The 57,671-nt window shown below is 67.0% G+C and carries 51 protein-coding genes (1 of these 51 running past the window's edge); 20 read left to right on the top strand and 31 right to left on the bottom strand.

Going from position 1 to position 57,671, the window contains the following annotated elements; translation table 11 throughout:
- A protein-coding gene (locus IT361_06330) for an ABC-F family ATP-binding cassette domain-containing protein (protein MCC6317295.1) crosses the window boundary here: on the top strand, window positions 1-1,371 show its 3' portion. Its footprint begins 255 nt before the window's first position; only the last 1,371 of its 1,626 coding nucleotides appear in the window; its start codon lies beyond the left edge, outside the window; the stop codon is at window positions 1,369-1,371.
- Window positions 1,372-1,408: 37 nt separating this feature from the next.
- Window positions 1,409-1,831 carry a DUF1801 domain-containing protein gene (locus IT361_06325; protein ID MCC6317294.1) on the top strand — a complete coding sequence of 141 codons (423 nt, stop codon included), beginning with the start codon at window positions 1,409-1,411 and terminating at the stop codon, window positions 1,829-1,831.
- A gap of 46 nt (window positions 1,832-1,877) precedes the next feature.
- Here IT361_06325 and IT361_06320 read toward each other — a convergent pair whose 3' ends face one another.
- The 4 genes from IT361_06320 to IT361_06305 all read right to left on the bottom strand — a co-directional run bounded on the left by IT361_06320 (window position 1,878) and on the right by IT361_06305 (window position 7,257).
- Window positions 1,878-4,196: a hypothetical protein gene (locus IT361_06320; protein ID MCC6317293.1), complete on the bottom strand. Its 2,319-nt coding sequence runs from the start codon at window positions 4,194-4,196 to the stop codon at window positions 1,878-1,880.
- Window positions 4,197-4,350: 154 nt separating this feature from the next.
- Window positions 4,351-5,160 (bottom strand): dienelactone hydrolase family protein, encoded by an 810-nt coding sequence (locus tag IT361_06315; protein MCC6317292.1) that lies wholly within the window; start codon window positions 5,158-5,160, stop codon window positions 4,351-4,353.
- A gap of 39 nt (window positions 5,161-5,199) precedes the next feature.
- Window positions 5,200-6,570 (bottom strand): pyridoxal-phosphate dependent enzyme, encoded by a 1,371-nt coding sequence (locus tag IT361_06310; GenBank protein MCC6317291.1) that lies wholly within the window; start codon window positions 6,568-6,570, stop codon window positions 5,200-5,202.
- A 78-nt stretch (window positions 6,571-6,648) separates the two neighbouring features.
- A complete protein-coding gene (locus IT361_06305) occupies window positions 6,649-7,257 on the bottom strand; it encodes an MBL fold metallo-hydrolase (GenBank protein ID MCC6317290.1) in 609 nt (202 codons plus the stop codon).
- A 40-nt stretch (window positions 7,258-7,297) separates the two neighbouring features.
- On the opposite strand from IT361_06305, the gene IT361_06300 reads away from it, so the two are divergent.
- Window positions 7,298-7,873 (top strand): Uma2 family endonuclease, encoded by a 576-nt coding sequence (locus IT361_06300; protein ID MCC6317289.1) that lies wholly within the window; start codon window positions 7,298-7,300, stop codon window positions 7,871-7,873.
- 130 nt (window positions 7,874-8,003) lie between these two features.
- Here IT361_06300 and IT361_06295 read toward each other — a convergent pair whose 3' ends face one another.
- From IT361_06295 to IT361_06245, 11 genes are all read right to left on the bottom strand, one after another.
- Window positions 8,004-8,774 (bottom strand): DUF4397 domain-containing protein, encoded by a 771-nt coding sequence (locus IT361_06295; protein MCC6317288.1) that lies wholly within the window; start codon window positions 8,772-8,774, stop codon window positions 8,004-8,006.
- A gap of 17 nt (window positions 8,775-8,791) precedes the next feature.
- Window positions 8,792-10,153, bottom strand: a complete 1,362-nt coding sequence (locus tag IT361_06290; protein MCC6317287.1) for a RagB/SusD family nutrient uptake outer membrane protein — start codon at window positions 10,151-10,153, stop codon at window positions 8,792-8,794.
- Window positions 10,154-10,169: 16 nt separating this feature from the next.
- Window positions 10,170-13,205, bottom strand: coding sequence for a TonB-dependent receptor (locus IT361_06285; protein MCC6317286.1), 3,036 nt, complete (start codon window positions 13,203-13,205; stop codon window positions 10,170-10,172).
- A gap of 82 nt (window positions 13,206-13,287) precedes the next feature.
- Entirely contained in the window at window positions 13,288-13,962 is a 675-nt protein-coding gene (locus IT361_06280; protein MCC6317285.1) for a methyltransferase domain-containing protein, read from the bottom strand.
- A complete protein-coding gene (locus tag IT361_06275; GenBank protein MCC6317284.1) occupies window positions 13,962-15,464 on the bottom strand; it encodes a sulfatase in 1,503 nt (500 codons plus the stop codon). The genes IT361_06280 and IT361_06275 overlap by 1 nt, the downstream gene beginning before the upstream one ends.
- On the bottom strand, window positions 15,461-18,412 hold the full coding sequence (locus tag IT361_06270) for a PD40 domain-containing protein (protein ID MCC6317283.1): 2,952 nt from the start codon (window positions 18,410-18,412) through the stop codon (window positions 15,461-15,463). The genes IT361_06275 and IT361_06270 overlap by 4 nt, the downstream gene beginning before the upstream one ends.
- Window positions 18,413-18,423: 11 nt before the next feature.
- Window positions 18,424-20,058 carry a D-aminoacylase gene (locus tag IT361_06265; protein MCC6317282.1) on the bottom strand — a complete coding sequence of 545 codons (1,635 nt, stop codon included), beginning with the start codon at window positions 20,056-20,058 and terminating at the stop codon, window positions 18,424-18,426.
- Window positions 20,048-20,911, bottom strand: coding sequence for a serine/threonine-protein phosphatase (locus tag IT361_06260; GenBank protein MCC6317281.1), 864 nt, complete (start codon window positions 20,909-20,911; stop codon window positions 20,048-20,050). The genes IT361_06265 and IT361_06260 overlap by 11 nt, the downstream gene beginning before the upstream one ends.
- 51 nt (window positions 20,912-20,962) lie before the next feature.
- Entirely contained in the window at window positions 20,963-22,387 is a 1,425-nt protein-coding gene (locus IT361_06255; protein ID MCC6317280.1) for a sodium:solute symporter family protein, read from the bottom strand.
- Window positions 22,384-23,127: a hypothetical protein gene (locus IT361_06250; protein MCC6317279.1), complete on the bottom strand. Its 744-nt coding sequence runs from the start codon at window positions 23,125-23,127 to the stop codon at window positions 22,384-22,386. Before IT361_06250 ends, IT361_06255 begins: the two co-directional genes overlap by 4 nt.
- A complete protein-coding gene (locus tag IT361_06245; protein ID MCC6317278.1) occupies window positions 23,115-24,044 on the bottom strand; it encodes a succinylglutamate desuccinylase/aspartoacylase family protein in 930 nt (309 codons plus the stop codon). Before IT361_06245 ends, IT361_06250 begins: the two co-directional genes overlap by 13 nt.
- 328 nt (window positions 24,045-24,372) lie before the next feature.
- Between IT361_06245 and IT361_06240 the strand changes: the two genes are divergently transcribed.
- Window positions 24,373-24,819, top strand: a complete 447-nt coding sequence (locus IT361_06240) for an MmcQ/YjbR family DNA-binding protein (protein ID MCC6317277.1) — start codon at window positions 24,373-24,375, stop codon at window positions 24,817-24,819.
- On the top strand, window positions 24,816-25,607 hold the full coding sequence (locus tag IT361_06235; GenBank protein MCC6317276.1) for a DUF3108 domain-containing protein: 792 nt from the start codon (window positions 24,816-24,818) through the stop codon (window positions 25,605-25,607). Before IT361_06240 ends, IT361_06235 begins: the two co-directional genes overlap by 4 nt.
- A gap of 59 nt (window positions 25,608-25,666) precedes the next feature.
- Here the strand turns inward: IT361_06235 and IT361_06230 are convergent, their stop codons facing one another.
- Window positions 25,667-28,063, bottom strand: coding sequence for a fused MFS/spermidine synthase (locus tag IT361_06230; GenBank protein MCC6317275.1), 2,397 nt, complete (start codon window positions 28,061-28,063; stop codon window positions 25,667-25,669).
- 231 nt (window positions 28,064-28,294) lie between these two features.
- On the opposite strand from IT361_06230, the gene IT361_06225 reads away from it, so the two are divergent.
- Both IT361_06225 and IT361_06220 read left to right on the top strand, forming a co-directional pair.
- The gene (locus IT361_06225) at window positions 28,295-29,914 is read left to right on the top strand and encodes a TldD/PmbA family protein (GenBank protein ID MCC6317274.1); all 1,620 of its coding nucleotides are present in this window, start codon (window positions 28,295-28,297) and stop codon (window positions 29,912-29,914) included.
- 15 nt (window positions 29,915-29,929) lie between these two features.
- On the top strand, window positions 29,930-31,342 hold the full coding sequence (locus IT361_06220) for a TldD/PmbA family protein (GenBank protein MCC6317273.1): 1,413 nt from the start codon (window positions 29,930-29,932) through the stop codon (window positions 31,340-31,342).
- 255 nt (window positions 31,343-31,597) lie between these two features.
- Here the strand turns inward: IT361_06220 and IT361_06215 are convergent, their stop codons facing one another.
- Window positions 31,598-31,837: a hypothetical protein gene (locus IT361_06215; protein MCC6317272.1), complete on the bottom strand. Its 240-nt coding sequence runs from the start codon at window positions 31,835-31,837 to the stop codon at window positions 31,598-31,600.
- 366 nt (window positions 31,838-32,203) lie between these two features.
- Between IT361_06215 and IT361_06210 the strand changes: the two genes are divergently transcribed.
- The 3 genes from IT361_06210 (at window position 32,204) to IT361_06200 (ending at window position 34,005) form a co-directional block, all read left to right on the top strand.
- Window positions 32,204-32,608 (top strand): hypothetical protein, encoded by a 405-nt coding sequence (locus tag IT361_06210; protein MCC6317271.1) that lies wholly within the window; start codon window positions 32,204-32,206, stop codon window positions 32,606-32,608.
- A gap of 148 nt (window positions 32,609-32,756) precedes the next feature.
- Window positions 32,757-33,071, top strand: a complete 315-nt coding sequence (locus IT361_06205; protein MCC6317270.1) for a hypothetical protein — start codon at window positions 32,757-32,759, stop codon at window positions 33,069-33,071.
- Between the two features lies 1 nt (window position 33,072).
- Complete coding sequence (locus IT361_06200; GenBank protein MCC6317269.1) at window positions 33,073-34,005, top strand: hypothetical protein; 933 nt, start codon at window positions 33,073-33,075, stop codon at window positions 34,003-34,005.
- A 4-nt stretch (window positions 34,006-34,009) separates the two neighbouring features.
- On the opposite strand, the gene IT361_06195 is transcribed toward IT361_06200, so the two are convergent.
- The 3 genes from IT361_06195 to IT361_06185 are packed head-to-tail and all read right to left on the bottom strand — an operon-like array spanning window position 34,010 to window position 36,111.
- A complete protein-coding gene (locus IT361_06195) occupies window positions 34,010-34,801 on the bottom strand; it encodes a glutaminyl-peptide cyclotransferase (protein ID MCC6317268.1) in 792 nt (263 codons plus the stop codon).
- Window positions 34,802-34,833: 32 nt separating this feature from the next.
- Complete coding sequence (locus tag IT361_06190) at window positions 34,834-35,706, bottom strand: CopD family protein (protein ID MCC6317267.1); 873 nt, start codon at window positions 35,704-35,706, stop codon at window positions 34,834-34,836.
- Between the two features lie 3 nt (window positions 35,707-35,709).
- Window positions 35,710-36,111, bottom strand: coding sequence for a copper resistance protein CopC (locus tag IT361_06185; GenBank protein MCC6317266.1), 402 nt, complete (start codon window positions 36,109-36,111; stop codon window positions 35,710-35,712).
- A 260-nt stretch (window positions 36,112-36,371) separates the two neighbouring features.
- Here IT361_06185 and pal point away from each other — a divergent pair, with 260 nt between their 5' ends.
- Window positions 36,372-36,938: a peptidoglycan-associated lipoprotein Pal gene (gene pal, locus IT361_06180; protein ID MCC6317265.1), complete on the top strand. Its 567-nt coding sequence runs from the start codon at window positions 36,372-36,374 to the stop codon at window positions 36,936-36,938.
- Window positions 36,939-37,052: 114 nt separating this feature from the next.
- Here the strand turns inward: pal and IT361_06175 are convergent, their stop codons facing one another.
- Together IT361_06175 and IT361_06170 are read right to left on the bottom strand one after the other, a co-directional pair.
- Window positions 37,053-37,799 (bottom strand): ZIP family metal transporter, encoded by a 747-nt coding sequence (locus IT361_06175; GenBank protein MCC6317264.1) that lies wholly within the window; start codon window positions 37,797-37,799, stop codon window positions 37,053-37,055.
- A 7-nt stretch (window positions 37,800-37,806) separates the two neighbouring features.
- Window positions 37,807-38,181 (bottom strand): transcriptional repressor, encoded by a 375-nt coding sequence (locus IT361_06170; GenBank protein MCC6317263.1) that lies wholly within the window; start codon window positions 38,179-38,181, stop codon window positions 37,807-37,809.
- 156 nt (window positions 38,182-38,337) lie between these two features.
- On the opposite strand from IT361_06170, the gene IT361_06165 reads away from it, so the two are divergent.
- On the top strand, window positions 38,338-39,129 hold the full coding sequence (locus tag IT361_06165; GenBank protein MCC6317262.1) for a tetratricopeptide repeat protein: 792 nt from the start codon (window positions 38,338-38,340) through the stop codon (window positions 39,127-39,129).
- Window positions 39,130-39,202: 73 nt separating this feature from the next.
- Here IT361_06165 and IT361_06160 read toward each other — a convergent pair whose 3' ends face one another.
- From IT361_06160 to IT361_06145, 4 genes are all read right to left on the bottom strand, one after another.
- Window positions 39,203-39,814, bottom strand: a complete 612-nt coding sequence (locus IT361_06160; protein MCC6317261.1) for a class I SAM-dependent methyltransferase — start codon at window positions 39,812-39,814, stop codon at window positions 39,203-39,205.
- A 14-nt stretch (window positions 39,815-39,828) separates the two neighbouring features.
- The gene (locus IT361_06155; protein MCC6317260.1) at window positions 39,829-42,657 is read right to left on the bottom strand and encodes a PD40 domain-containing protein; all 2,829 of its coding nucleotides are present in this window, start codon (window positions 42,655-42,657) and stop codon (window positions 39,829-39,831) included.
- 67 nt (window positions 42,658-42,724) lie between these two features.
- Window positions 42,725-44,293, bottom strand: coding sequence for an amidohydrolase family protein (locus IT361_06150; protein MCC6317259.1), 1,569 nt, complete (start codon window positions 44,291-44,293; stop codon window positions 42,725-42,727).
- Between the two features lie 209 nt (window positions 44,294-44,502).
- Window positions 44,503-44,706: a dodecin domain-containing protein gene (locus IT361_06145; protein MCC6317258.1), complete on the bottom strand. Its 204-nt coding sequence runs from the start codon at window positions 44,704-44,706 to the stop codon at window positions 44,503-44,505.
- Between the two features lie 143 nt (window positions 44,707-44,849).
- Between IT361_06145 and IT361_06140 the strand changes: the two genes are divergently transcribed.
- Entirely contained in the window at window positions 44,850-45,419 is a 570-nt protein-coding gene (locus tag IT361_06140; GenBank protein ID MCC6317257.1) for a hypothetical protein, read from the top strand.
- A 3-nt stretch (window positions 45,420-45,422) separates the two neighbouring features.
- Here the strand turns inward: IT361_06140 and IT361_06135 are convergent, their stop codons facing one another.
- A complete protein-coding gene (locus IT361_06135; protein ID MCC6317256.1) occupies window positions 45,423-46,112 on the bottom strand; it encodes an SGNH/GDSL hydrolase family protein in 690 nt (229 codons plus the stop codon).
- A gap of 167 nt (window positions 46,113-46,279) precedes the next feature.
- Here IT361_06135 and IT361_06130 point away from each other — a divergent pair, with 167 nt between their 5' ends.
- Both IT361_06130 and IT361_06125 read left to right on the top strand, forming a co-directional pair.
- Window positions 46,280-46,753, top strand: a complete 474-nt coding sequence (locus tag IT361_06130) for a hypothetical protein (GenBank protein MCC6317255.1) — start codon at window positions 46,280-46,282, stop codon at window positions 46,751-46,753.
- The gene (locus tag IT361_06125; protein MCC6317254.1) at window positions 46,750-47,217 is read left to right on the top strand and encodes a PaaI family thioesterase; all 468 of its coding nucleotides are present in this window, start codon (window positions 46,750-46,752) and stop codon (window positions 47,215-47,217) included. Before IT361_06130 ends, IT361_06125 begins: the two co-directional genes overlap by 4 nt.
- 105 nt (window positions 47,218-47,322) lie before the next feature.
- Here the strand turns inward: IT361_06125 and IT361_06120 are convergent, their stop codons facing one another.
- Window positions 47,323-47,685: a hypothetical protein gene (locus IT361_06120; protein MCC6317253.1), complete on the bottom strand. Its 363-nt coding sequence runs from the start codon at window positions 47,683-47,685 to the stop codon at window positions 47,323-47,325.
- Window positions 47,686-47,922: 237 nt separating this feature from the next.
- Here IT361_06120 and IT361_06115 point away from each other — a divergent pair, with 237 nt between their 5' ends.
- Window positions 47,923-50,139, top strand: coding sequence for a S9 family peptidase (locus IT361_06115; protein MCC6317252.1), 2,217 nt, complete (start codon window positions 47,923-47,925; stop codon window positions 50,137-50,139).
- Between the two features lie 133 nt (window positions 50,140-50,272).
- Here the strand turns inward: IT361_06115 and IT361_06110 are convergent, their stop codons facing one another.
- From IT361_06110 to IT361_06100, 3 genes are all read right to left on the bottom strand, one after another.
- Window positions 50,273-50,863, bottom strand: coding sequence for a hypothetical protein (locus IT361_06110; protein MCC6317251.1), 591 nt, complete (start codon window positions 50,861-50,863; stop codon window positions 50,273-50,275).
- 234 nt (window positions 50,864-51,097) lie between these two features.
- Window positions 51,098-52,444, bottom strand: a complete 1,347-nt coding sequence (locus tag IT361_06105; GenBank protein MCC6317250.1) for an ABC transporter — start codon at window positions 52,442-52,444, stop codon at window positions 51,098-51,100.
- A gap of 383 nt (window positions 52,445-52,827) precedes the next feature.
- Window positions 52,828-53,337, bottom strand: coding sequence for a hypothetical protein (locus IT361_06100; GenBank protein ID MCC6317249.1), 510 nt, complete (start codon window positions 53,335-53,337; stop codon window positions 52,828-52,830).
- 719 nt (window positions 53,338-54,056) lie between these two features.
- On the opposite strand from IT361_06100, the gene IT361_06095 reads away from it, so the two are divergent.
- From IT361_06095 to IT361_06080, 4 genes are all read left to right on the top strand, one after another.
- Window positions 54,057-54,431, top strand: coding sequence for a hypothetical protein (locus tag IT361_06095; protein ID MCC6317248.1), 375 nt, complete (start codon window positions 54,057-54,059; stop codon window positions 54,429-54,431).
- A gap of 130 nt (window positions 54,432-54,561) precedes the next feature.
- The gene (locus tag IT361_06090) at window positions 54,562-55,146 is read left to right on the top strand and encodes a hypothetical protein (GenBank protein MCC6317247.1); all 585 of its coding nucleotides are present in this window, start codon (window positions 54,562-54,564) and stop codon (window positions 55,144-55,146) included.
- Between the two features lie 1,344 nt (window positions 55,147-56,490).
- Window positions 56,491-56,865, top strand: a complete 375-nt coding sequence (locus tag IT361_06085) for an HNH endonuclease (GenBank protein ID MCC6317246.1) — start codon at window positions 56,491-56,493, stop codon at window positions 56,863-56,865.
- A 162-nt stretch (window positions 56,866-57,027) separates the two neighbouring features.
- Entirely contained in the window at window positions 57,028-57,462 is a 435-nt protein-coding gene (locus tag IT361_06080; GenBank protein MCC6317245.1) for a hypothetical protein, read from the top strand.
- Window positions 57,463-57,671: the final 209 nt, after the last annotated feature.

Raw genomic sequence — 57,671 nt, 5'->3', positions numbered from 1 at the left:
GCTGGGGCGGCCGCGTGGCGGGAGGTGATTGCACTCGAGCAGCGCCTGGCGGAACAGGCCATCGAGATGGGCGAACTCGGAGATCGAGTCACCGAGGCGTTCCTCGAGCAGTTCGGGCACGATCAGGAGCGGTTCGCGGACCTTGGCGGCTACGTCTACCACGCGCGGGTCGACGCGGTGCTCCAGGGCCTGGGCTTTGACGCCGAGGAGTCGAAGGTGCGCTCGGTGGCCTCGCTCTCTGGCGGAGAGCGCGGGCGTGTCGGCCTCGCCGCACAGCTCATCGCACCGGCCGACCTGCTCCTGCTCGACGAGCCGACGAACCACCTCGATCTGGACACGACGACGTGGCTTCAGGAGTGGCTCCTCGAGGCGAACGAAACGGTCATCGTGGTCTCGCACGACCGTGCGTTCCTCGACGCGATTGCCACGCACATCGTGCATGTGGAAGGGCGGACGAGCGAGTGGTACAAGGGGAACTACTCCCAGTTTGTCCCGCAGCGCGCCGAACGGCGCCTGACGAGAGAACGGGAGCTGGAGCGGCAACGCGCCTACGTGAAGAAGGAGGAGGAGTACATCCGTCGCAACATTGCAGGGGTGAACTCGTTCCAGGCCAAGGGCAAGCGCAAGCGACTGGAGCGGCTGCCGCGGCTCGCGCCGCCGCCGGGAGATCCGGCGGCGATGTCGCTCCAGTTCGAGCCGGCCGAACGGGGTGGCGATCAGGTGATCGCGATCCGGGATCTGCGCGTGGAAGTGCCGGGCCGAGTGCTCGTGAAGGACTTCTCGGCGGTGCTGCGCCGGAACGATTTCGTGGCACTCGTCGGGCCGAACGGCGCCGGCAAGTCCTCGTTCATCTCGACCATCATTGGCGACCGCGCGCCGGCCGGCGGCGAAGCACGGATCGGCGGGTCGATCACGGCGGCGTGGTTCCGGCAGGATCTGGCCGACCTTCCGCTCGACAAGTCACTCTCAGACGCGATCCAGGACAAGCGGCCGCTCTGGAACCGGGGCCAGGTGCAGAACTGCCTGGGCGCCTTTGGATTCAGCGGCGAGGAGATCTTTCGCGAGATCCGGACGCTCTCCGGTGGCGAGCGCGCCCGGATGGCGCTCGCCCTCATGACGCTCTCGCACGCGAACCTGCTGATCCTCGATGAGCCCACCAACCATCTCGACGTCGAGAACATCGAGGTGCTCGAGGATGCGCTCGATGAGTACGAAGGGTCGGTGTTGCTGGTGAGTCACGATCGCGCCTTTCTTCGTGAGGTGGCGACGCGCGTCTGGGCATTCGACGGTGCGCACCTGACGGACTTCGATGGGCCGTTCATCGAATGGGAAGAGCACCGCGCGCGTCGAGCGGCTCCGGTGGGCGCGTAGCCGGGATGTACCGTCCACCGCCCAGAGGTCACGCATGATGAAGAAGTCAGCGCCGAGCCCGGATCAGCCCGCATCGGCGCACATCTCCAGACGCATCGCGGAGCTCGATGACTGGAGGGGAGAGACACTCGCTCGGGTGCGAGCGCTGATCAAGGCTGCCGATCCGGACGTCGTGGAGGAATGGAAGTGGGCCAACCCGGTCTGGTCACACGATGGCATCATCTGCACCGGCGAATCGTACAAGTCGACTGTGAAGCTGACCTTCCCCAAGGGTGCCTCGCTCCCCGACCCCCGGGGCCTCTTCAACGCGAGCCTGGAAGGCCGCGTTCGCCGAGCGATCGACATTCGCGAGGGCGCGGTGGTCGACGCAGCTGCGTTCAAGGCTCTGGTTCGCGCAGCGATCGTGGTCAACAGGCAGGGCAAGGCGCAGCCCGCCAGGAAGTCCACGATGCGGGCCTGACGGCCCCGTGAGCAGAGACGCCATCTGGGACGGGGCCGAATCGCTGCTACTGCGGAATTCCCACTGTCCCGGTCGCCTGCGCCGAGAGGTACGTGACGCCGGCGACGGGTTTCACGGGACAGTAGCCCTGGATCACGCAGAACGAATCGCTGAGTGCCTCGCCGGTGGACCCCTCACCACCGGTGACGGTCCATCGCACGGTGTTCCCGCGACGCGGGTACCAGAAGTTCATGAAGCCCGTCGTACCCGGCAGCTGCGGGACGCTCACGTCGTATTGCGTCGAGCCGCCAAGGAATCCGCGCGTGGCCACCACGATGAGGGTCCGCGGGTCCGCGGCCTGCTCGCGATAGTACATCGCCACACGTGACGCATACTCCGGCGCCAGGATGCCGGCGGCATTGATAGCACCAGGCGTGGTGAACACCGGTGAAACCGCTGGTTGGGCGAGCGGCGTACCAAAGGTGAGCGTGCGGTTGGCCACGCCCGTCGAGAAGTGGATGATCTGGCGGCGCGCCGTGGTGCTGGCGGTCGTCGCCGTGATCTGATGCAGGTCGCCCGCGATCTGCTGTGCCGCCGGCACGCCATACCACGTACGGGTGGCCGACGCGAACTGCCCGCTGGCGACGAACCAGGCGTTGAGCCCCGCCACGGTGCGGAAGGTCATGGCGTTGGTGAAGTTCTCGCCATTGAGGTTGGCGAACGTGAGCGTCGCGCTCGCCGGGGCAACGCCCTGCGTGGCAAAGTCGATCGGGGCGATCGGCACACCCGTCGCAGGATCGAGCCCGCGCCGCAGGACGAGCGAGCGGACGGCGAGGTCCTGAAGCAGGCCGACGGCGCTCGAACGGGTGAGCAGGAGGTCGAACGGTCCCGCGGGCTGGTTTTGCGCGGTGAACGTGGTGGAGAGCGGCCCCGTGCTGCCTACAAATGCGTTGCCGCGGCGGCTGGTGGAGGCGATGATCGCGTCGAACGACTGATACCCGGTCACGGTGCCGGTGATGGTGCGCGGTGATGTGTCGCGGTTGTCGACGCACTCGGCGGTCGCGGCGTCGATGACTTCCTGGCGCGAGAGGTAATACACCTCCCAGTGGTGGCCCTCGATGAGCGGAGACGCACTCGTCTTTTCGCCGAGCCTGACGAGTGCCACCGACGCCGTGCTGCTGCTGATGTCGAAGGAGAACCGCGTCGGATCGCTGGCGGTCGCGGCTGCCGGGCCTGCCGGCACGATGTGTTTCCACGCGCCATTGCCGTCACGCACGGCAAACCACTTGGGCACGCGATCGGCACGACAATACGTCCACGTGATACTGCCGGTCGAAGGCAACGACACGCGGAACCGGACCTGCGCGGTCTGGTCGGCAAAACCCGGAGCGGAGACGCGGACGGTGCCGGTGTAGAGGCCCGGTGTGGCCTGATCGACAGCGAGGGCCAGCGCATTGGTCGCGACCTGATTGGCAGCGATCTGCGCGGGCGTCACCGCCACCACGGCCGGAAAGCTGAGGCCCTGGATCGACACGGAAACCGGGCCGGCGAACCCATTGGCGCGCTGGATGGACACGATGCCGTTCGCACTCCACCCTCGGCCCGCCGGGAGTTCGAACTCGACGGGATCGATCGCGACACTGAAGCCCACCGGGCCCGAAGCGACCACGGTCAGCGTGAGCGTTGCGGTCACGTCCTGCACGCCGGTGGCCGACGCACGGATCGTGAGGGTCTGGTTACCTGCGGCGACCGACGAGGCGACGTTGAGACTGAGCGTCGAGGTGATCGCCGTGGTCGGCGACGGTGCAAACGCGCCAGTGACGCCGGTCGGCGGGTTGATCAACGCGAGCGTCACCGCACCGGTGAAGCCGGCCGATCGCACGATGTTCACCACCGTGGACCCAGCCTGGCCCGCGGTGATGGAGAGCGTGGCCGGAGTGAGCGAGATGGCGATCGTTGGCTGCGTGACCACCACCTGCACGGTCGTTGTGGACGACGTGACACCCGTCCCCGATGCGGTGATGGTGATGGTGGCCAGGCCCGGCGCCGCGTTGGCCGCTGCAGTGAGCGTCAGCGTGCTTGCACTGGTGCTGGCGTCGAGACTCGGAGGATTGAAGGCACCGGTGACGCCGGTTGGCAAGCCGCTCAGGGCGAGGGTGACGGTACCGGAGAATCCGCCGCCGCGTACGATCGACACCGCCGCGGTTGCCGAACCGCCCGTGCTCAGCTGGACCGCCGGGGTCCCGGCACTCAGAGTCAACGTGCCGGTGTTGCCTGGCGGCTGCGTGGGCCCGCCCTTGTCGCCACCGCCACCGCATGCGGCAACGATCGTGGCGAACAGGAGGAGCAGGACGGCACGAACGTGTCGGCAGCTGATGGACGGCATCTGGACCCTTGGCAGTGGTGGTTTCCTTCAGCATTGCGCAGCCGAGCGCGGGGAGCTGTCAGGCCCCTCCGATCGGCGCACGCGCACGGGAGTGAGCGCCGTGCGCGTGGTTCACCGATGATCCAGGACGTGTGCGGCCGAGGCCTGCCCGGGGTCAGCCCGGGAAGACTTCGCCGAGCATCTTGAGCAGGGCCGCCCATGACTGCTGGTCAGCGGCGCTGTCGTACCTCAAGCCCTGCATGCCGACGCTATCGGCGCGCGGGTTGGTAAAGCTGTGCATGACGCCCGGGTAGTTGACCAGCTCCACCGAGGCCCCGGCTTTGGTGAGCCGGTCGGCGAAGGCCTGCACCTGATCCAGCGGCACCATCGGGTCCGCGGCTCCATTCAGTATGAGAATGCGCGCCTTCACGGACCCGGAGTCGATGGGCGCGTCGGGCGGCAGCGCGCCATGAAACGAGGCAACGGCATCGAGATCCGCGCTGGAGCGCGCCATGCCAAGGACCACGGCGCCACCAAAGCAGTAGCCGATGGCCGCAATGCGCGTGGAGTCCACGCCGGGATTCGCCTTGAGCTGCGCGATCGCCGCCGCAAACCGGGCGGTGAGGGACTCGATATTCGACGCGGCGGCGGCCGCGAACGCCGCCGCCGAGTCCGGGTGCGTGGTGTTCTTGCCGTCGCCGTACATGTCGAGTGCAAATCCCACATAGCCCGCTTCGGCCAGCTTTCGCGCGGCGTTGCGTGCGTGTTCGTTGTGGCCCCACCACTCGTGCACGACGATGACGCCCGGTCGCGGCGTGGTGCGCGACGAGTCCCACGCCATATAGCCCTTGAGCGAGGTGGCGCCTTCCTGGTATGCCACCTCACGCGAGGCAACGCCCGGCGGCACGGCGGCCGTGGCGCTGTCGGCGCGCTCGGCGCCTGGCGCGCAGGCCGCGAGGGCGAGGAGAAGGAATGAACGGCGCATGTGGTTCGTGGTGAGAGGTGAGTGTCGATCGTGGACTGCCTAACGCATTGCCTGCAGGATGTCGTAGCCCGTGATCACCCAGGTCTTGTCGGCGGCGAAGTCGCGCACCAGGAGCGCAGGCGTTTCGGGCGTGATCATCGGGGCGAGCAGTTCGATCGGCGTTTCGATGTCCACGTATGGGAATGCCTTCTGCATGATGGTGGACACCGGCTGGTCGCGCACCGCGTGATCCGCGACGATGCTGGCGTAGGCATGCGTGTCGCGCAGCGAACCCACGATGCGGTGCTCCTTGGTGATCGGGATCTGCGAGAAGTCGTTCTCGCTCATGCGCGCCACGGCCTGGGCGACGGTGGCGGTTTGTTCGAGTCCCACGATGTCGGCCACGCGCTTGTTCTGCACCAGGCTCCGCGCGGTGGGGCCGGCAACGGTTTCGTAGCCCATGCGGCGCATCCAGTCGGGGTTGAAGATCTTGCCCAGATAGCGTGTGCCGTGGTCGTGGAAGATCACCACCACCACCTCGCCCGCCTTGAACCGATCCTTGAGCTGCAGCAGTCCGGCGACGGCCGAACCCGCGGAGTTGCCGACCCAGATGCCTTCCTGGCGCACGATCTCGCGGGTGAAGATGGCCGCGTCGCGGTCGGTGACCTTTTCGAAGTGATCGATGACGTCGAAGTCGACGTTCCGTGGCAGAAAGTCCTCGCCGATCCCTTCGGTTACATACGGATAGATCTCGTGCCGGTCGAGCACGCCCTGCTCCTTGTACTTCTTGAAGACCGATCCGTACGTGTCGATGCCCCAGACCCTGAGCTTTGGGTTGCGCTCCTTGAGGAACCGGCCGGTGCCGCAGATGGTGCCGCCGGTACCGACGCCCACCACGAGATGGTCGATGCGGCCATCGAGCTGGCCCCAGAGTTCGGGCCCGGTGGTCTCGTAGTGCGCCTGTGAGTTGCTCAGGTTGTCGTACTGGTTCGGCTTCCATGCGTTAGGCACCTCGCGTTCGAGCCGCGACGACACGGAGTAGTACGAACGCGGGTCCTCCGGCTCGACATCGGTCGGGCACACGATCACCTCCGCGCCAAACGCGCGCAGCGCGTCGACCTTTTCCTTCGATTGCTTGTCGGTGGTGGTGAAGATGCAGCGATAGCCCTTCACGATGGCCGCAATGGCGAGGCCCATGCCGGTGTTGCCGCTCGTGCCCTCGATGATCGTTCCCCCGGGCCTGAGCAGGCCGTTCCGCTCGGCGTCTTCCACCATGCGGACCGCCATGCGGTCCTTGATGCTGTGGCCAGGGTTGAAGGTTTCGACCTTGGCGTAGACCGTTGCCGGGATTTCGCGCGTGACCCGATTGAGCCGGACGAGCGGCGTGTGGCCGATGGTGCCGAGGATGCTGTCGTGGACGTTGGTCGCCATGCGTGCATGATTGGGATGGCAGGCGCTCGAGCCCGCGCCGTCGGGGAACGTTATCCCCTTGGGGCAAACGCGCCAACGTCAGCCGCGATCGAGCGGTGGCGGGATCGGATGAATCGGCCCGTGTCCGCCGTAGATCGTGGTGACACCGCGATCGCGCAATGCCTGCCAGCTGCGGGCGATGACGCTCGGGTCTTCGGCGCCCACCATGGCTTCCATGGTGAGGTCGCCGGTGAACGCGGCGCCGGTGTCGAGCACGAGCGTTACCGAATCGTCGGAGTGGCCGGGTGTGTGCACGATCTCGCCGTCGATACCGATGTCGCGCAGGAACGCGCGGCTCTGGTCGAGCGGCACCTGCGTGTTGTCGTGGGTGGTGATCTCGGTGTAGGGCTCACCCGGCTTGATCCACTGCCTCATGAGCGGAATGTGGGCCTGTTGTTCGGGCGTCACGATGAGCCGCATGCCGCGCTGCTTGAGATCCTGGGCCGCGCCGGCGTGGTCGATGTGGTAGTGCGTGGCGAGGCCGTAGCGAATCTCCCTGAGGGGAACGCCCATGCGGTCGAGGTTCGCCTGGAGCGACGTGAACATTCCCGGCCAGCCGAGGTCGACAAGAAGACGTGAGGTGCCAACGCTCACGACCCAGAAGTTGGTGGAGCGGAAACCGACGTTGACGATGGTGGGTGCGCTCATGCGTGACGGTGGCGTGACGCTGAACGCTAGCGTGCTGGCCATGGCCGAGACCATCCGGCATATTGACCGCATGACGGCTGCGGCGCTGATGACTGCCGAGGAGCTGCTGGCGCTCAACCTGCCGGACAAGCGCACGGAGCTGGTGCGCGGCCGGTTGATCGTGCGCGAGCCGGCGGGCTACCAGCACGGCGATGTGGCCATGCGTATCGGCGCAGCGCTCTTCGAACATTGCCGTGGGCGGCAGCTTGGGCGCGTGTTCGCCGCGGAGACGGGTTTTACGCTGTTCCGCAACCCCGACACCGTTCGCGCGCCGGATGCGGCATTCATTCGAACGGAGCGCCTGTTGGCACCGTCGACTCGTGGTTTTCCGGAGCTCGCGCCGGATCTCGCGGTTGAGGTGCTCTCGCCAGACGACCGGCCCGGCGAGGTGCTGGAGAAGGCGGCGGATTGGCTGAAAGCGGGATGTGCGATGGTCTGGGTGATCGATCCGATCCGGCAGCGTGCTCGCGTGTATCGGGCGGACGGCTCGCAGGCAGAACTCGCGCGCGACGAGGCGCTCGACGGCGAGGCGCTGCTGCCGGGGTTCACCTGTCGGCTCGATTCGCTCTTCGACTGAGCTCGCCACCGGTCGCGGCGCGCCGATCAGACTGGATCTTCGGCTCAGGCTCGCGGGAGCACCGGAGGAGCTACGAACGCAGCGAGGCCCGGGAGATCCCCGGGCCTCGCACGTTACGGTCCACTCCCGATCAGCGATCCGTCAACCCGAACAGACGGAGCGGCGCTCCGCCCGTGGTGTTCTCCGCCGCGACGAACGTGCGCGCCGCGAGCGCCGGATATGCCGCCGCGGCGAGCGTGATGTTGACCGCACCGTTCCGGGCCGCCGCCGCCGTACCGGTCGGCACCGTGCGAACCATGTACGTGCCAGCTGCTACGGACGCGTAGGTCGACGCGGCCCGGTTGGCCACCCCGGTAAACGCGGGCGTGGCTGCGGCGAGATCGGCCCCCGCCGCCGTGATGAACACATCCACCGCGCCAGCCGTTGGGCTCAGGTTCACGAACCGCACGCGCACCTGCCCGGCACCCGGGGTCTGGTTGTCATCCACGGTCTCCAGCGCGGTCACAGCCGATCCACCCACACCACCCACGGCGTAGATGGTCTTGTCCTGGTCCGCGTTCACGGTGAACGCGAGCGTACCCACCACCACGCTGGTGTCCGCCGTCCGCTTGAGCACGATGCTGCGCGCGCCAGCCAGCACGGCCGCGTACGGCGCGTTGTTGGGCGCGGCGAGCGTGAACGGTGTGGTCTGCGTGTACCCGAGGTTGACGCCAAACGGGACACGTTCGAGGATCGCGTTCACCGGCAGGCGAGCCGGGTCGTTGATCAGGTTCACCAGGCGCACGCGTCCCTGCGGTCCCGACGGGGCAAGCGGCGCGGCAGCGTCGGTCGTGCCGCATGCGGCGCCCGACAGTGTCACGGCGGCGGCAAGGGCGAGCAACCGCATTCGATGTTGCGTCATCATGAGGGAGGTCGGCATCAGAGGGCACACCCCGACGGGAAGGTCGACGGTTCGGTGGGGTCCGGAAAGGCGGCAAACGTGGCGTTGGGATTGGCGTTGCGATCACCCAGCGCGTACGGCAGCCAGCAGCGCTGTCCGTCGGACGGAACGCCGGGCGCCGCGGTCGGCCCGCGAATCGCGCTGCGGCGGCGCGCGTCCTCCCACCGCAGCCCGGTGCCCAGCAGCTCGTAGCGGCGCTGCACGTAGATCTCGGTCAGCAACTCGGCCTGCGTCAGGCTTCCCGCCAACGGCGTCAGGCAGGCCTTGGGATCATCGAGCCCGCGCCCACCGGTGCAGTCGGTACGCACCGAGTCGAGCGCGGCCTGCGCGGCAGCAAGCTGCGACTGATTCGCCAGGGCTTCGGCCTTGATCAACAGCGCTTCGTCGGGAAAGTAGACCGGCAGCGGCGCTTGCGCGTTTGCATAACGATTCCACGGATCGATGAGGGCGCCGACGCGACCGGTCGCCGTCGTGGAAGGAATTACGAAGTAGCCGAAGCGCTGATCCTGCGGCGACATCGACAGACGCCATTGCCGCCGTGGTGCGATGCCGTTGGTGCCGCCCGTGACGTTGGCGTAGGGATTGACCGCCGGCGCCGGGAACGCGAGCAGGGAGAACGCGGCCGGACCCGTCCGGGCGACCTGGTTGACCGCCGCCAGGGCCGTCGCATGGTCGTTCGCCATGCGCGCGTACCGTGCACGGAACAGGTTCAGTACGTTCGTCAGGTTCACGCCCGGTGTCAGAATGTTCGTGTTGAAGAAGCCACTGGGCGGCGTGGCGGTGATCTCCTGGGCCGCCGAGTCGAGCAGGGCGCGCACGTACGGCAGGGCCTCTGCCCGCGCGACGTAGGTCGGCGCCGTCACGCCAAACGTGCGGATCGGAATCTTCTGGTACGACTGCAGCGCTTCACCGAGGGCCTCGGCCTTGAGCGTGAACGCCAGCGCGCGCAGGCCGCTGCGCGTGCCTGGGTCGATCTGTGAAGCAAGCGCGACTGAGCCGGCCAGCAGATCGTCGGCCGTGCGCACGGTGCGATAGATCGAATTGAACACGTTCTCGGCAACGCCCGTGCCTGAGGGCACCGCGCCCTGTTCGGCGTCGCTGATGGAGATGAGCGACGCGCTCGTGGCCGCGAACTCGTCGGTCACGAGTCCCGCCATGTAGGCGTAGTTGAAATACGAGCTGGCAAAGCGCCCCTGCAGCCCGGTCGCGAGGGCGATCACGCCGTCCACGCTCGTGGTGACCTGTTCCTGCGTCGGAGAGTTGGGGTTCTGGAGGTCGAGGTTGCACCCGGTCGTGAGGGCAACCGTGAGCATCACGCCCGTGCGGCGGAGATTGGTCATCGTCGTCATCCGCCGGTCAGTAGGTGACGCGTGCGGAGATCGACCACACGCGAGGGATGGGATAGCCACCAAAGTCGAAGCCCCGGTCGGCTGCGGTCGTCTGCACCGAGCCGATGCCGCCGGCGTTGGTGCCGAAGAGGTTGAGTTCGGGATCGTAGCCGCTGTAGTCGGTCCACACCCACAGGTTGCGGCCCGACAGCGTGAACTCGACGCCGTCCCGGAACACGCGCTTCACCGACGGGAGGTCGAGCGTGTAGCTCGCCGACAGTTCGCGCAGCTTCACGAACGTGCCATCTTCGATCCAGTACTCGAAGATGCCCTGCGTGCGCGCATTGTAGCCCGGCGGCAGCTTGCGCGAATCGCCATAGGGCAGCAGCTCGCGCTCGAACTCCTTTGAGTTGGAGGCGATGCCGGCATTCTGCGCGCGCGTCGACAGGTTCATGATGTCGTTGCCGAACACGCCATCGAGGAGCATGCGCACCCGCAGCTTCCGCGCGATCGTGAACTCGTTGAGCAACGAACCCATCCAGGCAGGGTTGGGATCGCCGATGACGCGGTTCAGCGAATCGTTGCAGGTGCCACCCGAAATGGCCCGGCGTTGCGCAGGCGTTGCCCCCATGTCGACCGCCTGGTTGCTGCGCCGATACCGACCCAGGGAGTCGAGGAGCAGCGCGCCCGTGACGCAGTTGCGCGCCGCATACGACCCATAGAACACGCCAGCCGGCTCACCCGTGCGGATGCGGTTGGGGTAGCCGCCCGCCGACTGGAAGTCCTGGATCGCCAGGCGTTCGACGCGGTTGGTGTTCTTCGTGAACGTGAACGTCGAGTTCCACGAAAGGCGCGGCATGTCGACGTTGCTGGTGCGGAGCAGCAGCTCGAACCCCTTGTTCGACATCGAGCCGATAGGGAAGAACTGCCGCGAAAAGCCAGTGCTCGTGGGGAGCGGCCGGAAGAAGAGCAGATCGTCGACGAGGCGATCGTAGTACGTCGCTTCGGCGCCCACTCGTCCGCCAAGCACACCCACTTCGGCGCCAACCTCCCATTCCCGCGCGCGCTCGTTGCGCAGGCTCGGGTTGCCGAACGTGATGTCGTTGGCAAACCCGGGACGCCCGGCGAACGCGGCCGGTGCAAAGCTGATGAACTGCGAATAGGCGTTCACGATGCCGGGCTGGCTGCCCGCCCACCCCAGTGCTCCACGCACGCGCAGGTTGTTGAACATGCCGGGTCGCGCGTCCGTCACCACGTACGACGCCGAGAATTTCGGGAAGACCTGCCAGCGCTCGTCCGGGGCGAACGTGCTCGACGCATCGTAGCGCACCGCACCGTTGAGGAAGAGCCGATCACCGATGGACACTTCCTGCTGACCGTAGAAGCCCAGCGTGCGCAGCTGCACGTCGCTCTGCGCGGCGTTGAAGACCGATCCCGCGCTGATGAGCTCTCCCACCGGGCCGAGACCGTTGGCGATCGCATTCGTGGTCCGGATCTGCTGCGCGGTGTAGTTGAATCCGGCGGTGGTGCGGAGTTCGAGTCCGGCGAGCGTGGGCCACGTGTAGGTCCCCACGCCGTCCTGGTTGACCACGCGGTTGTTCTGGAAGATCGACTGCGACCGCCCGGTGGCGTCGGGAGCGGTGCCGAGTACGGCGCCGCGCGGGACGAACTGGCGCTGCTCGGCGCCGATGTTGTCGATGCCGATGGTGTAGTCGAACAGCAGACGCGTGGCCGGCGTCCACGTGAGCTTGGTGGACCCGATGAACCGCTCGATCACCTGCGGGTTGCGGATGCGATCGATGGCGAGCAGCGGATTGGTGCCGAGCGACGGCGGGAGCGGGTAGATGCCGTTGACAGGACGGAAGTCCACTTGCGTGGGGGCAAAGAAGAGCGAGCCCATGATGCCGTAGCTGTTGTTCTCGCCAAAGGCCTGCAGCTGGTTCTTTGTCGTGACGTAGTTCGCGGTCACGTTGCCGATGAGCCGCGACGAGAGCTGCTGCTGCAGGTTCACCCGCGCACCCGTCCGCTGCGAGGACGTCGACCGGAGGATGCCGTCCTCGTCGGACCGATTGCCGCTCACGAAGTAGCGAGTCTGATCGTTGCCACCCTCGACGGTCAGGTTCAGCTCGTGCTGCGCGGCGCGATGGAAGATGTCGTCCTGGTAGTTGAACCTCGCGATCGGGCGGCCGGCCTGGTCGAACGGGTACAGGTTGAAAGGCTGCTGCTCACGCAGCTCGGCCGACCCGTATCGCGACGTGAAGTTGAAGCGCGGACGTCCGATCGTGCCGCGCTTGGTGAAGATCTGCACCACCCCGTTGTTGGCGCGCGAACCGTAAAGCGCCGCGGCAGCCGCGCCACGGATCACTTCGATTCGCTCGATGTCGGTAGGGTTGAGGTCGGCCAGGCGGTTCTGCGGATTCGATCGACCGCCGAGATCCGCCATCTGCGCTGAGCCGTTGTCGATGATGATGCCGTCGACGATGTAGAGCGGATCGGAACCGGAAATGAACGAGTTCACGCCACGCAGGCGCACCGAAATGCCTCCGCCGCCCGGGCTGCCGGAATTCTGCGTGATCTGCGCACCGGGCAGTTTGCCCTGCAGTGCCTGGTCCACCGTTACCGCTTGCGCACGACCGATGATGGTGGAGTCGACCGCCGCCACGCTCGTCCCGAGCTTGCGCCGTTCGGTGGGCGTGCCGGACCCGGTGACGACGACCTCCGAGAGGTTGACCGCGCTCACGTGGAGCGCAAAGTCCGCTGTTGCGGTTCCGCCGGCCGCCAGCGTGATGTCGAGCGAAGCGGGACTGAAGCCGAGGCGTCGCGCCGAGATGCTGCGCGCGCCGACCGGAACCTGCGCGAGCGCATACTCGCCGTTGGCATTGGTCATCGCACCGACGCGTGTGCCGGCCACGGTGACTTGCGCGTCGGCAATCCCGCGACCGCTCGCGGCGTCGGTCACGCGTCCGCGTACCGACCCGGTGGCGCCCTGGGCAGCACCAAGTGTGGGAACGATTGCCGCGATGGCCAGCACCGCGGCACGCCATCGAACAGGCCTGAAGGTCATCCGAACGTCTCCGATGTGCGCCTCGGCGCAAGCCGCCGGCGCGGTGGAACAGCGTCGCAAATGTTATCGACCGCCGGTGGCCCTAGCCAGCCAGCGCCGTCAGGATGAGCGAAGCCGGCTTCGCCGTCGCGGGATGCAAAGGCTCGCGCAGGCGTACGAACGGAAGGCCGCATGCGTCGAGCAGCGCGAGCCAGCTCCCGATCGTCCGGAAGTACCACGGCGCCGGATCGGTGAACACGCTGGAGAATCCCGCCCACGATCCGTCGCGCCAGCCGTCCGCATAGGGCAGGTCGCCGCACGCGACCATGGGATGCAGGGTCTGGATGACGAGCGCGCCGCCCGAATGGAGCAGCGCGGGTACGCGATGCAGGAGTCGCGTCACCGCCTCGTGCCCGATCAGTGAGAAGTTGGCGACGACCACGTCAGCTGTCGTCGACCACCGTCCGGAGGCGATCGCCTCATACGTGACGACTTCAAAGATGCCACCACCGGCCTGACGCGCCTGTTCGACGAGAGCGGGGACGGCGTCGACGCCCGTGCCCGCGACGCCGCGCGCACGGAGTGCACGCACCAACCAACCCTCGCCACATCCGAGGTCGAGCACGGTGGCTGGACGGAGCGCCAGCACCGCGTCGACGATCGCGGCATCGGTCACGAGTCGCCGGCTCTCGATCTGCTCCTCGCGAACGGCCTGCGTCCATGCGTCGGCGTTCACGTGCCACGAGTCGATGACTTTGGCGTCGCTGCGCGGGTCGATCACCGGCGCGCCTCGGGGTACGGCACGTGGTCCACGGCCGGCACGCGATACTCCGAGCGCAACTGACCAAGCTTACGCTTCAACGCGTAGATCGTGTGCCGGTACTCGGGCACCGCGTAGACGTTCTTCATCTCGAACGGATCGCGCTCGAGGTCGAACAGTTCCCATTCGTCGATCTCGTAGTAGTGAATGAGCTTGAAGCGATTGGTGCGCACCCCATAGTGGCGCCGCACCATGTGCTCGGCGGGATACTCGTAGTACTGGTAGTACAGCGCGTCACGCCAGTTGACGGGACGGCGTCCCCGGAGCAGAGGCACCAGGCTTCTCCCCTGCATCGCCTTTGGCACGCGCACCCCGGCGACTTCGAGCAGCGTTTCCGCGTAGTCGAGGTTCTGCACGAGATCCGCGTTCACGGAACCCGGACGCACGACACCGGGCCACCGGATCATGAGCGGCGTGCGCATCGACTCCTCGTACATGAAGCGCTTGTCGAACCATCCGTGCTCGCCAAGAAAGAACCCCTGGTCGGAGGAGTACACGACGATGGTGTTGTTCGCGAGCCCGCTCTCATCGAGCCAGGCGAGCACGCGGCCCACGTTGTCGTCGACGGACTGCACGGTGCGGAGGTAGTCGCCGAGGTAGCGCTGGAACTTCCAGCGCACGAGGGCGGAATCGGTGAGGGCCGAGTCGCGGAAGACCTGGTTGAGCGGCAGGTAGGTGCGATTCCAGCGATCGAGCTGCGATGACGTGAGTTCCGCGGGCGGCGTGAACTTGAGGTCGCGATCCGTGAGGTGGCGCGCGATGGTCATCTCCTGTTCGCGCGCGGGTCGGGCGCGTGTGGCGTAGTCGTCGAAGAGTGAATACGCCTCGGGGAAATAGCGATCGCGTTCCTGGTCGAGATGCGCCGGGCCGGGATCCCACGGCCGGTGCGGCGCCTTGTGCTGCAGCATGAGGAGAAACGGCTTGCGCTGATCGCGCTGCGCGAGCCAGGCCAGGGCGCGGTCGGTGATGACGTCGGTCGTATAGCCCTCGAACCGGGTCGTGTCCCTGGACCGGAAGAACACCGGGTTGTAGTAGGTGCCCTGGCCGCGAAGGATCTCGTAGTGATCGAACCCTTCGGGCCGTGTCGTGAGGTGCCACTTGCCGACGAGGGCCGTCTGGTACCCACTCGCCCGCAGGAGTCGCGGGAACGTGAGCGTGGTGGGATGCAGCGAGTCGTTGTTGGTCGGCACGCCGTTCAGATGTCCGAACTGTCCGGTGAGCACCGTCGCACGACTGGGGCCGCAGATGGCGTTGGTGACGAACGCACTCTTGAAGAGCATGCCCTCGCGCGCGATGCGGTCGAGGTTGGGCGTTTGGTTCCACCGTGACCCGTAGGCGCCGATCGATGCGGTGGCGTGGTCGTCGCTGAAGATGAACACGATGTTTGGCCGCGTCCGGGGCTGAGCGCCCACGCTGGTGGCGAACAGCACTGCGGCGAGCAGGGACGGTACAGTCTTCATGGCTTCACGAGATCATCGACGGAAAACACGCGACCGTTGGCGATGGTATACCGCACGCGCGTCGTCGCCGAGATGTCCTCTAATGGGTTGCCGTTCACGATGGCGAGGTCGGCGAGTCTACCTGCTTCGATGGTTCCTGCGTCCAGCCCGAGCAGCGCGGCGCCGTTGACCGTCGCGGTCTTCAGCGCCTCGAACGGCGTCATGCCGGCCAGGACGTACGTGAACAGCTCGCCGTGCAGCGTCGCCGCGTTCGGTGTGTCGGTGCCGGCCACGATGCGCGTTCCGGCCCGCATGAGCCCCATCACCATGCGCCCGCCGGCGTTGGCGTCCACGGCGCCCGGTGGCGCCCCGCCTGCCCCGCCGGCCGCGAGCTGCGCCTGCAGCCACTCCGGGTACAGGCGAAAGCGCGAGTCGTGCCGCAGCGTGGTGTCGCGTTCCAGGAGGCGTCGCAGACCGCCGCCGCTGAGGGCGAGCGTCGGCGTGAGTGGCACTCCCGATGCGGCGAAGAGCTGAGCCACGTCGGCGTACGAACGTTGCAGCGTCGCGGCCTTGGGTGAGTACCCGCGACGACTCGTGCCGGTCGTGTGCTCGGTCGCGTCGATGCCGGACAGGGTCGAGGGGAATACCTCGTGTGACGAGACGGGCACGCCCATCCGGTGCGCAAACTCGATGATGCGCTTCTGCTGCAGGTCGGGCATCCGGACGTAGCTCTTGAGCATGTCGAATTCGAGCACCTTCGCACGCGCAAGCTCCAGATCGAGGTGCGCATGGCTCGACACGGCCACCGCCATCTTGTAGTAGACGCGGTTCCATTCCATGAGGTAGCCGGTCACAAAGAGCCGAGGACCAGGCCGCACACCGGCATCCACGGCTTCGCGGTCTTCCACGGCTTCATAGGGCGTGCTCCCGGGGCTTCGCACCGTGGTGACGCCAAAGGCGAGGTAAGCCCGGTACGACGCTTCGCCGAGGTCCTTCTGCAGATGCGTGTGGTACTCGATGAGTCCCGGCATGACCGTGAGCCCGGAGGCATCGACGACGCGCACACCGGCCGGATGCGTTGCATGCGGCACCACGCGCTCGATCCGGTTGCCGCGGATCAGCACGTCGACGTCGGTGCGTACGCGGTCGCTGCGGCCATCGATCAGCCGGCCCGCATGCACCAGGACCTGGCCGGTCGGGATCGACGGCGCATAGCTCAACGCGACGGGCACGTCCCGCACCGCGCCGGTCTCCACGTCGAGCAGGCGCAGGCGCTCGTTGGACTGATACAGGATCGATCGCGAATCACCGGTCCATGATGGCGCGTGCGCAATCTCGTTGGTCAGGCGACGCGGCGGTCCCACGGGACGACCGCTGGCGTCCACCGGGACCACGGCGAGCACCCCTTCATAGATGAGTGCGACGCGGCGCCCATCGGGCGACCACGCCGGTCCCGCACCCACACGCGAGTCGATGGAGAGGTGCTCCACCGGCGTGTACACGGTCGGTTGCCCACCATCGACCGGAATGGAGAGCAGCTGATTGGTGCCCTCGCGAAAGCGCGTCGAATACGCCACGAGTGCGGCGACCAGCACGCGACGGCCGTCCGGTGACCAGGTGGGCGCGCCGGGCCCGAAGAGCGAGGGGTGGATCTGCGTCACGGTGCCTGTCGCAACGTCCACCACGGACACGTTGGCCCGGCGCCAGATCCCGTCGACGTCGAGGAAGGCGATGCGCGTGCCGTCCGGCGACCACGCCGCACCCATCGCCGAGGTGCCCTCCCGGGTGAGCTGTCGCGACGTCCCGGTCTGCGTGTCGTACACCCACAGGTCGAGCAGCGTCCCACGGCCGCGATCGGACGACCAGGCGAGATACCGACCGTCGGGTGACCACGCGGGTTCGGTGTCCAGCCATGGGTCGTCGGTGAGTTTGCGCGGCGCGCCGCCCACGGGCATGAGGTACAGGTTGCCTAACGCGGCAAAGGCCACCTGGCGCCCGTCGGGCGAGACGACAGGAGCCACCACACCGAGCGCGCGGCGGGGCACCCGGGATTGCGTGTCCCGCCGGCGCGGCGTGAGCGCCGCCCTCCTGACCTGCAGCGTGGCCGAGAAGTCGATCGTCGCCGACACACCGCTGGCAATCGAGCGTCGCCGGATGTGGCCATCCGCGACGTACACGATCTCGCCGGGCGACAGCCAGCCCGCGCGGAACGCGAACACGTTTTCGTCCGCGGTGATCGGCTTGCCGTTGTGCTCGAATCGGCTCGCGCCCTGCGCGGTGTTGTGAACGACGATCTCGCCGCCGGGGCCCCACGACGGGGCGTCGTATCGCCCGCTCGTCGTCGTGAGCCTCCGCTCGGCGCCCGTCGACACCTGCACGGCATAGACCGCTGGCGCTCCTTGCCGCGTGCTCACGAACGCGATCTCGTCAGCCTCGGGCGAAAAGGTGGGCATGTAGTCCTCGCCGGGGTCACGCGTCACCTGACGCAGGGCGCCGGTGGCCACCGTGAGCAGCCAGATGTCGTAGGAACCGCCGCGGTCCGAGGCAAACGCGACGAAACGGCCGTCGGCGGACCAGGTGGGTTCACGATCGTCGAAGGGTCCCGACGTGAGCTGCCTGAGGTGCGTCCCGTCCGCGTCGACGGCCCAGATGTCATAGCCACCGTCGCGATATCCCTGAAAGGCGATCACGCGGCCATCCGGCGACCACGTGGGCTGCCTCGCATCGTTGTACTCGTCGGTGACGCGCTGCGCGCGCCCACCGCTGCTCGGCATGACCCAAATGCTCCCCTGCAGGTCGATGGCGAGCTGGCGCCCGTCGCGCGATGCGGCCACCGACATCGACGTGCCCTCCGTGACCGTGACATCGATGACCGCTGGCGCCTGCCCCGGCGCCGGCGCGGCAGGCGTGAGGGCGAGGGCGGCGAGGAGCGCGCCTGAGGCGGCGGGACGTGGAAGATGCAGGAGCATCTGGCTGGGAGTCAGGACGAAGCGGACAGTGGACGACCGGCGTGCGCACCGATGCGCTCACCATCTCGCAGGGCCACCTGGCCGTTCACGACGACGAGGGATATGCCCACCGGATACTGGAACGGCTGCTCATAGGTCGCCGTGTCGGCGACGCGACCCGGATCGAACACCACGAGGTCGGCTGCGTGTCCCACCGCCAGTCGACCGCGGTCGGAGAGCCGGACCCGCGACGCGGGAAACGCTGTCATCTTGTGGATCGCCTGCTCGAGCGTGAGCGCCTTGCGCTCGCGGACGTAGCGCCCAAGGACGCGGGGGAACGAACCACCACCGCGCGGATGCGGACTCCCGCGTCGTGTCGGCCCCTCGATCGCATACGCTCCACCGTCGCTGCACACCATGCCGGCCGGATGCGCGAGAATGCGATCGAGGTTCTCCTCGCTCATCGCAAAGCCCACCATGCCCACGCTCGCACGATTGCGCCTGAGCATCGCGACCGCGGTGGCATACGGATCGGCGCCAAGCGATGCGGCATACGCCCCCAGGCGCTTGCCCTCGGCCGCGCGATCCTCGACGGCGCGCGCCGAAGCGACCATCACATGATCCCAGCCACCGATGAGGTCGACCTTTGCGAGCGCCTCGGCGCGAATGCGATCGCGCACCGATGGATCGTCGAGGCGCGCGAGGAACGCGTTAGTTCCCCCGTCGCGACTCCAAACCGGGAAGATGTTCGTGAGGCCCGTCTGGTAGGCGATGTAGGGGTAACGATCGAACGCCACGTCGAGCCCGGTGGACCGCGCGCGTTCGATACGCGCAAACGCATCGCCGAGCCGCGACCAGTTCCGCGGCCCCTGCGTCTTGAGGTGCGACACCTGGAGCCCGCACCCCGCGCCCACCGCGACCGCGATCGACTCATCGATCGAGTCCAGCAGCTGATCGTCTTCGTTGCGCATGTGCGTCGCGTAGACCAGCCGCCGGGCCGCGAGCGGACGACAGAGCGCGATCAGTTCCTCGCGGCCCGCGAACGCGCCGGGCGTGTACTCGAGGCCCGACGACGCGCCGCACGCTCCCTGCTCCACGGCGCTAGTCACCATCCGCACCATGCGCTGCAGCTCGGTTGGTGAGGCCGGTCGATCGACGTCACCGACGACGGCGCCGCGCACCGATCCCAGCCCGATCATCGTGGCAACGTTCACCGCCACCCTGGAGCGTTCGAGCCGCTCGCGCCAGGGGCGCAGCTGGCCAGGATCCTCGCCACGCGACGACCCGTCCTGCCCCACGATGATCGTGGTGATGCCCTGTCGGATCACCGACTCCGCGCGCGGGTCGTCGTCGAGCGAGCCATCACCGTGGGAATGGATGTCGATGAAGCCCGGCGCGACCGCGCGACCCCGAGCATCGATCTCGTCGCGGCCGCGGCCGGGAAGGCCTGGGCCAATCGCGGCCATGCGACCGTCACGCGTCGCGACGTCGAGTTCGCGACCAGCGCTCGCGGTGCCGTCAAACACCGTCCCGCCGCGTACCACGAGGTCGTACGTGGGCGCCTGCACCGGCATGCGCCGGGCGATCGCCACGTTGGCGAGTGCCACCGTCCCTGCGGCGACGAACGACCGCCGCGTGGGGTCCGACACGTGGGGCTCACGCGCCATGCCGCAGCGTCCGACCCACGAGAATCGTGATGTTGTCCGTGCCGCCGGCGCCTAACGCCTCGGCGAGCAGCTGCTCGCACGCCTGGCGGGCCGACGTCATCGTCGAGAGCACCTCGGCAATGCGCTCGTCGCTCACGTGTTTCGTGAGCCCGTCGCTGCACAGCAGATGCACGCATCCCCAGGAGTTCTCCACGGCCGTCACTTCGGGCCGCGACGTCGGCCCGCCGATCGCGCTCGACAGCGTGTTCGCCAGTCGGCCGAGCCGGTCGCCGCGACGCAATACACCGGCATCGATCAGGTCCTGCGCGATCGTCTGATCCCGCGACACCTGGGTGAGCCGCCGGTCCCGCCACAGGTAGTAGCGACTGTCGCCCACCTGCAGCAGGTACAGGCGCGGCCACACGCCGAGCAGGAGGCTGAGCGTCGTCGCCCGCGTGCGCCCCTCGGACGCACGTTGCAACGCCTCGTGCACGCGCGTGGCCGCCTCCTCGAGCGTCTCCCGGAACGCCTCGTCGTCGGATGCATCGGCCGTGTAGTAGCAGTGCGCGCTCTGCGTGACGTACTCGGACACGGCGCGCAATGCGAAGCGACTCGCTTCCTCGCCGCCAACCCCACCACCCACGCCATCCGCCACCATCGCAATGAAGGCCAGTCGGTCCGTCTTCACGCCCGCCAGCTCATCGGCCGGCAGGCTCGTGCTGTGCACGTCGAGGTGCTTGCGCAGCGAGCAGATCAGGAAGTGATCCTGGTTGTCGTCGCGCACTTTGCCCACGTGGGTGAGCCCGTGGATATCGATCTCGTCGTCGCGCGGCTTGCGGGTTTCGGTGGGTGGCGCAGCAGGCGAGGTCTGCATCGGTACCTCCGGTGTGCGACCATCATGCCAGCCAGAGGCTACCGCCGCAACTCACCCCGACGGAAAGAAGACGCGGAGCCGGTCCGCGGCGACGGGACGGGTGAGGGCGCTGACCCCAATGAATGCGACCGCGCTCACCAACACGCCTGCCTCGGCCGGATCGAACCCGAAGAAGTACGGGCGACCCACGACGCTGGCCAGGAGACAGGTGCTCAGCCCACCGATCATGGATGCCAACGCGCCGGCCCGCGTCCCACCGCGCCAATGCAGGCCCAGCACCACCGGCACGAACAGGAACGACACCGTGAGTTTGGCCGCATAGATGACGATGAAGTTCACGAGGTCGAACGGTCGCCAGGCGAGCACGACTGGAATCGCGCTGAAGACCACCACCGCGAGCCGCCCCACGAATACCCGGGTCCTGTCGTCGGCATCTGGCCGCAGCAGCTTGCCGTAGAGGTCGTGGGACACCGCGGACGCCGCGGTCAGCAGAATCGCGCCCCCGGTTCGCGTCAGTGTCACGACCGCGGCGAGGAGAACCAACATGCCTATCCAGCCCGGAAGCAGCGACATCCCGAGGATGGGCGTGCCCAGGTCCGGGTTGGGTAGCTGGGGTACGGCGACGCGGGTCGCGAGGCCAAAGAGCAGGATGCCGACGCCGATGCACCCCTGAAACACGAACGACCATCCAATCGCCAGTCGCGCCGCTCGACGGCTCTGCATCGCGTAGATCGCGGAGATCTCATACGGAGCCGCGGCAATGCCGAGTCCGATGGCGAACGAGATCGCGAACAGTTGGCGCCAACCGAACCAGTTGCCGGTGAGTCGCGGATCGAGCGCGTGGAGCGCATTCCCGATGCTCTCGGCGCCGCCCACGTGCTGCCACAGGAACGGCACCGCGAGCGCGTACGCGCCGAGGAGCAGCGCCGCCTTGAGCAACCCGACGTGGGCGTTGCCGTACATGCCGCCCAGCACCGTATAGACGGTGGTGATTCCCGCCACGAGGAGGAGCGCCTGTCCATAGGGCAGCCCGCCCACGAGCTGAAAGAGCAGGCCGCCTGCCTGATACTGCGCAGACAGCATCACCGTGTAGGCGATGAGGATGAAGACGGCCGCGACGGCTCGGGCGGCCGGGCTGTCGTAGCGCGCGGCAAAGTAGTCAGGGAGCGTGAGGCCCTTGATGTTTCGGATCTTTGGGGCCACGAACACCGCTGCGACGAGCCAGCCCAGCCAGACGAGTGGCCACGTCCACGCGTAGCTGATGCCCGAGAAGTAGTGGAATCCCACCATGCCGATCGTGGCGCCCGCGCTCACCTGGTTCGCCATGAGCGTCGCACCTCCGAGGATCGGACCGAGGCTCCGGCCCGCGACAAGGAACCCCTCGGAGGAACTGGCGCGGCGAAAGCTCCAGAGCCCGATGCCGCACACGAGGACGATGTACGCCGTGACCGCGGCGAAGAACGTGGTGGCGCTCATGCGGTCTCCGGCTCGTTGTCGCCGCGTCGCTTGCGCGTGGCCCACCAGAAGTAGAGCGGTATCCAGAGCGCGAGCGTTCCGATGAACGCTGACAATCGCGTCACAAACCCGCCGTTGCTGCCCTCCATGCGGATGGCGTCGTCACAGGGCGTCTGGTCCTCGCGCAATGCGCCGCGCACGACGATGGTGGCCGGCACGGCGATCAGGGCCGCGGACCAACGGCCGTCCGGCTCTCGTACGAACCGCGGGAACTCGGGCGCATTGGACGGCTCGCCCTCGATGCGGACCGACAGCCGCACCTTGGGAGTGACCGGCGCGTTCCGTGCGTCGAGCGGCCGGTCAGGCAGGACCATCGGCAGCGCCAGACGCGCCGCGGGACCGTGGTCGACCCGATAGGTGAACGCATACGTCAACGACCCCTCGGCGTCGGCCACCTCGGACGTATCGTGCCACACGACCCAGGGACGCGTGGTGTCGCTCGTGAGTCCGGCAACGAGGCCGTTGCGCGTGGCTCGCAGGTCACGGATCGACGTGCAGGAGTTGGTGAGATGGACCAGGTCGAGGGCACGCACCGGCCGCGCGAACCAGTAGCGGGCGCTCACGAGGGACTGCGAAGGGCGCACGTCCACGTCGATGGCCACCGAGTCGGCCGGCAGTGACTCGCGTTGAGCTGGCAGTGTGCGTGGCGCGGTGAGAACCACCGCGACCCACAGGCAGATGCAGGCCTTCAGTCGAGCCACGTCGCCGAGTCGCCGTTGCCGATCATGAAGCCATAGTCACCGGGGTGGATGCGCGTCGCATAGTTGCGCGTGAGCACGACCACATTGCGCTGCCAGGGCGCGACCATCGTCTCCAGCACGTCGAACGTGTAGGGCGACACGATGTCGGCGAGCACGTGGCCCGCCTCCAGCCACTCGCCCGGCACGAGCCGCCCGCGCGGCACGCACACCCCGCCCTGCTGCGGTCGCATCACCTTCATCTCAGTGAGCAGCAGCTGGCGCGGGCGATGTTCCACGTCGCCGGCCATGACCCCGAGATGTCGCAGCATGTTGCGCAGGCCGCGCAATCCATTGGCGATGTGGCCGGCCTGATCGCGATAGCCACCGCCGATCTCGATCACCGTGGTGGGGATGCCGCGCGCGATGGCGTGCGAGGCGCTCGTGCCCGGATACCACGACGACGGTCGGTACAGCACGGCCGGAAGGAAGGCACGCGAGAGTTCGAGGTCGTTGCCGACGTAGCAGTAGTCGACCCACGGAAACGTGCCGCCGGCGTGGATGTCGATCAGCACGTCGATCGTGTCGAGGAAACCGGTGGTGATCACATGCGCGAGCTGCTCGGAGAGCCATCCGTCCGGAGCCCCGGGAAAGAGCCGGTTCATGTCCAGCGTGTCAGTCGGCGTGTTGCGCGCGATCGCCTCCATGCCGAGCGGGTTGGCGACCGGGAGCAGGCGGAGCGAGCCGCGCAGCAAACCTTCATCCATCGCGCGCAGGAACTCGCGGATGATGAGCCAGCCATCGAGTTCGTCGCCGTGGATCATCGCCGAGATCCCGACGCGCGGTCCGGGCCGGCCGCTGGTCACGTCATGGATCGTGAGACCAAGCTCGAAACCGCTGGCGAGCGTGGAGACGGGGAGGCGGGTGGTGGAATGGGCCACGAATTCCTGCAGGGACGGGGGGCGGGCCAAGCTGGCACCACGGACGGCGCGAGGCAATCGACGATCGTCGGTCCTCGTGCGGACGAGCGCGTGAACGGGCCTGCTCAGCGGCGTGACTCTGCTGCGGGTACTTTCTCCCGGAGGCTGCGGCCCGACCTGGCACATCGAGGATTCGCCGATGTCGATGCGCCGCCACTCGTCCCCGGAGCGCTGGGAGTCGGGATGCCGATTGCTTGAGTACTCCCCCGCGGGAAAGTCGAGTCACGCGCAGCGCGCGGTCAGCGGCGCTCGTGAGTTTCCCTGATGGACGACCGCAACCCCGCGGCCAATGCCCATTCCTCGACCGCTGGCGCGACTTCGCAAGCTGGCCCTCGCGCTCCCCGAAGCTCATGAGGTCGAAGCATGGGGCGAGCCGACGTTCCGCGTGCGCAACAAACTGTTTGCCATGTACGCGCATTCCGGCAATCACCACGGCGGCGGCCGGCATTCGGCATGGATCAAGTGCACGGCCACCAACCAGCAGTTGCTGATCGCGTCAGACGCGGCGCGGTTCTTTGTAGCACCCCATGTGGGGCCGTCGGGCTGGATCGGTGTCCATCTGGAGGAGTCCCCCGACTGGGACGTGGTCGCCGACCTGTTGCGTGACGGATACGCATCGATCGCTCCCGTCCGCCTCAGGGCGCAGTTGCGGGAACCGTGCCGGACCGCACCGGGTAGGGGACGGACGCCGGGCCAGCTCCGGTATATTCCTCGTCTTCACGACCTCCCTCTGTGACTCGTCTCCGTTCTTTCCTCGCGATCGCCGCGAGCGCGCTCGTCGTTGCGCCTGTGCTCGCCGCCCAAGGGACCCGTTACAGCGTGCCGTTTGGCGTCGGCGAGTCCATGAGCTACGACGTGAAGTTCGGTCCGCTGACGGTTGGGAGCGGCCGCATGTTCGTAGCGGGCATCGACACGATTCGTGGCACGCCAGCGTGGCACCTCCGACTCGAGCTCCGGGCCGGCATCCCGGGGTTTCGGGTGCAGAACACGCTCGAGAGCTGGGTCGACGTCGAGACGTTTCACGCCCTGCGCTATCGGTTGGAGACCCAACAGGGCGGCAAGGAAGAGCGCCGCGTTGCCGAGATTTTTCCCGATCGCAAGGTGTATCGCGAGACGGACTGGCGACCGTCGAAGAACGGGGGAGGGCTGCAGGAGATCGACCGCGGGGAACATCCATCGGTCGCCCAGCCACTCGACCAGGCGTCGTTTCTCTTCTTCGCCCGCACGGTGCCGCTCGAGCTGGGCAAGACATACGCATTCGACCGATACTACAAGCCGACGAGCAACCCCGTGACGCTCGCCGTGCTGCGCAAGGAGAAGGTGAGAGTGCCGGCCGGCGAGTTCCATTCCATCGTTGTACGCCCGACGTTCAAGTCGCTCGGGATCTTCGGGCAGAATGGTCGCGCCGAAGTATGGTTCACCGACGATGATCGCCACATGATGGTGCGCATGGAGACACATGTCGCCTTTGGCAGCATCACGCTGTTGCTGAAGGAGTTCCAGGGGTCGGGCGTCCCGGAGTAAAAGCGCCCGGCGAGCGACGCCTCGCAGGTGTCGTCGAGCGGCGCGCCCCACCTCGTGCGTTACTGGCCCTTGAGAACACTCACGATGTCGGAGTAGTCGTCGGTCCAGGGACGGAGCGTCGTGTCCGCCTGCAGGATGCGCCAACCGTGATCGGCGACGAGCGGGGCGAGGATCGCGGACTCGCGTGACAGCGCGATCCAGCGCGACGCATAGAACAGCCGCAGCTTTTCCTCGCTCGTGGGATCGTAGTCCCGTTCTGCGGCGGCGAGGCCCGCATCACGAGCCAGACGCGCGACCACCGGCTCGAGATCGAGGTACCGATTGCTGATGTGGAAGAGGATCGTGCCGTTCGGCTTGAGCTTCCTCAGGTAGAGCTGCAGCGCTTCCCGCGTCATCAGGTGTACGGGGATCGCGTCACTGCTGAATGCGTCGAGCGCGATGAGGTCGTACGAGGAGTCCGCGGCTTCCCTCAGGCGGAGCCGCGCGTCCCCCAGCCGGACGCGGTGCGTCGGTCCACAGAGGCTCATGTAGGTGAAGAGCCGCCCGCTGGTCGCCATCCGCGCAATGACGGGATCGATTTCGTAGTACGTCCACATCTCGAACGGCCGTGAGTAGCACGCCGTCGTTCCGGTCCCGAGACCGACCAGGGCGACGTTGCGCAGCGTCATGGTGTCGGTGAGGACCGAGAAGGCATCACCCAGGGGCCCGCGCCGCGCGTAGTAGGTCAGCGGCTCACGACGCGTGTCGGCACGCAGGCTCTGCGCGCCGTGCGTCGTCGTGCCGTGCTGCAGCACCAGCGCGTTGTCCCAGCGATGCACCCGATAGACGCCAAAGAAACTCCGCTCCTGGTACACGGCATCCTGGGTGCGGCCGCGCCCGTCAACGGCAACAAAGAGTGCGGCGGCACCGAGCGCGAGCCGGAGCGGTCGGCGGTGGAACGTCGCGAGGACGAGTGCGGCGATCGTGAACAGCGTCCACATGGCCACGGTCCCGGTACGGCCGGCTGGCACCTGGATCTGGAAGGACGCGAGCAGCGCGAGATAGAGGCCGACCGGCAGGGCCAGATCGAGCAGCATCGCGCGCAGCCCCGTATCCTGTCGCGTCGCCACGGGTCTGAGGCCGAGCGCGACGATGAGAGCAAACGGGTATTCCAGCACCCGATCGTACATGAGCGGCGCAAGGACGACGTTGAACACTCCACCCAACAACCCACCGACCGACATCCACAGGTAGAACTCGGTGAGGTGGTCGGCGCGCGGTCGCGAGTCGGCCAGCTCGCGATGACAGACCATCGCGGTGGCGAAGAATCCGATGAGGTGCAGCGCCAGGTGCGCGAGCCGGAGCCGCGTGGGTGTCATGCCGATGATCACCAGCAGCGCGAGCGCCACGAGCAGCTGAAACACCAGCATGAACCTGCGGCCGAGCAACGGGCGCTCGGCGAACACGAGCACGAAGGTGAGGAGGTAGAGCGCGAGCGGTACGACCCAGAGCAGCGGGACGGCGGCGACGTCGGTGCTGAGGAACGTGGTGACGCCGATCAGTAGCGACGATGGCGCGAAGGAAAGCAGCACCCAGCGCAGTCGCCACGCCTTGGTCGGGATGATCGATGGCGCGGTGGTGGGGACATCGAAGTCGTCACGATCGGGGAGCGCACTGACCGAGGCTGGTGCCTGTGGAGAAGTGGGGACGGCGCCTGGGGTCGGGGATTCCTGTGAGGCCATGGAGGCCATGGGGGGCCCCCCCGAGCTCAATCTTTCACCGCGTCCCGGGTTTCGCGGCACCATCACATCCCCGCTCGTGTCTTTTTCCCGCAGCGTCCGGAGCGTCAGCCAGAGCGTGAGCCCCACCAACGCCACGAGGCCGTAGTACCCGTATGCCCAATACATCCGCTGCTGTCCCAGCCGCAGCACCGGCTCGATCAGCGTCGGATACGCGATCAGCGCGGCAAAGCTCCCCAGGTTGCTCGCGACGTACAGCACATACGGATTGCCCGCCGCCGGATGTGACGTGGCCGCGAGCCATCGCTGGAACATCGGAGCGCCTGCCGAGAGCAGCACGAACGGAAGCCCGAGCGTGATCGTGAGGAGCACGAGCAGCCACACCACCGGCGCCGCCATCCCCGGCGGCGGCTCGATGCCTGACGGCACGCCGAGCGGGAGGAACACCAGCGCCAGCAGCATGAGGGCCAGGTGCAGCATGCCCTGCGCGCGCGGCGTCAGACGCTTGCTCGTGGCGTGTGCATACAGGTAGCCCACCAGCAACGCGGCCTGAAAGAACATGAGGCACGTGTTCCATACCGCCGGCGTGCCACCAAGCAGCGGCAGGACCAGCTTGGTGAACATCGGCTGCACGACGAACAGCAGCGTCGCGTTGCTGAAGATGAGGACGGCAAAGAGCCCGAGCACGAGATTGGCTCGGGCCGGCGTCCAGGCGCTTGGTGTGCTGGGGATGCGCATTGGCCGAGGGAATGTGTCGCCCTCACCTCGCCATCGGCAGACGTGGCCGTCGATCCGTCCATCGCTCCGCGCGCGCGCCACCTGTCGATCCGCCCATCCTCCATCCGTCCCCCTGATCTGTCACTCCGCGGCCCTTTCGAACGTACGCCCCCCAACGGATGCATCCACCCGAGGTCGACCCGCCAGATTCCGGGGCCGCTCCGGACGTCCACTCCACTACCAACGTGACCCATGTCATCTCGTCGCGACTTTCTGAAACAGGGAACCGCCGCCGCCGGCGCCGTGGCGATCGGGGGCGCACTCTCCCGGGCGCAGGCGGCCACGCCACTGGCGACCGCCCCGCCAGATGCCATGGACGCTTCGGTCAAGGAGCTGCTCCTCGAAGCACTCGGCGCCGCCACCTTGGCCGGTGCGTCGTTCGCTGACGCGCGCATCGGGCGCTACCAGCAGAACTTCGTGTTCACACGCGAAAAGCAGATCCTCAACGTCGTCGATACGGATTCGATCGGCGTTGGCGTGCGTGCCCTCGTCGACGGCACGTGGGGTTTTGCTGCCTCACGCGACCTGACCAAGGCTGGCGTTGCCGCCGCGGCCCGCGAAGCCGCGGCGATCGCCAGGGCCAACCGCGTGGCCCGTGACCGTTCCGTGGAGCTGGCTGCGGCACCGGCGCACCCCAACGCCACCTGGAAGAGTGCCTTTACCATCGATCCATTCACCATTCCGATCGAGGAAAAGGCCGACCTGCTGATTCGCGCGAACACCGAGGGCATGAAGGCGCCGAACGTGAAGTACGTGTTCAGCGGCCTCTTCTTTCGTCGGATGGAGCGCAATTACGCCAACACCGACGGCTCGGTGATTGCGCAGACCGTCGTGCAAAGCGCGCTGCAGCAGCAGTTCACGGCGGTTTCGTCGGACTTTACCGACTTCCAGAACCGCGGCAACACGCTGCCGCCCGTTGGGCGAGGGTATGAGTGGGTGCAGCAGGCAAATCTCGTCGAGAACTCGCGCAAGTGGGGCGAAGAGGCGAGCGAAAAGCTCAAGGCAAAGCCGGTGGACGTGGGCCGCTATGACCTCGTGCTGCATCCTTCGCACCTGTGGCTCACCATTCACGAGGCCATCGCACACCCCACGGAGCTCGATCGCGCGATGGGATACGAGGCCAACTACGCCGGCACGTCCTTCGTTGCGCCGCCCGAGAAACACCTTGGCACGTTCAGGTACGGCCCGGATTTCATGAACATCCAGGGCGATCGTTCGCAGCCCGGGGCGCTCTCCACCATCGGGTACGACGACGACGGCGTGCAGCCCGATGACTTCCTCATCATCAAGGGCGGAGTCGTCAACGACTACCAGACCACACGCGAGCAGGCGCCGTGGCTCAGGTGGTGGTACGACAAGAACGGCAGGCCCACCCGATCGCACGGCTGTTCATACGCCGACAACTGGTCGAGCGTGCAGTTCCAGCGCATGCCCAACGTGTCGCTGCTTCCCGGCGAGCGCGACCTGTCGTTCGAGGACCTTATCGCGCAGACCGATCGTGGCATCGCGATCGTCGGCGACGGCTCGTTTTCCATCGACCAGCAGCGCTACAACGCGCAGTTTGGCGGCCAGCTCTTCCACGAGATCCGCGGCGGCAAGATCGTCGGGATGCTCAAGGACGTGGCCTACCAGATCCGTACACCCGAGTTCTGGAACTCCATGGACATGATCGGCGGACGCAGGAGTTACGAGGTCTGGGGCTCGTTCTTCGACGGCAAGGGGCAGCCGGGTCAGGTCAACGCGGTGAGCCACGGCTCCGTGCCGGCGCGCTTCCGCCAGGTCAACGTCATCAACACGGGCCGCAAGGCGTAACGGAGCCATCATCCCATGCGACACGACATCATCGACGTCCTCTCCGGCCCCCGCCGTCTGCTCGAACGCGACGGGAGCTCGGCGCCGTCCGCGGCCATCCTCTCGCGCGATGAATGCGAGGCGCTCGTCGCGCAAGTGAAGGGAATGTCCAGGGCCGAAGCCTTCGACGTGCAGATGTTCGGAGGTTATGCGGCCAACGTCCGCTTTGCCGACAATCAGATGTCTACCGCGGGCGGCATTGGCGACATGACCCTGGGAATCCAGAGCCATTTCGGGCCCAAACACGCCGTGGTGACCACCAACGAGCTGACCGAGGCTTCGATCCGTGCCGCGGTCGAGAAGTCGGAAAAGCTCGCACGGCTCGCACCGGACGACCCGGAAGCCATGCCACAGCTCGGCCCGCAGAAGTTCCAGCCCGTCGAGGCGTACTTCGACTCCGTGGCGAACATGAGCGCCGAGGAACGGGCGAAGGTGGCGCTGACCGCGCTCGAGCCGGCACGCCGGGCCGGCGATCTCACCGCTGCCGGGTTCCTCATCACCAACGTGGGCTTCAACGCCTACGGCAACAGCGCGGGCAACTTTGCGTACCACCGCTCGACGAGCGCCAACTACACGGTCACCGTGCGCACGAAGGATGGCACCGGATCCGGCTGGGCGGGCGCCGAGCACAACGACGCCCAGCAGGTGGACTTTGCGGCCGTGAGCCAGCGCGCCATCGACAAGGCGCGGCTGTCACGCGGACCGGTGGCCATCGAGCCCGGGCGCTACACCGTGATCCTCGAGCCGCAGGCCGTGGGCGATCTGTGCCAGCTCATCGGGTTTTACGCCGACGCGCGCGCGACCGACGAAGGGCGATCGCCGTTCGTCAAACAGGGCGGCGGCACGAAGATCGGCGAGAAGATCGTGGATGAGCGCGTGAACATCTATGCGGATCCGTTCGACCCCATGGTGCGCGCGCAGCCATGGGATGGCGACGGGCTGCCGCTTGGCCGGCAGGAGTTCGTGAAGAACGGCAAGCTGGCGACGCTCTACTACTCGCGCTTCTGGGCCAGGCAGAAGGGCGTCGCACCGACTGGCGCGCCGACGTCGTTCTGCATGACGGGTGGTGACCAATCCGTCGAGCAGATGATCGCGGGCACACCACGCGGCGTGCTCGTGACGCGCCTGTGGTACCTGCGTGAGGTGGATCCGCGGACGATCCTCTACACCGGCCTCACGCGCGACGGCACCTTCCTGATCGAGAACGGCAGGATCACGAAGTCACTCAAGAACTTCCGCTTCAACGACTCGCCGCTCTTCATGCTCAACAACCTCGAGGCGATGGGTCGGCCGCAGCGCCTCGCCGGCACCGAGGCGGGGGGGGCGGTGATCGTGCCGCCCATCAAGGTGCGGGACTTCAACTTCACGAGCCTGTCGGACGCCGTTTGAGGCTGCCGGTGGCACGAATCAGGCCCGCCGGATTTGCGTCCGGCGGGCCTTGTCGTGCAAGGGACGATCGACGTCCATTCGCACCAGGCGTTGAATTGGGGCCGCTCGAATAGTCCGCGAATGCAGTCGCGGGGCGGCCAGCGCTGAACCTGCCCGAAAGGCGAACGGTCCTTCCTCGCCGTCAGACCCCTGAGGCCTTGACGACGTGAATCAAACCGCTGCGTGCAGCCGTCCGCGCCGTGCAGCTCGAGTGCGTCAACCAGCCAGAGCCAGCGAGTCGAGCCACCCCAGCAGCAGACGATCCACCTCCGCCTCGCTCTGGCCCGCGACCTGTTCCATGACCGCGAAGCGCTTGCCGGACTTCATGAAGTACCACGTCGGAGGCGTAGCGGGGAGCGACTTGCGGGGGTTGGCGGCCTGACCCTCGTACGAGACGAAGTGGCACTCGACCCCGCGGTGCACCAGGAAGCGTTGCTCGGTCTTGTAAGCAGCCAATCGAGGGCTCCTTCCGTTTGGGTGGGCCCGGAGCGCCGAGCACGATGACGGAACGCGCGAAATCTATGGAGTCTGGACGCCAACGGGAGTTAGGCCCGCTGCGGCGGCGGGGTCAGGCGGCCGGGCGCCGCACCCAGGGCTTCGTTGAGATGGCCCGGTGCAGCTCGGTTCGTCCCTGCCCACCGGGTACCGGCCTCAGGAGCGACAGCCCGTCATCGGTCAAGTGTTCCTGCGGGAGCCGCGTTGGGTCGTGGGGTCTCAACCGGACCCACGACCAGCGGCGCGACTGCGTGGCGCGGCGAGAGTCCCAACGGCACATTCGCTCGGTCGAGTTCCCGGCAGACCCACTCCCTCCCGAAAACAGCCGTGTTCGAGATGCTTCGTCGCCTGTTTGCGCGACGTGTTGAACCCGAGGATCCGTGGGCGGAGGAACGTGCCCGGTTCAAGGCGACCTTCCCCCAGGCCGTCGACCTGCCCGACCTCACCGATGAGCCCGCACCAGACCGCAGCAGCGACCCCGTCGGCTGGCTCCACTGGAACATTCACGCGGCTCGGCGCGCGCTCTCGGGGACCATGACCGGCGAAGCGAAACAGATCCTTTTTGACCTGAAGGCGTCCCTCGCCGAGCTTCCGCCCGAGATCCTGCGTTCGCTCCCGACCGACGTTGGCGCCAGGGTCGAGCAGGCCTGGTTGCTCATCTGGACGATCCGATATGACGAATCCATGGACGTTCTGGATCAGCTCGCGTACGACGCAGAGCACCTCCGGTAGGAGCGACGGCTACCGGAGCCAATCCGCGCATCGCTGTCGCAACTTTCCGATGGGCGAGGGGTGACATTTCCGCAGTTCGTGGCGCCATTGCCTGTTCGCCATGCTCCGTGCCTCTTTCCCTACCCAATCGCTTCCGATGTCTGCTCTGATGCCCCTCCTGCCTGCCCTTGTGCTGGCCACGACCACGACGCTCGCCGGCGAGATCTTCGGCGACGTCCGCATCGGCGAGAAGTACGTCGCCAAGGCGCCCATCCAGATGGCGTGCGGTGCGGACACCGTGCGCGCCGTGACCGATGACGCGGGATCCTTTCGCCTGGCCTCGAAGGGCAGCGGCAAGTGCGTCGTGACTCTGACCTACGAGGGCAAGGCGGCCTCCGTGGACGTCGTCGTGTTCGAGAAGCCGGCGCGCTACCGCCTGATCCTCGAACGCAAGGACGGCGGTTACGTCCTCAAGCGGGTCTGACGTGAGCGGCAACGGCGGAAAGGAGCCCGAGGTCGCGGTCCGCACGCGCGATCACAAGGACTTCTGGGACATTCTGCAGATCGTGCTCTCGCCGCTTGGTGGCCTTCTCACGGCCATCGCCGTCGCCAGCCTGGGCTACATGGGCTCGCGCACCATCGAGCGCCAGCAGTCCAACGAGGCCAAGCTGCGGCTCTATTCGGAGCTGATGACGCGGCGTGAAGAGTCGGAAGCCACGCTGCGCAAGGAGATGTTCCAGTCCATCATCGGTTCCTTCTTCGACGCGAAGTCGGCCACGCTGGAGACCAGGCTCCTCAAGATGGAGCTCCTCGCGCAGAACTTTCACGAAGCGCTGAACCTCGTGCCGCTGTTCGAGCACATCCAGCGCGAGATCGCCGGCTCCGGCCTGTCGCGCGACGTCCAGCGCGGATACGAAGAGCGCCTCAGCGAACTCGCCCGCGAAGTCACGCGCAAGCAGATGATCGTGCTCGAGGCAGGCGGCAAGCGCTTCGACTGGACGGTCGTGTTCAGCGACAGCCTCACGAGCGGCTCACGGACCGAACAGCTCGAGGACGTCGAACTCACACTCGACGGCATCCGCCGGCGCTTCCGTGTTTCGCTCACCGGTGCAGACCTGGAACGGCGCGAGCTCAAGGTTGGCCTCGAGATCGAGACCCCGACGCAGGGCGCGCTCGCGGCCTCCGCGGCGAGCCGCAACGTCGTCGAGTTCCCGCTCGGCTTCTTCAGCACGCCGATGATCGACAACACGCGACTCTCCAGCGACCAGCGCGTGGCCATCGTGCTCACCGACATGAACGACTTCGGTGCCTCGCTCAGCCTGGTCTACTTTCCGGGGTCGCGCGCTTCGCTGCGCGAGAAGCCGTACTATGAGGAAATTCTCCGCAAGCTCGCCGATACCAGCAACGTCGTGCCGTGAACCCCTACCTCTGCGCTGCGGGCTTGAGACGGATGTGCCAGAGCCACGGCCACATCTTTCCGGTCACCAGCAGCGTGCCGGGCTGCGGGCCGCGGGCAATGCCGTTCATCACGTCGTCTCCGGGCCGGCGCTGGTCCCGGGGGTAGAGGTCGGCCAGGTCGATCAGTGCGCGCACGACACCGGTCGCGGGATCGATCCGCGCCACCCAGTCGGATTCGTAGACGTTGGCGAGCACCTCACCATCCACGAACTCCAGCTCGTTGAGCTTTGACAGCGGCGACCCGTCGCGCGTGACGTGCACGACGCGCTCGACCTGCCTCGTCATCGGCGACAGGACGCGCAACGAATCCGACCCGTCGCTCATGATGAGCGACCGCCCGTCTGTCGTCAGGCCCCACCCCTCGCCCGCAACCGCAAACGAATCCACGACAGCCAACGTCGCAGCGTCGAGCACGTACCCCACGCGCGATTCCCACGTGAGGAGCCAGAGCCTGCCGTCGAGCAGCGCGAGACCTTCTCCAAAGCGATCGTCGCCGAGCCGAGCGGTACGGCGCGCCGAGCCCGTGCGCAGGTCCACCCGGCGAACCTGCGAGTATCCGTAGCGACCGGTGCTTTCGTAGAGCGCACCGTTCTCGAAGACGAGCCCCTGGGTGTAGGCCGCGGTGTCGTGCGGGTAGCGCGCGATGACCTCGAACGGCGGCGGGACCGTCTCGCCTCTCAACCGGTCGCAGGCGTGCGCGCCAAGCAGGGCAGCCAGAACCGGTGTCGTCCGCAGGAGCCCGGAGCGCAGGTGCATGGGCAGTAATCTGGCGCGACGGTTGGCGTTGGCTACTCGCCCGGCAGGGGCGTGGCGACCAGCACGGCCGTGGCGGCAAACACCGCGGCAGCGAGCGCCAGTTCCACGCGGGCCGATGCCGCGAGCCGTTGCACGCCGTCCGGTCGCAGGAGCCCGGGAGTGAGCCGCCGCCAGTTGATGGCTCCGACTACGGCCACCGCGGCGACGAGCGACAGCTTGAGCAGCACCATGCGGCCATAGCTCGATCCCCAGAGCGCCGGCAGCGTGCCCACGTGCAGCCATGAGGCAAAGACGCCGGTCGCGCCTAACGTGGCCGCGCTCGTCAGGGCCCAGGGCGAAAAGGCCCGGATCACCACTCCCGCCGACGCTGGCGTGCTGCCGGGCAGCCGGTCGACGACGATGACGAAGAGCGTACCGATCCAGAGCCCCGCAGCGACCAGGTGCACGACGTCGGCCGCCGTCGCGTACCCGCTCAGCCGCGGCGCCCCGAAGGCGTGTCCCTGAAAGGCCGGCGCCGCTACAACAACGCCGGTCACGAGCCACGCCACGAAGGCACGCGACGACGTGGCAATCAGCCCCGGACGAAGGGCGAGCGTGATCGCGCCAGCGGCCTGGCCGGCCCACGCCCATCCCCAGGGTGTTCCCAACAGGACGGGGACCATCGCCCATGCACCCGAAGGCTCCGCGGCAAAGGCCAGGGCCTGCTGCGCCATGCGACCAGCGAGCGTCGCGATGATCGCCAGCGCCGCGGTCCGAACCAGCGCTGCCACCCGCTGGGTGGGGTGGGGTCCCTCACGCGGCAGCAGGAAGCGGCTCGCGGTGACGCCGCAGACGATCGACGCCGCCACGAACGCGATCCAGCGCAGGACGGCGGCCACACTCGCCGCCGTAACTGCCTCGACCATCGCCTAACGAACGACGAAGGTGAACTCGCCGGTAACGGGATGCATATCCCCGGATGCGGTCTTGTAGGCGACCGTGTACCGGCCGGTGCTCACGGCGCCGGTCACGGCCACCTCCACGGGCTGCTTGACGTCGCCGGTAAAGGTGGGCTTGCCGAGGGCCACGTTCTTGCCATCGGGACCCGTCAGTCGCACCGTGGTCACCGCGATCGTCGCCGCCTCGGAGAACCAGAGCTTCACGGCCTTTGGTGTCGCTACCGTGTCGCCCTTGGATGGCTCCGACTTCACGAGGTACAGGTGAAGGCGAGCGGATGCGTAGGCCGGGGCCACGGCGGCGATGGCGCCGACGGAGGCAACGACCACGAGCGCGGCGGCCAGACGACGAAGTACGGAGCGGCGAGACGGCATGTGACGATGATGGGGGGTTGAGCGCAGCCAGGTGGGCGATCGCCTGACGGGCTTTCAAGCTACTACCCGGCGGCGCGGTCTGGTTACCGCGCTTCGCCCGATGTGTTCGGCCGGGGCGTGACGGAACATCGCGGAAATCCGTCCCCCAAACAGCGGCCGGCCTCGGCACCGTAGATGAAAGCCTGACCAGCACTTACGGGTTGTCGCGCATTGGTTTAGCCTTCGGCCGGGACGTCAACTTTCCTTTCACTGCCCTGGTCATGTCGACTTCGCGCCGCGTCCTCACTGTCGTCGTCGGTCTCGTCCTGCTCGCTAGCGCGTGCAAGAAGGCGAAACCCACCGCAGCGCCCACGCCCGCACCAACGCCCTCTCAGCCGGCCGCCACCGGCTCGACTTCTTCACCCGCGACGAGCGCCCCGGCTCCGACGGCCGACGCCAACGCCTCGGCGGTTGCCGCCGCGCTCGCCACGCTGACCGGCGTGATCTATTTCGAATACGATCAGGACGCCCTGAGCGTCGAGGCCCAGTCGCAGCTCGACGGCAAGCTCGGCGTACTCGTCGCCAACCCGGGCGTGAGCATTCGCCTCACCGGCCACGCTGACGAACGGGGCTCTGACGAGTACAACCTCGCACTCGGCCAGCGCCGCGCCGCTACCGTCAAGCGATACCTCACTGACCGCGGGATCTCGGACACACGCGTGTCGATCGTGTCCATGGGTGAGGAGCGCCCGGCCTGCACCGAGGCCGACGAGTCGTGCTGGCGCCGCAACCGCCGCGCCGAGGTCGAGGTGACGAGCGGCAGCGTCACCGCTCCGGCCCGTCGTTAGGCGACCTGGATCCACGAAGGCGCGGACCGCGTACCGAAAGCCTGATCCTCCGTTTCACCCCTTTTCGTCCGCAACCGGGAAGATCGCGGGTGGCGCGCCGCCCCGCCCACCCGCTCACCCCCGTAGCGTCACCGCGGTGACGACCAGTCCAATCAGCGCGAGCGCGAGCTTGCGCACGCCATCGGTGCGTGACGCCGTGGCCTGGTACTCCGCGCGCGCGATCGCGCCAGCCAGGTAGACGAACGTCCCGGCCGCAAACGGCACGAGTGCCGTGCCGATCGCGGCCACCCGCGTCCCGAGCGTGAGGGTGGCGAGCGCTCCCGCCACCGCGCCCGCCGCGGTGAGCGCATTGAACGCCAGCGCCCTGCGCACACTCATGCCACCCCGGACGAGGATCGCGAACGTTCCCAGCTCGCGGGGCAACTCGTGCAGGGCGATCGCCGCGGCCGTGAGGATGCCAAGCGATGCATCGCCGAGGTAGGCAGCGGCGATCAGCATGCCGTCGATCACGTTGTGAAGCGCATCGCCGGCCATGGCGAGCGGCAGGAGGCCCGAGGCTCCGAGCGCCGACGCCGAGCCGGTGGTCGCCTCGACGCTCGCGCGATGCACGAGTCGGTCGACCACGAGAAACACCGCAAAGCCCGTGAGACCGAGGAGCCACGTGCCGCGCCCGCCCTTGGCGGCCAACGACTCGGGGATGAGGTGAAAGAACGCTGCCCCCGCGAGCGCGCCCGCGGCGATGGGCACCAGGCGAGGGATCAGCCGTTCGAGGCGCGACGCGCGCCACGACGCCAGCATCATCGCGGCCATGGGGATGGCCGAGATGAGGGCGACGGCGGCGAGACTGCCGGACCAGGTCATGTCTGCCTCACGCCGCGCCGCATTGCGCGCACCGCCCGTAGAGCACGACGTCGTGCCCATCGAGTCGAAACCCGGGAGGCGCGTACCGGGCAAGGTTGCCTGGGCATCCCTCGACCTCGTACAACCGATGGCACTGACGACAATGGAAATGGTGGTGGTGCCCGAGGTGCGCGGTTTCGTAGCGCGGTGGCGTGCCGGGGATCTCCACGAGGTGAGCGGCCCCGTCCTGGATCAGCGCGCGCAGCGCGCGATACACGGTGGCGAGCCCCAGTTGCGGCACGTGGTGCCGGGCCGCGTCGAGGACCTCGACCGGCGTCAGGGGACGTTCCGCCGCTGCGAGCGCCGCTTCGATGGCCTGCCGTTGCCGGGTGCGTCGTTCCATGTGCTAATGATAGCGTATTCTCAATTGGGTGCCACTCGCGGCCCTTATTCCACTGGACGGATGGCACGAGACTACCCGACACCCCGGCGGCGCAACACGCGTAACCTGCTTCCATCGCCCTGTCTATTTTGGAGCCACCCTCATCCGGCACGCGCCATGACTGCCCTCGCTGCACGACACTGCTTCGTAAGCGCGCTGCTGGCCCTGGCCGTTGGCCCCGCTGCGGCGCTTGCGCAGGCGCCGAACAATCCGGCCTGGGTCGACTCGGTCGCCGGACTCATCGCCCGCGGCACGATGGCCATGGACATCCAGGCGTTCGATCAAGCCATTGGCATGGTCGATCGCGTCCTCGCCATCACGCCCTCGGGCGGAGTGATGTTGCACTACAAGGGCTACGCCCTCTACAGGAAGGCGAGCCTCATGCTGGCACGCCGGGCCAGGGGATCCGAGATCAAGCCCATGCTCGAGGAGGCGAACGATGTGCTCGAGCGGTCAGCGGCCGTGCTCGACTGGCCGGAGACGCGCGCGCTGCGCGCCGCCATTCTTGGTCAGCTCATCCGCACTGGTGGCATGCTGACGGTCATGCGACTTGGCCCTCGGGCAAACGACGAGTTCAAGGAGGCGATGCGTCTCGATCCGGCAAACCCGCGCGTGCTGATGCTCCGCGGGGTCTCCGCCATCTACAAGCCCAGGATGTTCGGCGGCGGTCGTGACAAGGCGGAACGCGACCTGCGCAAGGCACTCGAGTTGTTCGAAACGGACCACCCAGTGTCGCCCGCGCCGTCGTGGGGCCACGCCGAGGCGTTTGGGTGGCTGGGTCAGGTGCTGGCGCTGGACGGGAAGGTCGACGACGCCCGACAGGCCTACCAGCGGGCACTGGCACTCGAACCGCAGAACGGCTGGGTGCAGGACGCGCTGCTCCCCGCGCTCGACTCCCTGAAGCGTTAGGCGACGATACGCTCCTGATGATCGTCACTCGACCTGCGCCGCACGCACGAGGACCGATCGCGCGCCTGCACGCCTAACGCGCGCGCTCCAGCGCCGAGGCAATGCCGGCCATGTCGCTGCGCAGGTACAGGTGCATGCCGAGCGCTTCCCACCCGGTCCGTCGCAGCAGGCGGCGCCACGACGCCGGAGAGCGGGCCGCCGAGCGTGTAAAGTCGCCCGTGGCGTCATCGGCCGAGCTGAAGATTTCGAAGTACGCGGCCCCGACGCAGAGATACGTGAGCGCGTCGAGCCCGCGCGCCAGCTCGCGGGCGCTCACATAGTTCATCACGCCGCAGCAAAGAATCAGGTCGAAGTCGTCGGGCAGGCCCAGGGTGCCGACGTTGCCAAAGCCGCCCAGGCGGATGTTGCGGCGCTTTCCGTACCGCTCCACCGCGTAGGTCGAGGGATCCACACCGAAGTACTTCGCTCGGGGCCGCAGACGCCTGAGCGCGACGCTCCAGTTGCCTTCGCCCGCTCCAACGTCGAGCACCTTCGTCACCGGCCGCTCGAGCAGGTATTCGGTGGCGCTGATGACGAACGCGAGCTGGCGATCGATATCGAGCCGCGACTTCACGCGCGTGCGTGACTGACGATACCACTTGTCGAAGTAGGCTTTGTCGTAGTGACTCGCGGGGCGAACCGGCATGAGAGGTCGATTGGCTACTGCGGGAGGGTGAGGACGAACTCGGCGACCGCCTTCCGGTCCTGCGTGAGGCGCTGCATCAGGCGCACGCCGAGCCGCATGGTGGAGCGGGTGCCAAAGGGGGCAACGTCGGCCGTGACTTCGCCACCGACGGCGCGGTACTGCACCACGCGCGTGTTGGCACGATCGCTCGCACGAGCGGCGTCGCCGAGCACTGCACCCTGCACTCGGCGCACGTAGAGCAGCGGGCCGATTGCCAGATCGGGATACCACAGTGGCATGGCGTAGCTCACGCCGATGCGCGTCAGTCGATCGGCGTACCGACGCCCGAAACCGCGCGGAAACGGCACTTCGCTGGAGAACCGATAATTGGTCGGCCGCTGCTCTTCGTGGCCGGCCTCGAGGACGATGCCGTGGTTGGCAAAGACTCCCGGCACGATGGCCGTGGTGCGCAGCGCAGCGATGTGACTGTCGGTGTCGCTCGACTCTGGCGTGTGGCGATACACGCCGAAGGCGCTCACGCCGGTCTGGAACAGGTCCCGAAATGCCGCGGCACGCACGTGGCTCGCGGCCAGAACATACGACACCGGCATGAACGTGCCGTCGTTCTGGTCGAAGCGGAAACGCACGGGCTGGTTGGCAATGTCGGTGAGGCCGACCCCCACCGTGGCGACCAGCGACTGCCGGCGCTGCCCGTTGAGCCGTGTGAGCGGAAGCCTCGCCGCGAGATTCACGCTGCGCTCGTCCCAGCCAAACCGGCGCGCAGTGCCGGCGCTGTCCACAAACGACGACGTGCGAGAACCGAGTCTTGCACTGCCGTCGACGATCACGGGCCACCCGGCATAGCTCGCCCCGGTCTCCACCGCGAATGTGCGCTCGTTGGTGTTGAAGGTGACACCGAGGTTCATGCCGAAGGTGTTGAGGAGATTGCGCGATTCGATGGCGAGGCCCGTGTTGAGGTCGTCGCTCGTCGGCGCGATGGTTCGACTGTGAAAGTCGAACGCGCGCGACCAGCCCCTGAACGGGCGCACGGGGAATGTCTCGACCTCGATGGGGACGACCCTGACGAGGCGCGACTCCTGCGCGACCACCGAATCGGCAAAGAGCACCTCGTGCAGGGGCACGTCCGACGCGGGCTGAAAGCGCGAGCGATCGAGCGGGGCTTCGGCGATGTCGTATCCGCGTGGTCCGTAGTCCGAGAAGAGTAGGCGCCTGCCGTCGGCTGACGGCGCGGGCCAGCTGGCCCCGAACCTTCGCGAGGCCACACGCCACGTGGCACCGCCGAGCGAGTCCACCGCCCAGATGCCGTCGAGCCCGGAGCGCGGCGATCCGAAGACCACCAGATCCTGCACCGCCTGTGGTCGCGAAATGCCCCACGGGACGTAGTCGATCAGGGTGCGCTCCGCCCCGCCGTCGAGGGACACGCGGACGAGCGCATTGCCTCGCACCTCGTCGATGCGCACCACCAACAGGCCGCGCCCGTCGGACGTGAAGGTCGGCGTGACCAGCGTCGCGCGCTCGTCAGGCAGCCGCTGCATCACCGCGCCCGAAGCCGCGTCGAGGATCACGAGGCGCGAGCGACGTTCGGGCGTGAACTCGACGGCAACGATGCGCTGCCCGTCGGGGGAGAGCTGGGGGCCGTAGTACCGCGAGCGGTCGGTGAGGCGTGTGACCTTGCCCGTGGAAAGGTCGAGGCGCTTGAGCACGAGATAGCTGCGTTCGCCCCAGCGGGAATCGGCTTCGTATTCTGCCCACACCGCGCGATCACCTCGCACGTGAAACTGCAGGTCGCCAAAGAGGCCCGCGCGCTCCACCAGGACCTCGCGACGATCGCCGCGCAGCCGAACGATCTGCGATACGGTGTTGAGGTCGGAGTACGCGGCGATGACGCTGCCATCACCGGCGTATTGCGGCTGCGACCAGACGCGATAGTCGGGAGCGGCCGGCGATCTGATCTCGGCGGGCGTTTCGGCGATCGCGGCGCGCTGCTCGCGCCACATGGAATCGATCTCGGCGACAGCGGCGCGATGAACGGCCGGGATTGCACGTCCGGTCTCGCGTTTGAGCGCCATGCTGAGCGCCCACGGCGCCAGCGGATTGCGCGTGGCACGCCGGATGACGCGCCGCCACGCCGAGTCACCGTAGTGCCGACGGACCCAGCTCGTGATGACGTATCCCTGCTCATACCAATCGGGCAGCGCGGTGCGATACGTCCCCTGCCACGCCGGGTAGTACTCGTATGGCGCTCCCTCGGCGGTGAGCGCGCGCATGCGCGCCGTGAACGCGGGCTGCCGGCCACGTCCCATCGCCGAGAGCGCCGTTTCCATCCCAACCGCATCGCCCTCCCAGAACCACGCTGGGAAGTAGATGCTGCCCAGGGTCGAAAGCGTATTGTCACCGAACAATCGCGCGGCCAACCCAACCCAGCCGCTGCGCACCGCCTCCTGCTGGACCACGTGGCGGCCCTCGTGCCTGGCGAGGAGCGTGAACCACTCCATGGGCCCGAAGGCGTCCACGGTGGGATTGGGCGCGGTGTACCATTGGGAGCGCCGCGGCGACCAGGCGACGTAGGCGTTGGCAACCATCGACTGATTGGCGAGCACCACCGGGATGCGTGGCGGTGCAGCGCCGAGACTCGCCTGCAGCGATGGATAAGCCGCCTCGAGGAGCCTCGCCACACGCTGCGCCTCGGCGCCTAACGGGCGCGGATGGATGACCGTGAAGTGGGGCGCGTCGAGTCGGTCCCAGGACAACCCGGGCGGATGCTGCAGCGTGTTGAGGCGCGTCGTCAGCGGTACCTGCGCATGCAGACTCGCCGAGCCGGTCATGCCGAGCACCACCAGCATGGCGCACCGGATCCACGAGATGCGAGGGGCTGCACGAGGGACGGCAGCCCGCGACGACGCCACTGGGCTACTCCACACCGCGCCAGAGCCCGCGACCGGCCAGCACGGTGGTGAGCTTTCCACCATCCACGGCGGCTGCGCCGTTCACGAACACGTACGACATGCCTTCGGCCAGGAGAGTGGGCGATTCGTAGGTCGAGCGCTCGCGTACCCGGGTCGGGTCGAACACCAGGACGTCGGCGAACGCGCCCACGGTGAGGGTGCCGCGGTTGGCAATGCCGAACGCGCGCGCCACATCTGCGCTGCTCCGTCGCACGAACGTCTCGAGCGGGATCACGTGCTTGTCGAGCACGTACGTCCGAAGCTTGAGCGGATACGTGCCGTACTTGCGCGGGTGACCATCCGAACCGTCGCTGCCGGTCATCACGAAGTCCTCGCGCATGAAGTGCACGATGTCGTCCTCATGCATGTTGAACGACGCCACCGACGCGTCGCCGCCAAGGATGATGTCGAGCCCGGCGATCACGGGTTCCACGCCGCGTGCCGCGGCGATCTGCTCCAGCGTCTTGCCGGCAATGTCTCGGCGCGAGCTCTCGGTAATGAGCAGCGCGCCTGCGCCGTTGCGTCGCCGAAGGTTCTCGCGCATGTCGGAGAGCAGTCGCTCGCGAGTGGCCGGATCGGCCGCACGCTTGCGCAGGGAATCTCGCCCACCCGCCTCCGCCCAGCGCGGCAGGAGCGCCGCCCCCACGGCGGTCCCGCTGGCGGGGTATGGGTACTGATCTGCGGTCACGTCCTGGCCGGCGGCGCGCGCCGCCCGGATCATGGCGATGACCGAGTCACTCCGCCCCCACACGTCGACGCCAAGCGCCTTGATGTGGGCGATGTGCACGGGCATTCGCGCCTCGCGACCAACGCGGATGGCCTCGGCGACCGCGCCCACGAGCCCGATGGTGTACGAACTCTCGTCACGCAGGTGGGAATCGTATACGCCGCCACGGGACGCGGCCTCCCTGGCGACGGCGATCACCTCTTCGGTCGAGGCGTAGCTCTGCGGTGCGTAGTACAGGCCAGTGCTGAGGCCGAGCGCGCCTCCGTCCATCGCTCGCGCGACCATGCGTCGCATGGCGTCGAGCTGCGACGGCGATGCCGCGCTGCTACTCGCGCCGAGCACGCGACCGCGGAGTGTGCCGAAGCCGACAAAGAGTGCCGCATTGGTCCCGATGCTGTCGGCGCCATACCTGGCGAGCGCTGCGCCCACGTCCACCGGGCCACCACCGTCGTTTCCGGTCACGACCGTGGTGACGCCTTGCATCAGGTACGCCGCGTTGTGCCGGCGCGCGCGCTGCGGACTGGCGAGGTCGGCAGCGGTATGCGTGTGCGGGTCGATGAAGCCCGGAGTCACGACCAGGCCGGTCGCGTCGATCGTGCGCGCCGCCGACACGCCGGACACCCGTGCATCACCGAGAAACGTGATGCGGTTGCCCGTGATGCCGACGTCGGCGACGCGCGCAGCGGCCCCGGTGCCGTCGATCACGCGACCACCGCGGATCAACACATCCGTTCGCAACTGGGCCGTCGCACCGATCGGTACGACCACCAGTGCCCCGACCAGCAAACGCGAAACCAGGGACGGCATGTATCTCCCATGTCACCAGGTGAGCCGCCAAGGTATCGGCTCCCACGGCGGAGCGACACCCGGCGTGCGGCGGCCCCGCCGGATCGACGCTCGACGCCGGTGACGGTGGCGACACGGAGAGGATCCTCCGCCTCGCGATCCTGCAAGCCCGCTGGCACAGGCGCGCTGTGTCTGGTTTGGCGGCGCGCCGGGGGTGACGTTGCGAGCGATCAGTCAGTGAGCACGAAAGTGACCTTCATGTTGACTCGGTACGCGACGATCTTGCCGTTGCTGCACTCGACCTTCATGCTCGCGACCCACGCGCCCTCCACGTTGCGCAGCGTCTTGTGGGCGCGTTCGATGCCCTTGTGGATCGCATCGTCGAAGGACGTGGGCGACGACGAAATGATCTCGGTGACCTTGGCCACGGACATGTCTGGACTCCTGCGGAGGGTGAGTGCGCCGCCGCCCGTCGTGAGCGACCAGCTGCCAGCCTAGTATCTCGCCCGTCGTCGCCGCCCGCCACTCTCGCCGTCGTGGTGGACACCGGGCCGTTTCCACGAGCATTCTCCATCGCATGCTCGATGTCACCTACGAAGTGGCCCTCACGTCGCAGCTCCGTTCGCATGGCTTGGCTGGCGGGTGTGCCCTGGTGCGGATCACGGAAGACTGTGTCGACCTCACCGGGGCGGACGGCGGGAAGCTGAGCGTTCGCCTCGATGACATCATCCGTCTGCGCGTGGGCTACCTCGACGGTCGCTCCCGAAGCTACGAGAGCAGGCTCTGGCGCTGGGAGGATCCGAAGCCACTGCGCCTGGTGCCCCTCGTGGCAACGTGGCGAGAGTACGGAGTCGCCACGCGCGATCTGGCCGCACGTCTCGAGCAGCGCGGTCGGCGGCATTGTCTCGAACAAGGGTCGTCCAGAGCCGATGCGATCTTTGGTATCGTCGCCACCGGACTGATCGCCATCGCGTCCGTCGTGATCTCCCTGGTCGCTCTCGAGCAGGAACCCTGGTGGGGAAGGCTGCTCGTTCCCGTGTTTCCGGTTTGCCTCTTCGGGTTGCTGCTGTACATGGGTGTGCGGCGCTACTGGCCGCGCCCGATCAACTCGCTCGCCGAACTCGACGTGCAGCTCCCGCCCACGTAGCGATCATCGGGTCCCCAACAGCGCCTGGGCGATTCCTCGCTCGACGAGCGGTACCATCACGCGGTAGCCCGCTTCGGTGGGATGCACCCCATCGGCCGCGAGGCCCCGGGGAAGCCCGAGGCGCTCATCGGCCATCGCGGAGTGGTAGTCCACGTACGTCGCGCCTCGCCGGGCCGCGAGCGCGCGGATCATGGTGTTGAGGGCCACGATCTTTCCGGCCGGCTCGAGTCCGCGGCGCCACGGATAGTCAAAGACCGGCAACACGGAACACAGCACGACCCGTATTCCGTTCGCCTGCGCGATCTCCGTCATCGACGCAATGTTCTGTTCGATCATCGCCAGGGTGGCCGGGCCGGTATTGCCCGCGATGTCGTTCGTACCGGCGAGAATGACCACGACCCGCGGCGCAAGGGCAACGACGTCCTGCCGGAATCGCACGAGCATCTGCGGTGTGGTCTGCCCGCCGATTCCACGACCGATGTATGGCTTTCCGGGAAACATTGCCTCGAAGTATCCCGCCCAGCCCTCGGTGATCGAGTTCCCATAGAAGACGACGCGCGACTCGTCGGCGCGAGGGGCCGGCAGTGCGGCGTTCGCCTCACGATAGCGCTGCAGGTAGGCCCAGTCCGTGCGCAGCCGCTCGTCGGCGGACTGGGCGTCGAGTGGTGCGGTGACGAGGAACAGGCCGGCCATCGCCGAGAGCAGTTGAAGGCGAGTCATGAGGGCGAAAGGAGACTCACAATGGTGCGGCGACCTCCACCCATACCGCAACGCCCTCGTATGGTCTTGTACGCCAGGCGTGTGCACGCGCGATTGCTGCTATAGTTCGGCTCTCGCGCGCGCCAATGCCCAGTTCATCCGTGTCTCGCCTCGTCTCGATCGCAGCCCTTGCGTCGGTCGCCCTCGCCGGGTGCGCGCACCGCACCCGCTCGGGGGCTGCCGACATCCCGGGATTCATGCAAGGCACGTTCATTGACGACTACGACAATCGCTACACCATCTCGATGAGCGAGTGGCAGCAGCACCCCGCGTTGCGCTATCACGTCGTGCATGTCGAGGTCGGTGGCGCCTTTCTCATCGCGCGCAACGACGCGACCAACCGCACGGACCCGGGACGATGGACGCGCATTGACTGGGTGCAGCTCAACGCGTTGCCGCCATACGAGTGGGGATTCTGCTACAGCGCGTGGCAGGCACCCACCCGCGCCGTCGCGGAAACCGTGAGCGTGGCGCGGCCGGAGCAGCCGCGCACCGGCTGCAACGGTTATCCGTACACGCGCATGCGCCCCGCGCCCGGATCACCACCCGCATCCCCTCCGATCGACCGACGATGACCGCGATTCAGGATCTGTATCCCGACGATTTTGCGCACTGCCATGGGTGCGGCCGACTCAACACCCATGGGCTGCACCTCAGGAGCGAGTGGCAGGACGGTGAAGGCGTGGCGCGCTTCCAGCCAGCTCCGCACCACATCGCGCTCCCCGGTTTTGTCTACGGTGGACTGCTTGCCTGTCTGGCCGACTGCCACGCGATGGCGACCGCGGCGGCCGCCACGATGATTGCGGCGGGCGCCGTGCCGGGCCGCGACGAGACGCCGCGCTTCGTGACGGCATCACTCCATGTGGATTATCGGCGCCCTACGCCACTCGGCCCTGAACTCGTGTTGCGCTCGCGCGCCGTCGAAGTCAGCGAGCGCAAGGTCGTGGTGGAACTCGGCGTGTTCGCCGATGACGTCGAATGCGTCCATGCGCGCGTCGTCGCGGTACGCGCCCCATCCACGATGCGCCCGCGGCCCTGACACGCCGAAGAGCGACCGGTCGACGACGCACTCCTCGCGCGTGCATGAGGCGCGAGACGACCGGCGAAGTCGCCTCACGCCTTTACGCGGGTCCTTCGCCCAACATCAGAACGGCGGGATGAAGAGGTTGACCTTCGCCCCGACCTCGATCGGGATCTCGTCGCTCACCTGGTTGCTGCGCGTCCCGATCGGATGCACCGCAAAGCGCAGTGACGTGCCGTTGAAGGCCAGATCGCGGGGGATCGCCAGCGAACTGACCGTCATCCCGGTCACTGTGCCCAGTCGCTGCACGCGGAGACCGTTGACCGCGTAGATCACCGCGTCGTGGAAGCCGGAGTTCTGCACCTCGACGACCGTCCTGCCCTTCTTGAGCGTGGCGTCGTCCGTCGGATATCGATAGGCGACGGGCTTGCCCAGCCCCGTCGCGAGCGCCGCTCCCAGCGCGAAATGCATCATCATTGCCCGCATGGTTCCCTCCGTGAAAGTCGTGCCTTCATGCCTCTGTACACGGGAGACACGTGGGGTTCCTGGGTTCCACGGCCCGCCGGTTGTCCGGAGTTGGCCCTGCCGCCCGGGAGGCCGCCAGCGTGCGCGCCCACGGCACCGACGTCTCGTTGCCTTGACCCGGAGTGAACGCGGGCAAGAATTGATGCGTAGTGGTCATGCTGCCTTCGGACCATCGCCTTGCCCTACCTGGAGTCTCCCATGCGCCGTTCGACGTTCACCCTGTGTGCGCTCGCCCTTCCCGCCGCCCTCGCCGCCCAGGCGCCGCGGCCGATGACGTTCCTCGACCAGCAGCTCATGAAGCAGGCTGGCGCTCCGGCGCTGAGCCCGGACGGCTCACGCTTGCTGTACACGCTGTCCGTGCCGAACTGGAAGGAGGCGCGCCGCAACACCGACATCTACGTCGTGAGCACCACGGGTGGTTTGCCCACCACGCGTCAGCTCACGTTCACGAAGGACAAGAACGAGAACACGCCGCGCTGGACGCGCGATGGGAAGCTCTTTGTGTTTGCCTCCAATCGCGACGGCGCGACGACTCAGCTCTACGTGATGTCGCCGGACGGCGGCGAGGCGCAGAAGATCACCGACGCGAAGGACGGCGTCGGCAACTTCCAGTTCACGCGTGACGGCCAGCGGCTCATCTTCGCGGCCGGCAAGCCCGACGAGCAGCAACTCTGGTCCCTCCCGGCCGGCGCGCTCGCCGACGGCAAGGCCACTCAGCTCACGCGCCACGCGACGCCCATCGGCAACTGGCAGCTCTCGCACGACTCGCGTCGCGTCTATTTCGTGTCACCCGACTCGGTGGACAAGCTCAACAAGGAACGCCTCGAGAAGAAGTTTGACGTGCGCATCCGCAATCAGGACGTGCCGCTCAACCACTTGTGGATGGCCGATATCGCGTCGGGCCAGGAGAAGCGCCTCACGCAGAGCAGCGACTTCTCTGTCGAGGGCATGACGTTTTCAGATGACGGAAAGTGGGCCGGGATCCGCGCCCTGCCCAACGATCGCTACGCGCGCACCGTCACCGAAGCGAACAACACGGGCGACCTCTACCTGCTCAACATCGAGTCGGGCAACCTGGAGCGGCTGACCAACAACAAGGAGATCACCGAGAGCAACCTGTCCTTCGCGCCCGATGGGCGCACCATCGCCTTCTCGGCATCGGACGACTTCGTGTACTTCAAGGCGAACAAGGTCTACACCCGCGCCATCGACGCGGTGAACGGCCAGTGGACCAAGCTCGGCGGCGGCTACGACGGTGACGTGACGATTGGCTGGTGGAGCCCGGACGCGAAGACCGTCTACTTCGGAGACGGGGTCCGCGCCACCAACCAGCTGATGCAGCTCGATATCGCCGGCAACGCGGTGAAGGCCGTGACTGACGTCAAGGCCGCGCTCAATGCGACCCTCGATCAGGAGAGCGGCAAGATCCTCATCACCTACGCCGACCCGAAGACGCCGCCCGTGCACTTCGTGGTCGACAAGGTTGGCGACGTGGCGACGCGATCCGCGTGGCGGCAGGTGACCAACGCCAACCCGCAGGTCGCGAACTTCCAGCTCGGCGATGAGGAGGAGATCTGCTGGGCCTCGGTCGACAAGAAGCAGACCTGCGGCATCCTCGTGAAGCCTGTTGGCTACGAGGCCGGCAAGCGGTATCCGCTCATCGTCGCGATCCATGGCGGCCCGCAGTCGGCCGATGTGTTGAGCTTCAACGGTGGCTACGGCGCCCAGGCATACGCCGGCGATGGCTACATGGTGCTCAAGCCCAACTACCGGGGTTCGACCAACTACGGCGAGGCCCACAAGTGGGGCATCGTGAACGACTACTTCAAGAAGGGCTACGAAGACATCATGACGGGCGTGGACCACCTGATCGCCCAGGGACTGGTCGACTCCAGCAAGATGGGCGTGCTCGGCTGGTCGGCCGGTGGCCACTGGACCAACTGGATCATCACCCACAACACGCGCTTCAAGGCCGCTTCGTCAGGCGCGGGCACCGTGAACTGGATCTCGATGTACGCGCAGTCGGACATGCAGTACGTGCGCATGCACTACCTCGGCAACAAACTCCCGTACGGAGACTTCGAGCCGTACTGGAAGCAGTCGCCGATCCGCTACATCTCGGCAGCGAAGACCCCGACGATGATCCACGTCGTCGATGGGGATCCGCGCGTGCCGCGACCGCAGAGCGAAGAGCTGCACATGGCGCTCAAGAAGCTCGGTGTGCCGACTGAACTGTTCGTGTACCCCGGCCAGTCTCACGGCATTCCGGACGCGCGCAATCAGCTGCTCAAGTCCGTGGCCGAGAAGGCGTGGATGGACCACTACATCCTCGGGAAGGGCGGCTTCAAGTGGCAGGATGTGCTCAAGACGCTCGAGGAAGGCGCCGAGCAGCGGACCGCGACCACCAGCCCATAGCGACCGCGTCGCTGGAGGTCACCGGACTGCCAGGGCACGGCAAGGGGGAGGGCTCACGCGAGCCCTCCCCCTCTTGCTGCGTGCACGCACGCAGGCGGACCAACGGCCTTCCGAGTGCCCGCTCGCCGCTCCGCTACCGATGCCAGAGTTTGAAGCGATAGGGCATGAGGGGGTGCGCGGCGCCGATCATGATCTGCGCGCGCGCGTCGTCGTAGAGCGGCACCCCGACCTGAACGAACGGCGCGATGCCGTGGACGGGCAGTCGCAGCGCCAGCACGGACTCGATCCACGCATTCGCTCGATCGGAGCTCCCGAAGGCGCCACTCACCATGCCGGCGCCCACGGAGAAGTGCACGAGCTTCTCCTGCCTCGTCGGAACGACCTGCAGCACGGTGGTGAACTGCGGACTCCCACCGATCCTGGGAACGAAGATCGCGTTGGCGGCGAGTTGCACGTGCTGCGTCCCGAGGCCCGCCTGGGCGCGGACGTTCACAAAGCCGGTCTGCAGCTTGGGTGTACCGTCCTTCTCCGGCAGCAGGAAAAGGCCGCCGTTCAGGTCGATGTGCGGAGCACCGATGGTCCACCCGCGGGTGTCGCCGACGCGAAACGCGGCCTGCGAGGCGTGGGCATCGTAGGGCATGGACATGGAGCCCGTGGCCTGTGCGGCGCCAGGCGCCGGCATGGCGAGAATGGCGAGAGCAATGATGGTCGTACGATTCGTCACAGCGATCGACCTCCGAGGTGATGTGGCGTGCGAGACCAGTACGCCGCAGGTCGCGCCCCGGATTGTTGAAGCTGGACGGTATCGACGACAATGTTTCTGAGCGTCAGAGACCGACGGGCGTTAGGCGTTGGGGTTCCCTTCCCTCCTTCCGCAAGTGCCTGCAGACGATGGGGGGCGAACGCCGTGGCGCCCGCCCCCCATTTCCTCCCTCAGTGTTGCCCGCTCGGGTGGCCGCTACCGGCCACTGCCCGACTTCTTGAGATCCTGGAACGAGGCTGCGTAGCTCAGCCGGTTCGCGCGTACCCGACTGGTGGAGATCGGGGTTACGTCGACCGTCGCGACGGCCGACAGCACCATCGTGTTGGACAGGTCGAAGTACAGCGGGAAGTCGCTCGGCCCCGGCAGGAGCACCGACGAGCAGGCCATCGTCAGATCGGTGAGCCCGGTGGTGATCTGGTGCGGACGCAGGGACGACGCGGGCAACGTGTTGTAGCCGCAGTTCACGGCCCCGCCGGTGTTGGTCATGACGGCGCCCATGTCCAGCAGCAGCTGGTTCTCCAGGTCGATGCCGGCCTGCGGGTAGTAGCCAAGCCATTCACCGATGAACACCACGCGCCCGCCTTCGTCGGCGAACTGCTTGAGCGCGTTCACTTCGTCGACGGTGAAGGCCTCGAGGGGCGTCCACAGCCAGAGTGACTTCCAGTTGGCTCCCTGACTGGCGATGAGGTCGTCCAGCGTTCCCGATGACGAGGTGATGTCCACCATGCTGAAGCCCTGTCCGGTGATCGCAGCGCGGGCGGAGGCCATGTTGGTGTTGTTGCACTCGTCGTTGCCGGCCGGGCTGCAGACCGAGTTCCGGCCGCGGTCCCACGCGACCTCGGTAGCCGAGTTGCGCGGACCGGCCGTGGTGAAGTTCGCGAGGTTCTGCACGAGCTTCACGTTGTTCGCGTTCACCATGGCGTTGCCATCGAACACGTTAATGTCGTTGAACACCACGATGTCCTTGCCTGGCGGCGGCGGAGGCGGCGAGCCGCAGCGCTGCACGGGGTGGACGAAGTACTCGTGCCTGGCCGGCGGGTTGATCTGCGTGCCATCGCCGTACACCACGCCCGTCGCCGGGCCACGCTTCGCGATGCCGATCGCCGCGATGACCAGGTCGGTGCCCGGCGTACCACCCACGGCGCTGAGTGGGATCACGTACTCGTACGTGCTGACGTTCGGATTGTGGAAGGCCTGGTAGGGAAACACCCCCAACCGTGGCGTGCCGTTCGGCAGCAACGGAATGCTCGACGCCGAGCCGCCGGCCCACACGAACGACTCCTTCAGCCGCCACTCGCTCACGAGCGTCGCGGTGAAGATCACGTGCAGATCGTTGGCGTCGTTCCACGCCTCCACCGTGCCAACGGATTGTCCGTTGGATGCCAGCTCCAGGTTCACCGTCGTGGTGACCCCACACGCCGCCGCGCTCCCCACATCGAATGCCGGGCGCGTCGCGACCGGCCCTCCCGGCGTCAGCGGGCTGTCGCTGCATGCCGTCACCACCGCCAACAGCGCGGCGGACACTACCCTTGCGCGTACCATAGGGACTCCTCCTTGAGGTGTCACACTGCCACCGGAAGGGTCCGCGGTACGGTGCCGTGCATCGGGGGCGGGCGACCGGCCAGGGACACGACGCGCGTGCCTCTAACCATCTGCTGCCGGACTGCCCCCGACCATCGTCCTGCCCCGTCGCATGTGGCGAGCGTGTGCTGCGGGCGCTGGCAGGTACAAAGTCCGGGCCAGACTCGGCCGTTCTGGCCGTACGGGCCCAGGGAGCAGTCGAGTTGCTTGACCTGAGAGTGTTTGCAACCCCGGACATACGGGCCACCTGGGATCCGCGCCGAGCGTGGTGCGTGCGTGGTGCGCCGTTCCCGGCAGTCTCCTCGCCGACGCCGTGGTCGCGCCGTCAGCTCGATGCCGGCGGGCTACCGGCAGCGCGCGGCTGCCACCACCTCGAACGCGAGTGTATTGGCGCGATTGAATCGGAGGATCCGCTGCACCATCTCTGGCGGATTCAGCGCGAGCGCGCGCGCGTACCGCTGCACCGTTGCGGTTTCCGCCTCCAGGGCCACCTCGCACGCACCCTCGAGCGAGGCATAGATCTCGATGCCTTGAACGGCGCCCGTGGGGCGGCTCGGTGGGAAGGCCGGGTAGGACCGATAGATCTGCAGCAGGCTCGCCGCGCGGCTCTCCTGTACCGGTTCCATCTCTCGGAAGGGCGACACCGTGCCGAAACGCTGCATCACCTGTTGGTACCGCGCGCCGGCCCTCCACTCATCGGTGAGCAGTGAGTCCAGCACCGCAGCCACGGCCGGAGCCAGCGGCTCCACTGGCGTGAACCCGTCTCCATCGGCGCAGGCTGCCGTCATCAGGAGGAGGGCGCCAAAGATTGCCGCGTGGCGCGAGCGGTACTGGCTGTGGCGGCGTGTCATCATGACCGCAAGGACAAGCGAGTCGCGTGCCAGCACGTGTGGGCCATGACACGCACGCCGCGTGATGATTGCTGTCGCCGACGTGATGCGGTCGAAGCGATGTGCGCGCCCGCCGGACATTTTGCCCGGGGAGCGGCATTCCTTGCCGGGCGTTCGGACGGCCGCGATCGCTCGTGGCTGCACGGCGTAGGTAGTGCGGATGGGCCGTCGTCGCGGGACCGGTCGCGAGCGGCTGATCGTGAGGGCGCAGCGGCTCCCGGTTTGAGCCATGGCTGTGCCATCTATGGCAACGTGGCAGTTCGGGCAGCGCGTGCTGGGTAGCGCGTGGCGCCAGCGCGTTCCGCTCAGTGCGTGCGACACCGCTGATTGCCTACAGTGCAGGCGTATCTGCCGTGGATTGGTCGCGTGGCCAGATATCACGACATGGCGGGACGTGAGCCGGAGCGGGTGGTGTCGTGGTGTACGAGACGGCGAAGGTGCTGCAGGTGTGTGGTTTCCCTCCCTGCGGTGGACCCGTTCCTGGATTCAATCGGGTGCTGGGGCACGCGTTTTCGGGAGATTCCGGGGCGTTGCAAACGCGCGGGCTTTGCAGGCTAACGGCGGGGGGCTTCTGGCACGTGCCGTTGCGGGTTTGCAGGCTGGGCGGTAGGCTCGAAGCAGCCGAAAAAGTAGTTATGCGGCCGGGCGCGAAGGCACGTACCCTAGAATGAGGCAGCGCTGCCGTGCGAAAGCAGTACTACTTTTGGGCTTCCATCCGCGGCCTCTTGGCCTGGGACGTCGACCGCTTGATCGAGCTTTCGCGCCACCTGCCGCGGAAGCAGATCCCGCTGACAGAGATTCGAGAACTTGCCGAATCTTGGTCCGGCGACAATGAGCGGCAAAGCTGGCAGGCGATGATCGGGCACATGAGGCTGATCGAACAGGCAGATCTATCGTACCCGATAATCCTGTCATCGCGAGGTGCTGTCATGGACGGAATGCACCGGGTAGCCAAGGCCGTACTACAGGGTAGGCAGGGAATCGAAGCAGTGCAGTTCGATCAAGATCCGGAGCCGGACCACGTTGGCCGCGGACCCGATGAGCTTCCATACGAGTGAGACGCCGCATAACACACGCTGGAGCAGACAGCCGAGCTATGGTATGCTCGCTCCGCTCGCACTAATGCCTTCGGCTGCAGCTCAGCTTCCACGTTACACCGCTCATCGACCTTCGTGGCGCAGATCATAAATGCAAATCGATGTGAGCTTTCAAGGTCCATTCCGGTTCATCGGCGGCCCAGAGCCGCTCGTTTTCAATTGCGCAGCGGCATTAATGAGCGGCCTCTATCTCTGGGTCGGCCCTGGGGAAGACGACGGTGGGTGGATCATCTACGTTGGCGAGACCGGCAAGCCCTACCGGCTCCGGTTTCTGGACCACCTGCAGCGGCAGTTAAGTGGGTCGTATAGCGCTTGGAGCATTCCCGAGTGCCGGCGGGGCCAAGTGCGGCGGGTTTGGAGCGGATACGGATGGCGGGGAGACGGGTGGCGTTCCGCAATCGAGCATCTTGAACACTTGGAACGACGCGCTCCCGTGCTCAGGGAGTATCTCGAGTATCTAGAGATCTGGCTTGCGCCGCTTCCCGATATTGAGCAATTGAACAAGCGTGCGGAGGCGGCGCTTCTGGAGCACCTCCGGAAGCAAGGTGGCAACGTGAAGGACATGGTCACCGGGAACCGAAGCCACGGCTTCAGCGCGAATGATCGTCCGTTCACTCTATTGATGAGTTGTCCACGTAGGCTTCACGGCTTTCCTGTCGAACCGCTTACCGCGTGAGCGGTCTAACAGGAATTGGAGCTGGCAAGGGCTGCGCTGCGGACTCGCGGCCTGCGGCCGCGTCCTATTGGGTGCCCTTGCAGCTCAATTCTGACCGTTAGGCCTCACCGAGCAGTGCCTCGGGCACCTTGAGAGCACTTCGGCGTTCGCGCGAGCACCACTTCCGCGTGTGACGCTTTCCTTTACGGTGAGGTCCGTGTCGTTGACGTGCCGTGGTGGCGCGTCCAGCAGCATGCCCCACATTGTGAAGCTCGCTTTCATCGTCGCGCTTTCGGTTCTCAGCGTACCCGGCCAGGTCGCCGCGCAATGGCGGGCGGAAGCGCTCGGCCACTTCGAAGGGGGAGGCGTTCAGGGCGCAGGTGCGGTGGCTGCGCTCGGAGGTAGCGCCGCTTTACGATTCCAACGTGTCGAGTTTCGCGCGGGCTCGTCGCGCTTCGGCATTGCGACTGGGTGCGACGGATTCTGTGATCTTCACGATGCTCGCGTGATTGAAGTGGGCGCGGGCTTCGCGTTTGGCGATCACCTACCTGAGCGGGCTTGGACGGCGGGAGCAACCATTGCTCGCGTCAGGGAGCGGCATGACACCCCTCGTCCGATGGCCGCTCTCTATCTCCGGCGCCCGTGGACCCTCGCGAGCGCCCTTGTGGCCGCCACCGAGCTACGCGCACACGCCTTACCTATCCGCGGCCACGGAACTGGCGTCGGCTGGGCTCTGCGACTCGGGTTGGGCGCGGCCGCCGGATCGTCACGAACACGTGAGCCCTAACTGGCGTTGCAGCAGACGGCGGAGGTATGGTACGCGCTGAGGCACTCGCTGCGCTCGTGTCCACAGCGCGATCTTATGGATTCCGCCGCAGCTGACCTTGAACGTTATGCGGAGGTTGATTGATGGTCGGCAAGAGCATCGAGGAGCAGCTCCGCGACCACTTGGCATCTCTGAAGCCCAAGGCACCCGCCGCACCTGACGTCCCGCTCAAGCGACGCGACACCTCAGTCGATTTCTCGTCGCCTCTGGAGGCTGCGCGCTTAGAGAAGGCGCGAATAGAGACCGGACTCGTCAGCAATGATCGGTCAGCCCCGCCGCCGCCGAAGCGTCCTCACGTTCCTGCAAGCCCCGAGTGGGTACCTCGAGTCCGACACCGCCAGGACTTGAAGCGTCGCGGCTTGCCGTACCTCGGGTCCGTAAGGTCCGTGGATCCTGCTCGGCGTACAAGCCATTGCTACAACTGCAAGGCTACCGTCGACAGTCAGCTTCATGCGCTGTGCTCTGCCTGTACGCTGCTGAACATCATCTGTCCACAGTGTGGTGCGTGCGGTTGTGGCTGGTCTTCCGCCGCGACCATGGTGGCTAGCGACATCGACTTTGGCGACGACGTTGAATCATGGCTTGTCAACGAGAACGGTGTCCTCGTGTTTCCAGGTTCCGTTGCCGGCCTGCCTGCCGACGAGGCTGCAAACGAGCGTCGTGCAGCCTACGCCGAGTACCTGAAGAGTTCGGTATGGAGAGCGAAGCGAGAGGGGGCGCTGAAGAACGCCTGGTTCCGCTGTGAGGAGTGTGGCGACCAAGATGCCGGCCTTCACGTTCATCACGTATCGTACGACCGTGTGGGCGGAGCCGAACTCCCGAAGGATCTACAGGTGCTTTGCGAGGACTGCCATTACCACCATCATGCGTTCGCGCGAGCGTATATGGACTATGTTCGCGGCCGCCCCGCATAACGATGCTTGGTGGCTGACAGCCACGCTGTTGAAGCGGCCGCTGCGCGGCCGCATCTCATTGAGTGTCTGCAGCACAAGCAAACGTTATGCCGACGAGCGCGACTCGATGAGGTTCGTGTGAGTTTTGGTGGGAAGCGTCCAGAGGTGGGCTGGAGCCTCCACATGCCGGGCGGTTGGAGCGCCCAGTTGGACCGTGCTAGGAGATGGCATGCCCGCTTGCAGCTGGCAGCGTCGCCCACAGACCGGTACGACTTTCTGTTCGCGTTCTTCGAGAATGCGTTTCACCTGCGCGACTGGCTCGCGGATTCCGGCGCCGTGAAGCAGTCCGATCTGGATGCATTCATCGAGTCGAGCGCCGAGATGCGCCTGTGTCGCGATCTCGCCAACTCGCACAAGCATCACACCATTCGTTCCCCAAGCCAGCCCGCCCCTCCATCGGAGGCGCTAGAGTACGACCCCTCAGGGGGCAATCTCGGAAACGGGACGTCCGTAGTCATCCTCAGCGACGGAACGAAATGGGACGCGTTAGAGCTCGCGAGCGCGGTGATGAGGAAGTGGGACGGCTTCGTGGAGGGCGAGCGGCCGGGAGCGGCATAACGGCGCTTGGTGACTGATGGCCGCGCTATTGATGGCGGCCGCTCCGCGGCCGCATTATTGGAGCGTCCACAGCACAAGCTGACGTTATGCAGACAGGAAGGAGTATTGATGACTCGACGGTCGGCTAGAGACGATAGCGAGCGTGCTCGCTTAGGGCAGTTCGCTGGCCAGTACCTGGTCGATAGTGTCTATACGCAGCTGCTCGGCCT

Source organism: Gemmatimonadaceae bacterium, assembly GCA_020846935.1.
GTDB lineage: Bacteria > Gemmatimonadota > Gemmatimonadetes > Gemmatimonadales > Gemmatimonadaceae > RBC101.
Note: the sequence above shows the minus strand (reverse complement) of the source record. Positions and strands in the feature narration are given on the sequence as shown.

Coding starts and splice junctions, on each gene's coding strand:
- IT361_06325 (MCC6317294.1), top strand. CDS start 1,409: ATGAAGAAGTCAGCGCCGAGCCCGGATCAGCCCGCATCGGCGCACATC.
- IT361_06320 (MCC6317293.1), bottom strand. CDS start 4,196: ATGCCGTCCATCAGCTGCCGACACGTTCGTGCCGTCCTGCTCCTCCTG.
- IT361_06315 (MCC6317292.1), bottom strand. CDS start 5,160: ATGCGCCGTTCATTCCTTCTCCTCGCCCTCGCGGCCTGCGCGCCAGGC.
- IT361_06310 (MCC6317291.1), bottom strand. CDS start 6,570: ATGGCGACCAACGTCCACGACAGCATCCTCGGCACCATCGGCCACACG.
- IT361_06305 (MCC6317290.1), bottom strand. CDS start 7,257: ATGAGCGCACCCACCATCGTCAACGTCGGTTTCCGCTCCACCAACTTC.
- IT361_06300 (MCC6317289.1), top strand. CDS start 7,298: ATGGCCGAGACCATCCGGCATATTGACCGCATGACGGCTGCGGCGCTG.
- IT361_06295 (MCC6317288.1), bottom strand. CDS start 8,774: ATGACGCAACATCGAATGCGGTTGCTCGCCCTTGCCGCCGCCGTGACA.
- IT361_06290 (MCC6317287.1), bottom strand. CDS start 10,153: ATGACCAATCTCCGCCGCACGGGCGTGATGCTCACGGTTGCCCTCACG.
- IT361_06285 (MCC6317286.1), bottom strand. CDS start 13,205: ATGACCTTCAGGCCTGTTCGATGGCGTGCCGCGGTGCTGGCCATCGCG.
- IT361_06275 (MCC6317284.1), bottom strand. CDS start 15,464: ATGAAGACTGTACCGTCCCTGCTCGCCGCAGTGCTGTTCGCCACCAGC.
- IT361_06270 (MCC6317283.1), bottom strand. CDS start 18,412: ATGCTCCTGCATCTTCCACGTCCCGCCGCCTCAGGCGCGCTCCTCGCC.
- IT361_06265 (MCC6317282.1), bottom strand. CDS start 20,058: ATGGCGCGTGAGCCCCACGTGTCGGACCCCACGCGGCGGTCGTTCGTC.
- IT361_06260 (MCC6317281.1), bottom strand. CDS start 20,911: ATGCAGACCTCGCCTGCTGCGCCACCCACCGAAACCCGCAAGCCGCGC.
- IT361_06255 (MCC6317280.1), bottom strand. CDS start 22,387: ATGAGCGCCACCACGTTCTTCGCCGCGGTCACGGCGTACATCGTCCTC.
- IT361_06240 (MCC6317277.1), top strand. CDS start 24,373: ATGCCCATTCCTCGACCGCTGGCGCGACTTCGCAAGCTGGCCCTCGCG.
- IT361_06230 (MCC6317275.1), bottom strand. CDS start 28,063: ATGCGCATCCCCAGCACACCAAGCGCCTGGACGCCGGCCCGAGCCAAT.
- IT361_06225 (MCC6317274.1), top strand. CDS start 28,295: ATGTCATCTCGTCGCGACTTTCTGAAACAGGGAACCGCCGCCGCCGGC.
- IT361_06220 (MCC6317273.1), top strand. CDS start 29,930: ATGCGACACGACATCATCGACGTCCTCTCCGGCCCCCGCCGTCTGCTC.
- IT361_06205 (MCC6317270.1), top strand. CDS start 32,757: ATGCCCCTCCTGCCTGCCCTTGTGCTGGCCACGACCACGACGCTCGCC.
- IT361_06195 (MCC6317268.1), bottom strand. CDS start 34,801: ATGCACCTGCGCTCCGGGCTCCTGCGGACGACACCGGTTCTGGCTGCC.
- IT361_06190 (MCC6317267.1), bottom strand. CDS start 35,706: ATGGTCGAGGCAGTTACGGCGGCGAGTGTGGCCGCCGTCCTGCGCTGG.
- IT361_06185 (MCC6317266.1), bottom strand. CDS start 36,111: ATGCCGTCTCGCCGCTCCGTACTTCGTCGTCTGGCCGCCGCGCTCGTG.
- pal (MCC6317265.1), top strand. CDS start 36,372: ATGTCGACTTCGCGCCGCGTCCTCACTGTCGTCGTCGGTCTCGTCCTG.
- IT361_06175 (MCC6317264.1), bottom strand. CDS start 37,799: ATGACCTGGTCCGGCAGTCTCGCCGCCGTCGCCCTCATCTCGGCCATC.
- IT361_06170 (MCC6317263.1), bottom strand. CDS start 38,181: ATGGAACGACGCACCCGGCAACGGCAGGCCATCGAAGCGGCGCTCGCA.
- IT361_06165 (MCC6317262.1), top strand. CDS start 38,338: ATGACTGCCCTCGCTGCACGACACTGCTTCGTAAGCGCGCTGCTGGCC.
- IT361_06160 (MCC6317261.1), bottom strand. CDS start 39,814: ATGCCGGTTCGCCCCGCGAGTCACTACGACAAAGCCTACTTCGACAAG.
- IT361_06155 (MCC6317260.1), bottom strand. CDS start 42,657: ATGCTGGTGGTGCTCGGCATGACCGGCTCGGCGAGTCTGCATGCGCAG.
- IT361_06150 (MCC6317259.1), bottom strand. CDS start 44,293: ATGCCGTCCCTGGTTTCGCGTTTGCTGGTCGGGGCACTGGTGGTCGTA.
- IT361_06145 (MCC6317258.1), bottom strand. CDS start 44,706: ATGTCCGTGGCCAAGGTCACCGAGATCATTTCGTCGTCGCCCACGTCC.
- IT361_06140 (MCC6317257.1), top strand. CDS start 44,850: ATGCTCGATGTCACCTACGAAGTGGCCCTCACGTCGCAGCTCCGTTCG.
- IT361_06135 (MCC6317256.1), bottom strand. CDS start 46,112: ATGGCCGGCCTGTTCCTCGTCACCGCACCACTCGACGCCCAGTCCGCC.
- IT361_06125 (MCC6317254.1), top strand. CDS start 46,750: ATGACCGCGATTCAGGATCTGTATCCCGACGATTTTGCGCACTGCCAT.
- IT361_06120 (MCC6317253.1), bottom strand. CDS start 47,685: ATGCGGGCAATGATGATGCATTTCGCGCTGGGAGCGGCGCTCGCGACG.
- IT361_06115 (MCC6317252.1), top strand. CDS start 47,923: ATGCGCCGTTCGACGTTCACCCTGTGTGCGCTCGCCCTTCCCGCCGCC.
- IT361_06105 (MCC6317250.1), bottom strand. CDS start 52,444: ATGGTACGCGCAAGGGTAGTGTCCGCCGCGCTGTTGGCGGTGGTGACG.
- IT361_06100 (MCC6317249.1), bottom strand. CDS start 53,337: ATGATGACACGCCGCCACAGCCAGTACCGCTCGCGCCACGCGGCAATC.
- IT361_06090 (MCC6317247.1), top strand. CDS start 54,562: ATGCAAATCGATGTGAGCTTTCAAGGTCCATTCCGGTTCATCGGCGGC.
- IT361_06080 (MCC6317245.1), top strand. CDS start 57,028: ATGCCGGGCGGTTGGAGCGCCCAGTTGGACCGTGCTAGGAGATGGCAT.